This window comes from Pontibacillus marinus BH030004 = DSM 16465, assembly GCF_000425225.1.
GTDB lineage: Bacteria > Bacillota > Bacilli > Bacillales > BH030062 > Pontibacillus > Pontibacillus marinus.
The window spans coordinates 1-57671 of sequence record NZ_KE384333.1; the positions used below are offsets into that span (position 1 = coordinate 1).

The following is a 57671-nucleotide window of genomic DNA, read 5'->3' on the forward strand; positions in this document are numbered from 1 at the left end:
CTGTAGCAACACCGAACTACCCCACGTCGTGTGGGGCAGCAGGAAAGCAACCCGTTCCACAGCCCGCCGCTCTCCACAACAGCAACGGAACCTCTCAGTTTCAAGTCTTCAACATAACTGCCAGATTGTTGAATTACTCATGAAATCCTAAAAAAGTTTTTTAAAAAAGAAGGAGGAATCTTTTATAATTCCTCCTTCCAGCATTATATTCCATTATTCATCATCAACGATTGGATAAACACCGTTCTCATCATGAATCTCTTTCCCTGTTAGAGGAGGGTTAAAGACACAGACCATGCGCATGTCTGTGGTGCCACGTAGTAAATGTTCATCATGCTCATCTAAAGAATACACGGTACCAGCTTTAATTGGATGAACCTTTCCGTCTGATATCGTTTCAACTTCTCCTTCTCCCTCTATACAATAAACAGCTTCTAGGTGGTTTTGATACCAAATATGCGTTTCCGTTCCTGCTTTAATGACCGTGTCATGCATGGAGAAACCCATATTGTCCTGCTTAAGTAATAGGCGACGACTCGTCCAGTTCTCCCCCTTTACTTCATGTTCTGTTCCAATAACATCTTCTAATCTAACAGTCTTCATTCTTCGCAAATCCCCTTTCATCTTTTTCATACCGCTTACATTTATATATACAGTAACGATAAAGATTCATGAATTCAAGTAATATCGATTTTGATAAACTCCAAAGGAAATGAGTAGCTACTATTGAATCTATTATATAGACTATAAGGGCGAGCGGAAATCATGATTGGTTAGATGATTATAAAAAAATGCGCTTTATTCGTACCCGTACTCTAGCAGCTTTGGATCAACAACGGAAGAAATGGCGGACATAACATTAGCCTTTACTATGCCAGCTGATAATACTTAGTTAAACATAAGAAATCCCCGAGGTTATCCCCGGGGATTTCTAGTTTTTACATAGAAGTTGAAGAACCTTCACTTTGCTGCGCATTTTTTCGAGCCTTCTTGTCTTGCTTAAGCTTCAAGCGATCCTCATTGAGAGCCTTATAAAGCGAGTACATCATGAGGAGCATTATAATTGAGAACGGAAATGCTGCTGAGATCAGCGCATTTTGTAACCCTTGCAACCCTCCTGTATATAAGAGAATTGCTGCCATACTAGCCTGTGCAAGTCCCCAACTAAACTTAACGGTTTTAGGAGGATTTAATGACCCATTTGTAGTTTGCATACCCAGCACAAATGTTGCAGAGTCGGCTGAAGTGATGAAGAATGTGCCGATTAGGCAAAGTGCTACAATAGACAAAATAGTTCCTAAAGGGTACTCCATTAACGTACCAAATAGCTGTTTCTCTGTAGCAAGATTCGCAATTTCTTTAGCATTATCAAGCTCAATAGCTGACATTCCAAAAACAGAAAACCATAGAAAACTTACAAGAGAAGGTACTACTAATACTCCAATTAAGAACTCTCTGATTGTACGTCCACGTGATACACGTGCAATAAAGATCCCTACAAATGGAGACCAAGCGATCCACCATGCCCAATAGAAGACCGTCCAACCTTGAATCCATGAACTCTTGTCATCATCAAAAGGGGCCAAACGGAAACTCATGCTAGAAACATCGCGGAGATATTGACCAATCGTGTCTGTAAATACATTCATAATTACTAATGTAGGGCCAATAATGAGCATACCTGCAAACAGAATTAGAGCTAGGAACATGTTCGCATTACTTAGATATTTAATTCCTTTACTTAATCCAGTATAAGCTGAGAACATAAATAGAACCGTTACAACTCCAATAATAACCAGCTGTACCCAGAATGTATTTGGAATATCAAGTAGATAAGACAGTCCACCATTAATTTGTGTAGCTCCAAATCCTAAAGTTGTTGCAACACCAACAACAGTAGCAAAAATAGCAATAATATCAATGGCTTTTCCAATTGGACCTCGTACTTTTTCTCCTAAAATAGGATAAAGAGTTGCACTTACTAAACCAGGTGCCCCTCTTCTAAATTTAAAGTATGCTAATGATAAAGCGACCATCGCATATATAGCCCATGCATGGATTCCCCAGTGGAAATACGTAAATTTCAAAGATTCTTTTAGAGCCCCAGTAGTTCCTGCTTCAGCAGTAGGAGCATTCTTAACGTAATGGTGAAGAGGCTCAGCTACTCCCCAGAATACTAGCCCGATCCCCATACCTGCACTAAATAACATAGCAAACCAGGTAGGAAGACTATAGTCTGGAGATTCATCTGGCTTTCCTAATTTTAATTTTCCAAATGGACTAATAATGACAAATATACAAAATATCACAAATAATGTTACGACTAATAAGTAATACCATCCGAAATGAACACTGATATAATCACGAACAGTTTTCGTTACTAATTTAAGGTTATCAGGAGCTGTGGTGCCCCAAATTACTGATAGTGCTGAAATAGCGATAGATATCCAGAATACTAAAGTGACTTTATTAGATATTTTACTCACATCCGATCTCCTCTCCTATTATTATTTCTTCTTTATTGGCTACTGCGTCTACCCTTTCATAGGCGTAAATATATCAATGCTATACATATACCCACGATCAATGAATATAAACAATAGATATCTTAAGTTAGCCTAGTTCTACATAGCTTCTATACCGATTACTTCAGTATCTTTAAGACTGTTCGAAAATCACAATTAACTAACAAAAAAACTTCCCTAAAATGAATCATGATAATTTTTCATATTGTGATTTTTTGTTATAGTATATATTTAGAGTATCGAAATAAATGAACGAAATATATGAAAGAAGGGATCTATTATTATAGATCAAGAGAAAAGTGCAAAACGAAATTTAATGATCATGTGGTTTGCCAACTTTTTCATAGCTGGCAGTATGACGATGGTCATGCCTTTCTTATCGTTATATATTGAGACCTTTGGAGAATTCTCTGATGCCTACGTGCAACGGTGGTCTGGGTTAGTTTTCGGAATTACCTTTTTCACTGCATTTCTCTTTTCACCAATATGGGGACGTTTCGGAGATCATTATGGTAGGAAAAAGATTTTAATCATTTCTGGTATCGGCCTTTCTATAAGCGTATTGCTGATGGGATTTGTAACCTCTGTATTTCAATTATTTATACTCCGATTGTTCATGGGAGTATTTACGGGTTTTATTTCTACATCCCAAGCTATGATTTCTACTCAAACCCCTAGAGAGTCCTCAGGAAGTGCATTGGGTACACTTCAGACAGGTAATGTATCTGGGGCTTTGATGGGCCCTATGTTCGGTGGCATTTTAGCGGACAGTATTGGTTTCGCTTTAACTTTCCAGTTAACAGCTATCACCCTGTTTCTTGCAGCCATGTTTGTTATGTTTGGTGTTCAAGAGTTTAAAGTGGCAGAGGATACAGGTGAAGATGATGATCGCTCTTATTCTCGAAAAGAAGTGCTTCAACACATCTTGAAGAGCCCTGTTTTGCTTATGGTCATGATTGTATCCATGTTTGTTCAAATTGCCCATTTCAGTATTCAACCTATTTTAGCTCTGTTTGTTAACGAGATACACGGTAGCGCGAATATTGCCTTTTTCTCAGGAATCGCCTTCTCTGCCGCTGGGGTAGGGAATTTATTAATGGCTAAGCGCTGGGGAAGCATTGCGGATAAAATCGGGTATGAAAAAGTACTGCTTTTCTTACTTATTGCTTCTGGTGTCGTATATTTACCAGGAGCCTTCGTGGAAAATATCTGGCAGCTTCTTGTCTTAAGGTTCCTACTTGGAATTACAATTGGAGGCATCATCCCTGTAAGAACAGCATATATACGTCAGGTTGCCCCCGTTTCCATTCAAGGTGAGGTTTTAGGCTACACCACCAGCCTTCGTTTCCTTGGAAACATCATTGGCCCCGCTTTAGGAGGATTTTTAGCTGGATCATTTGGATTCACTTCTGTTTTTGTTACAACAACTCTACTGTTATTAGCAAGCGGATTTAGTTTAGGACTTATATTACAAAAACAACCAAGTACAGTTAAAAGATATGGATAAGGGTGCTCTAGCAGCACCCTTTTTTAATCACCCATTCAACCTGTCATAAAGACGCTTGAACACTATAGCTTGGGCCCATAATGGCAAGGGATCATTCACTTTTTGCTTCCATTCCTCCCCTTCTAAAAGGCCTTCTTCATACAACCACTCGACTGCTTCTTGTTTCCAGGAAGCGATACTCTCCCACTGTTGTTCAGGATTTCTGTACGTATGACCAAAGTATTCTGATATAGCCTGTGCATGGTTTCTAGCTACTTTTCTTCTGTATTCGCTCGTTTTCATTAGAGCAAGATCTTCTTCGTTTGTCATGAACCCATTCTCGGTTAGAATAGCGACCATCTTTGTTTCTCGAATGACATGGAAATTTGTCCATTCTCCAATCTTGGATGCATGTACACCATCCCCATGTAAATGTATACCTGAGTGTTGCATATGTTTAGCGAAAAGGTAAGCTAGTCGTTTCCCCTCATCTGAAGAGTGCCAGTAGAAGCAACAAGATCCCCGCGTATAAGGGTCATTTGAAGCATTTGCATGAACACTCCAAAACAAATCAACATCTGTTCTATTCGCAAGATCCGTTCTTTCTTTTAGCGAAACTTCTTTACCATATAAGGGTTGTGTAAGGAGAACAGAAAAGCCGTTGTACTCAAGAAACTCCTTTAAAAAACTCACTACACTTGCATTAAATTGATGTTCTTCAAAAACTTCCCCGTTTGTCTCTATCCCTTTTGCGTTCCTCTGCTCGTAAGTATCTTGTCCATGTCCTGCGTCTAATGCAATTCTGACCATATCGCCTCACCTCTGCTATAAGTTTGTTAATATTGTGCCACATAATGGTATAAACAGGGTGATTACTCCAAAATTTACATCTATTTTACCGGTCACTGTTAGGACTTTTGATCCGAATTTTATCAATGTAAGAACAAAATTAGCTTGCGATTAGGAGGTTAGCCTAATGACTTCTTACAATGAAGGAAATGTCCAATCAGAAGATCCAGTAACTCAAGAGAAACGTTCTAAGAAACATTATAAAAAACCTTGGTATAACCAAGGGTGGTTGTGGCTTATCATTGCAATCATTAGCTTAGGTATATTTTTCTTCTTATTTCAAGGACTAATAGATCAATTAAGTCAACTAACACAAGCAACTCAAGAACAAAATCAAATTCTTTCTGGTATTAAAGAGAAGATGAATGAATTAATGGTTGAACTGAATCGTGTCGCATCAGATGTTGTACAAGTCATTCAAAGTAAAACGAAAGCTTAAATTAATTCTTATTTCCTTTTTGTTCAGTGGATACCTTTATAAGCCCCACCTAATGTGGGGCTATACACCTTCAATTTCATCCAAGACTGGATAAACAGCTTCTACACCTTTTTCAGCGACAAGACAACTTACCCCGAGAGGTGTTTCCCAAAAAGATTCAGGAATAACAGGGTTCTTCAATCCTGCTGCAGAAAATAGTGCGCGGTAAATTCGATGCAAGTGCTGTTGCGTAACAGCTCTATCCTGCTCCTTCTCTCCTCTAGCTAGAAGAAATACATAGCGCATGGATTGAAACAAGTTCTCTCCTGGCATAAAAGTGAAATTTTTATAAAGTTGCATTCGCTCTTCCACATCTTCTTTTATCGCATCTTTTACTGCTAGATCCTCTAAATGTTCATATAGGTGGCGATACACTTGTTGAAATACGCGTCTCTTTTCATTTTGCATCACTTCGTCTGTGTAGATCTCTTGTAGTTTTGCGTGAGCTTTTTCCGGTGTCCAGTTCAACTTGACTCCTCCCTTGAAAGCGTTTCACCCATTGTAACAAAACTTTATTGTATGGTGTTGTATCTAGCAAGACAACCTAAGAAGAAAAGCGTGAGACATGAGTACCATGTACGGCATATGTTAAAATAGGATCAAAATGTTGAAGTAAAAGGAAGTGACAGCATGCGTGTCGTAAACAACATCGCTGATTTAATTGGAAACACACCGCTCGTAAAGCTAAACCGCATCGTTCCTGAAGGTGGAGCAGATGTGTATATGAAACTAGAAATGTTTAACCCAAGCGGAAGCGTTAAGGACCGTGCCGCTTATAATATGTTAGTGGAAGCTGAAAAGTCAGGAAAACTTAAAGAAGGTTCCACAATCATAGAACCAACTAGCGGGAATACTGGGATTGGACTTGCCATGAATGCTTCAGCTCGTGGCTATCGTGCGATTCTTGTTATGCCTGATACGATGACACAAGAGCGCATCAACTTATTGAAAGCCTATGGTGCTGAAGTTGAGCTGACTCCTGGAGCAGAGAAAATGCCAGGTGCTATTAAACGTGCTGAGGAACTAGCAAAAGAAATCCCAAATAGCTTTGTTCCTATGCAATTTAAGAACATGGCTAACCCTGATGCTCACCGCAACACAACTGCAACAGAAATTATTGAGGCCATGGATGAGCTAGGCAAACCACTATCTGCTTTCGTTTCTACTGCAGGTACTGGCGGAACTGTGACAGGCACAGGGGAAACGCTAAAGGATCATTACAAAGATCTTTCTGTACACGTGGTAGAGCCACATGGATCTCCTGTTTTATCTGGCGGAAAGCCTGGTAAGCACAAACTAGTTGGAACGAGCCCTGGTTTCATCCCAGATATCTTAAACCAAGATGTCTATGATGAAATTTTCAAAATCACGGATGAAGATGCTTATGATATTACGCGTCGTCTGGCTCGTGAAGAAGGTATTCTAGTTGGACCTTCAGCAGGAGCTGCTACGTATGCCGCTATGGAAGTAGCAAAACGTAAGCAACCGGGTGAAGTTGTGGTTTGTATTGCACCTGATACAGGTGAACGTTACCTTTCTGGTGATTTATTTAAATTTGATTAAACAAAAGGTCATCAGCATCTAATGTGCTGATGACCTTTTTATGTACCATGATGGTCGCTATCAAAATCAGGCTCTCTTTCCTCCTCTTCATCATGTTTCTTTTTCAAGTATTCTCCAATAACTGAACTGTTAATGCCGTTTCTTACAGCTGTTTCAATGATAAGGTAAAGTATTAATAACGATATAACATATACAACAATAGAAATGATCATGTTAACCCCCTCCCTATACCAATAATTTGGAAATGATAACATTTACTTTATAAGGTGACCTCTCCTTTGTAAATCCTAAAGTGTTAAGAGTCCACTTGGCCGACAATATAGGTTTGATGATTTTGCTTCATTGCATTATAAACTCCCCTTGATATTTCATGGTGTGTAAGCCATCTTTGCTCAGCTCGAACATAACCTAATATGACTTCCTGGTATGAACAGGTATTATTAGTGCTAGGGATAAAGTTTTCAGAAGGACGAGCTGCACGACTACCTTTCACATGAACAAGTTCCCAATTTTCTTGTTTTTGGCCAACCTCATCACACATTTTTTGAAGAGTAGCATACCCCTCTTTATGGAACCAAGCGACTACCTTACTAACTGGCTTTTGTTTTAGGATATGCAAGATATCCTCTATGAAAGTGTCTTCTACTGTATAATCTGATGAATATGTATTTAGTAACTCAGGTTGAGGAGCTTGATCGTGCAAACTTTTTAATTTGCTTTTATTTCGAGCCACAACCGTTACTTCATTCCCTTCTTTGTTTAAGGTTAGGGCTAATTCTTTTAACATCCCGCTTCCACCGATAATTAAAATGTGTTTTGACATACAATAGTCTCCTTCCAATTTATTTATTGTTTGTATCGGAATTCATTTTGCTTTTGTTACTATAATAATATTCTTCTTAACATACAAAAAGCCAGGTGTTTAATCACCTGGCTTAAGTTTAATCAAAATATTTACGCTTCTTGATGTTTTTGTTCCGTCTTATTAATTAAAGATGTTCCAACAAGGTCACCTGTTACGTTCAAGGCTGTTGCACCCATTCCAACTAGAGCATCGATAGAAGTTAGTATAGCAACTGCTTCCATTGGTAGTCCGACTTGAGCGAACACTGTAGCAATCATTACGATCCCAGCTCCAGGCACACCTGCTGTACCAATGGATGCTAGTGTCCCAACGATCACGATCATTAACATGCTTGTGAAGCCTAGTGTCGTATCTGTGTAATTCGCAGCAAATACAGCTGATACTGCAATACGAATTGCAGCTCCATCCATGTTAATCGTTGCTCCAAGAGGTAAGCTGAAGCCGTATAAGCTTTTGGATAAACCTAAGCGATTAGCGGCATTTAGTGTTACTGGCAATGTCCCTGAACTACTTTGGGTAACAAATGCTGTAATCATTGGTGTACGAGCTTGAGAGAAAAACTGGTTTGGCTTCATTTTAAATGTCACCATCATCAACACATAGATTCCAATTTGTGCAATCAACGCAACATAAAGAACAAAGACCATATTACCTAGAGATAAAATGGTATCCATTCCTTGCTTACCAACCGTTTGAGCAATGATCGCAAAAATTCCGATTGGAACATATTGCAGAATGACATTCATAATTTTAAATGTAGCTTCATTTAACCCATTAAACACTTTATAAATGTGTTCACCTAAGCCCCCATGCTCTTTAGAACTTCGTAATGCGGCAATCGCAATACCGAAAACTAATGCCGTAAAGATAATTCCAAGAAGGTTCATCTCACTAAATGCTGTCACAATGTTCTTCGGCACGATGTTTAGTAACACACTTGCTACACCAGGGTGTTCATTTGCCTCAATAGTTGAATCAGTCTCTGCTGTTACACCTGAACCTGGATCAAACAAACTTGCTACAGTCAATCCTACAGTCATGGCTAAGGCAGACGTTACAACGTAATACATAAACACCTTTCCACCCATGCGCCCTAAATCACCTAACTTTGTCTGGTTCACACCAACAACCAAAGTGAAAAGTATAAGCGGAATGATGATAAATTGAAGTAATCGCATTAACAAATCGCCTAATGGAGCTAGTACAGTTGCTTGCTCTCCAAAAATAAGACCAACAATAATACCTAAAATAAGTGCAATAGTAATTTTCACAATTAATGAAGTATCTGTATAGACTTTCAACAGTTTCATATCATTAACCCTCCTCACTATAATTTCTATTAAACCTATTAAAACTATCGGAATTAGTAGTATTAAAATACATGATAGTTAGGTAATCTGTCAAAATGTAAAAATTCCCTTATTATCCGCTAGTCAGAGCTTTTACGAAACACAAACAATAACAGACCACATAATAAAGACAAACCAAAGAAAGAAGCTACATAATACCATGGAGACAAGACAACCCCATAAACAACATCTTCTTGAAAATGCTTCATTTCACTCCATTCATGTGAAATGCTTGGCTGATATAGTTTCGTCTTAACAAAACCATAAAACCACATGCTAGCAAAATAGGCTATATGAATAATGAGTGAATAAATTACCGCCTTATAAGCAATCTTCATTTTGAATCTCCCTTACAAACCTTTAATAATAACTGATTAGTTTCATTCTATCATGCATTCACTGTTTTCCATAAAATTACCAATACCTCTTTTTCTATAATCCCTCAGAATAACAAAAAGAGGAAGGTTAACCTTCCTCTCTTATCATCAATACTATTTCATTTCTTTATCGTACATTCATTTCACTAGGCTTTGGACCTTTTCGTTCATCACGATCCAATGCTTTGATTCTACTCATATCCTCTTCGTCCAACTCAAAGTCGAATACGTCGAAGTTTTCTTCAATACGAGAAGGTGTCACTGATTTCGGAATGACGATTGTTCCATTCTGTAAATGCCAGCGAATGATCACTTGAGCTACTGTTTTGTTATGCTTCTGAGCAATAGCTTGCATGTCTTCCCGATTTAATACATCTCCACCTTGCATTAGAGGACTCCAAGCTTCTACATGAATACCATGTTCTTCACAAAATGCTTTCACTTCTTTTTGTTGTAGGTACGGGTGACACTCAATTTGGTTAACAGCTGGAATTACGTCACACTCATCAAGCAAACGCTGTAAATGATCTCGATCAAAATTACATACACCAATAGCTTTCACACGACCTTCATGATAAAGCTTTTCCATAGCTTTATATGTCTCTACGTAATCATCAAACTCTGGGGTTGGCCAGTGAATCAAGTAGAGATCTACATAATCTAATCCAAGCTTTTCTAAACTGTCATCAAAAGCTTTTAATGTATTCTCGTAACCTTGATCTGTATTCCAAACCTTTGTTGTAATAAACAGATCCTCACGCGGGACATTACTCTCTTTAATAGCTTGTCCAACGCCTCGTTCATTTTTATAAATAGCTGCAGTGTCAATAGCACGATATCCAGTTTCTATTGCCTTTTTTACTGAAGGCACAGCATCTTTTTCCTCCACTTGCCATACGCCAAATCCTAGCTGTGGCATTTTCACTTGTTGGTGCAGGGTTACATATTGCATGATCATTCTCCCTTTCTTCAGTAGAGTAGGTTGATTATAGCAAAATGGATTGGAATTTATGAATTGATTTGTTTGGGTTGTATTAAACAATAAGAAGGATTACTATATTAAAATTATATATTATAAGATTTTCATAAATATTTACTGTAAAAACACACGAAATATATTTTATAAATAAAACATTTGTGTTAGTTTAATAATAATACAACATTTCCAAAAAGTTGAAATTTAGAGGTTGTGAAAATGGGATATCCATTTAAGGAGGACAAGTTTGGCCAATAAAACATCAGGTTATGAAGACTATTCGATCGACTTATTAGCAAAGCTATACTTTGAGATTGAAAAAAACATTGAGCAAGGCAACTTATCAGAAGCTATGCACCTTGAGCAAGACTTGATTAGAAAGGCCATTCAGGAAAAAGGAATTTCTCTTATGGATTTGCATATAAAAAAGCTCTAACAAATTATAAGGATTTCCTATACTTGTAGTGGCTCCCTTTCCCTCTAGATCCAGTTATACCTCCCCCTGCTCCTAACCCTTTTTTCTACTTAAATTCAAAAATCTAAATATACTTTCAAAAAAAGCACTATCGCTTACGATAGTGCCTTACATTCCTTTCATTTGATATACAATTAGTGTTGCTGTTACATAGACCACCACAATCAGACTAGGTGGCATAATGTATAGAAAAGTTGATCGTTGTTTCTTCCTTGTAATACTATACAAAATAATTAATACAACAATGATTGAAGCAACACTTGTGACAATGTTCGATGGACTAGCATGCGCGAATAAATTATTTTTCATATATATAGCATCCGTAAAGGAAAGTAACATGATATTAAAAGCGTTACTTCCTAATAAAGAGCTGACGCCCATACTATAATTTCGCAACTTCAATGCTGTTATAACACTAACTGCATCAGGAAGTGATGTACTGGCTCCTACTAAGAATGAGCCTACAAAGGAAGAGCCAAGTCCTGTAATACTCGCAATTTTATCCGCTGTAACAGTAAGGACAGACCCTACCAGCATAATAGCGAAAGCAAATAACGCAAAACGAATGATCACTTTATTATACGAATACTCATTGTATTTCTCATTCTTTCGATTGCGTCGCTTTACTCTCTTTTCGGTTTTGTTATTAATCCACTTGACTCCACCAAAATACATAAGGACCAACACCACAGAGTTATACCCAATGTGGAATAAATGAGTTGGTAGAGTTAAAGTCAGACCCGCCAAAACAACGAGGGTCATTATGATTACTAAGTAAATGTAAAGTACACTCCCGATATCTGTTTGTCCCATCACCTGATGGCGTCTAAACACGATATCAAGTACAGCTAATGCAAGTAAATTAAATAAATTGCTTCCTAATAAATTCCCGATAGCAATATCCGGACTATCAATTGCAATTGCGGTCACACTAGCTGTCAGTTCAGGTAGGGATATGGCCGCTCCAATTATGATTCCCATAAAAGCGGATGTAGTTTTTGTTTTTTCACTAACTGCATCACCGTACATGGCTAAACGACTCGATACAAAATAGGCTGCTACGGCTGCTGCTAAAAATAAGGCAATAATTAGTATATTGGTCATATGGTTTACTCCTAACGAAAGGGTTCGATTTATAATAAATTCCCCTTGTAAACCGATATAAACTAGAAGAATTGAACTCCTCTTATTGGTCCGGAAATAAACAGACCATTTTTCTTTTGTTTTTCCCTTCTGTAATAATAGAAGGGAAGTGTAGTTCAATATTAAGGGGAAACGCTATGTATAGAACTTTAGGAATTTTGTACGTATTAATTGGTGCTGCTAGTTTTGGATTTACGCCTATTTTTGTGAAAATGGGATTTGAAAAAGGGTATTCACTTGGTCAATTAAATATTATCCAGATGATTATAGCTTTTTTACTATTATGGGGTATTGTATTCATAAAAAAGCCTGCAACAAAAGGATTACATAAACAAAGCATCTTAAAAATCATGATTACAGGTACATTTGTAGGACTGACAAGTATTTTTTATTATGGAGCTATTCAGTACTTACCAGCATCATTAGCAATCATTTTACTCTTTCAATTTGTATGGATTGGGATGATTTATGATTGGTTATTCAATAAAGTCAAGCCTACGACAATAAACCTAATAACTTTAGCAGTCACACTTACGGGTGTCTTTTTTGCTTCCAATATTTTAAATGGTAGCCTACAAGAATTACCTTTAATCGGATTTTTCTTTGGAATCTTATCAGGATTCACCTATGCAGGATTTATTTTTTTCAGTGGACAAGTAGCAATCAACGTCCACCCGTTGCTTCGCAGCCCTTTAATGGTTACAGGATCTTTAGTTTTAGTCTTGGTTGTTTTTATAGCAGATATTTCAAGTGTTCACCTTCATGATGCCGAGTTGTGGAAAGTAGGGATAGGCGTAGCACTTTTTGGAGCTATATTGCCTCCATTATTTTTTGCTTTGGGAGCTCACCGAATCCCAGGGGCACTTGCAAACGTATTGAGCTCTATTGAATTACCGGTTGCAATTATTTCAGCAAGCATTATTTTGTCTGAGACTGTTAATAGGATTCAATGGATAGGGATTATACTAATTATTTTAGCTATTATTATAAATGAATTTGGATCTTATATCATAAAGAAAAGGGATGCCCATTAAGAGTCATCCCTTGTTTTACGTTTAATGAAAGTTGCAGCTCGTAGATGTCTAGCTTCAGTGCCCAGCAACGAATGGACTTCCCTCGCCTCCGCATGATAAGTCAACATCGATTCGTTCCACTCATCGTGTTTCCTTTATCGTACTACGGGCTCAGTCCAGTCCTTTCGTTGCTAAACGGGCACTTACGCTTTTCTAACGTTATGCTGTTTCTTTTTTACTTTCTCGATTATTTCTTAAGAACATATAGAACGAAGCTCCGAAGATTGTAATATAACCAATGACACTTAACAGATCAGGAACTTGTCCAAATAAGAATATACTAATTAGGGCTGAATAGACCACAGTTGAGTAGAAAAAGATGGAGATCTCTCTTGCTGGTGCAAATTTATAAGCTATCGTAATACCAAACTGCCCTACTGTTGCAAACACTCCTGCTGACAATAGATACACCCACTGTTGCCATGACATTGGTTCATAAAATGCAATAACAAACGGTAGTAATGACACAGTTGTGAAAAAGGAAAAGAAGAATACGACTGTATAAAACTGTTCTTTATTCCCAAGCACCCTTAATACCGTATAAGCACCTGCTGCAAAAACAGCTGAGAAAACACCAGCTAAATACGGGATTGTTTCCAACGAAAACTCTGGTTTAATAATAAATAGCGTCCCGATAAAAGCAACGATAATTGCAACAACCTGGAAGAAATGGGCTCTCTCTTTCAAAAAGATTGCAGAGAATATAATCGTTAAGAAAGGACTTAACTTATTCAACATATCTGCATCCGAAAGAACGAGATTATCAATTGCATAGAAAAACAATACCATCCCTATCGTTCCTAAAGCAGAACGAAGTAAAAGGAATTTCCGATTTTCCTTCTTACCAAATAGTCGTTCGTTATAGTACTTCACAAAGCCAAAAGCTATAAAAGCTGAAACAATATTTCTAAAGAAAGTTTTTTGCACAGTTGGCACATCTCCAGATAGTTTTACGAAAGCAGCCATCATAGAAAAGCCAAAAGCTGATAATAACAATAATATAATACCTTTATTTCGATCACTCATAGTTGTCCTCCGATATATATAACCTTACCTTATTGTGCACTCACCCTACCTATCCTAATACAAAAATCTCCTTTTTGGTACCATAAAAGTGCCATAAAAGTGCCTGACCCCCAACTCGCTAATGCGGTAAAGCGGTGGGGGTCAGGCACTTTTTCAGATGCTAGGCTCTCTTTATTAACACTGACATACCATTAGCATATTGCCATCGGGATCTTTAAAAACGAAGAAATGATCATGCTGAACTTCCGTTACAAGTTCTACACCATTATCTTTCATAAATTGATAGGATGCATGTATATCTTCTGTTTCGAACTGAATAGCTGGTACATTCAACCTTGGAAGCTCTCCGTTCTCATCACGCCACATTGGCATCGTATCGAGAAGCATCCCTGCACCTTCTTCCATTTCCGGAATGTATAAATGCCCGAACTTAACTTCTCCCTCCTCAATACCTAGCATAGTGGAATACCACTCTTTCGCCTTCTCAATGTCTGTTACAGGAATGAACACCAAGCTAACTTTGTTTTTAATCGGACTTTTTACCATAAAAGTCTCCTCCTATTCATTTTTCCAATCTACTACTGGTTTATCGAGTTGAACCGGAACATCCAGTTCATCAGCTGCAGCAAACATAAACTCTTTTCGGAAATAAAAACTACGGTGGTAAACAATTTGGCCATTTTCAACTTCTTGATATTGAATATCATGAATCTCAGGACCGTTTTCACCATCATAAAATACTACAATAACGTTTTTTCCCCAAAGCACACGTTCTTCAGCTCGGAACCCAGGAAGACCAAATTGCATTGAACCAGATCTCATTTCATCCTTGGAATACTCGTTAAAGGCTAAGGATGCTTCGTTATGAGCTTCATCACTTAGCAAGGCCAGAACACCTTCTACATCCCCTTCATTCAATGCTTTTAGGTATTTCTGGATCACAGGATGTGACGATGTTTCTTTCTTTAAATCATGTTTTGTTCCTAGTTGAGGTGGTTGCTTTTTTAACTTTTCACGCATTCGTCTTACATTTGCGTAAACAGCTCCAGGCGTTGTTCGTACAATACCGGCCACTTCCTTTGCAGTAAAAGAAAACACCTCCATCAGTAAAAATACCGCGGATTGTCTGGGTGTAAAAAGCGTAACTAAATGCTGTAATGCTTCTTCAACATCTAGATCGTTAGAGTCTTCCTTAGCAGGAATGTCATCTTCATCCAAATCTCCTACAATGCGTTTCTCGCGACGGCAATGATCAATCCACGTTGTTGTAGCAATACGATATAAGTACGATTTGGGATTAGTCGGATGCCAACGTTGATAAAAACCACCAAACGCTTTCACCATCGTTTCCTGATATAGATCCTCGCCTTCCCAAGGGGAGCCTGTTAGATACCGACAATAACTCCATAGACTTTCACGACAATCTTCAATAATCATATTAAACTCTGCTTTTAGTTCTCGAGACTTCTCATATAAGGAAAGCTCCTCTTCATTTGAAACGACCATACAATCCTCCTTATTTTCCACTTCATTCTATATAACGAATAATGAATATAAAATTATACGCTTTTTATAAATTTTTCTTACAATTTAGTATAAAGTCTATTGAAATTCGTTCAAGTAAAAAATGGTAAAAAATAAACAGGCGCTATATACAAATAGCGCCTGCTTTCTAAACAGCAATATCCTTGTTTACATCCTTTTGTCCTATAAGCTGCTTTTGTGCATCTTGGTTATTGGACGTTTTGTTCTTCTTTAAATCATTTAATGCCTTGGCTTCTTCTACAAGCTTTTCCATTGTAGCAATTTGATCATCATTAATCTCAGTCAATTCATCAAACATTTCAACAGATTCTCGGGAAATAAATGTAACCTGTTCCACCGAGGATACAATTTGTTGAATGCTAGCAGACATCTCTTCAGTTGCAGCAGATGTGTCTCCGTTGTTATCAGCAATATTTTGAGTCGAAGTAAGAATATCCTGAAATAGCTTCCCTACTTCCTCCATTGCGTTATTCGTATCTTGAGATTCAACTATTCCTTGTTCCATAGATTGGACTGCTTTATCGGTTTCTTGTTGTGTACCACCAATAATATTTGTTACTTGGTCAGAAGAGTCTTTTGCTTGCTCAGCTAATTTACGAACCTCATCAGCTACTACCGCAAAACCTTTTCCGTGCTCCCCGGCGCGAGCCGCTTCAATAGCAGCATTTAAAGCTAATAAATTAATTTGCTCAGATATGTCTGTGATCACCTTTGCAATGGTCCCAATCTCTTGAGATTTTTCTCCAAGATTTTTAACTGCATCATAAGTGGTCGTGACGGTTTGATTTAGATTCTCCATCTTATCAATAGATGTTTGAATCTGCTCATTCCCTTGCTTGGTGAGTTCAAGCGTATTATTGGATTGCTCAGAAATATCCGCTGAACGTCCTGATAATTCCGAGATAGCAGAATTCATTTCATCCAAGGCTGCTGAACTTTCTTCTGTTGCTTTTAGCTGTTTGTTTAATCCTCTACCCACTTCATCCATAGCAGCACGAACAATATCCGCTTTTTCAGAAGCATCTTCTCCTCTTTCTACAAGTGATACACCTTTTTCCTCAACACTTTTCTGAAGATCTTCTTCCTTCTTTACCTCATGATTTAAGAAGTCAACTAATTGATTATAAACTTGATATTTCTGCCCTTCACCAGCTACTTTTACATCAAAATTCCCTTTTGTTAGCTCTTTCATGCCCTCTAAAATTTGTTGATCATTTTTAGGTGAACGATTTCCGGTGAAATATTTGTAAGCAAAAAATATAGTCGTAATAGCTAGTATGATGATAAGCACCATTTCGATATAGTTGGTCATGTTCAATACTGACCTCCCTTTATATGATTTATTTTATAGTTCTCGGATAATAAGATACGTTCCATCAGCAATTGATTCAGGAATCTCCTTTAAATCTTCATTATCATGATATTTATGAACAATGGGATTCCCGTCTACATCTAGATACTTTTCTTGACCATAGTATTTCTGGGCAATTCGGATCGATTTTGGGTTAGTTGCCTCTCCATAAACTGCTTTCAATCCATCTTGTTTCGCTTTATGAATTAACTCAACACCAAGTTTCTCAATTGCCTCATGACGTGCTTCTCTAGCTGTAATTCCAATCATAAATAGATGTAACATTTCGCCATCTTCCAGTTCTTTTCCCATGCGCTTTTTATAATCTTCTAAGAATCGTTTATCAACATCTTCAAGAACGTGTAAGATTACATTCATATCAGAGAAAGATCCTTCAAATACGTCTTCTCCAATAATCTCAGGTGCATTAACATCTCCTACTAAAACACCAACAACTTCACCGTTATGGTCCTTTGCAACTATGGAGTATCCTTGGTCAACCACACCTTCTATATATTCTTTAGTAAAATTGTAAAAGTCATCATATTGAATATTCAGGTTGCCAACCATTGGCTCTTGCACCCATTTACCATCTACATCAATTCCTATAAAGGATTGAGTTAAACAATCAGCTGCTTGATTTATGAGGCCCGACTGTTCTTTTGTTATAAATTCATATGTGTAAACTTGTTCTGAGGTTTGCATCGGTTATCCCTCCATTTATACGCTATCTACTAATGTACCTTCAAAATCAATACGTTCTAACGCATTTCTTAACTGTACTTGAGCAATTTTAGATGACGGCTTCACTACTACAACTTCTTTAAATCCTAAAGTAGAGTAGAACGTCAGTATTTGTTCTAGTTGCGGCACAACCTTTGATGGAACGGTTGTCTGATATGTCCCATCAATCACTAATGTGTAACTATTTTTATTTACTTTACCAATCGTCTCTTGAAAATCTCCCATATAACTCTCTGTGTCTTCTTCTCTCATGAGCCCATGGACCTGAATTTGTAATTCTTTATCTGCTTCATTAATGGCCATTTTGTATTTTCGTTTGTCTACGACCAAACCTTTCATATCGCTTCCCCCTTTTTTTACTTATTCCATTGACCTAAATCCATACTTTTTGAAGTAGTTGTAAGACTTCCCCCCGACTTTTATCGACAAAATCCTCATATTTTTAACCTATTATTTAAAGAATATGTCAATTATTGTCGAAAAAAGGAGACTTATCCTCTCATTTTTAGTACAATAAACTTAGAAGAATCCTAATAAGAACTGAAAATGGCAAACCTATCGAAAGATAGGGACGCAAAGCCACGAGTCTAAAGTCCTTGTATAGGAATAGGATCGTCGGGCTTCCAGGTTACGAATTTAACTGGGCTACTCCATTTGTGTGGGGAGCTCTTTTTGTGTGTTTTCTTTTTTTAATTCATAACCTCAAAAACTAATTCAATGAAAGGTTGATATTTTTGAAAGATTTGCAGTATCTATATCCAAGTGATGACGGTAATCCATTACAAAGAGAAGAGTTACTTGATCACTTCAACACCATTTTGACCCAGCTAGATGAACGAAAAGACCCTTCTTCTCTAACATTAGGGAATAACTCACAACACCAAGACGATTACTACAATCAACTAATCCAACAAGCAGATATCCCCTATCAAGCCCAATCTATAAAAGAGACCATTCATGATTTGGTAAAACTAGCAGAAGGGCACCGTTACATTAACAGTAGTTATGTGGCTAATGCCGCCCCTCTACCTAATATCCCTAGTATTTTAGGGAATTTGGTTATGGTATTACTAAATGGAAATAATTTGTGGGACGTAGAGGGATCAGGAGCAGCAACAGCAGAAGTAAAGATTACGAGCATGCTTTCTAAGCTGGTGGGGTATGATCCGAACCAAAGTGCAGGTTATACAACATGGGGAGGCCAAGGTGCAGTTTTCAACTCTTTACGACTAGCAATAGCTCGCCGTTTCCCAGAAACTAATCAAACAGGAATACCAGGTAATTTATACTGTTTTTGTTCAGAGCTCTCTCATTACAGTTTATATAAATCTGTTGAAGCTACAGGAATCGGAGTAGCTAATTTAATTCGCGTTAAAGTGAATGATGATCACTCGATGAATATTGAAGACCTTAAGAAGAAGATGAATGAAGTTATTCAAAATGGTGGTATTCCAACCTATGTATTAGCCACTATGGGTACTACTGATACATTCGGAATAGATGATTTAGAAGGAATTAAAAAGATTACTGAAGAAATCGAATCAAAACATCGTTTAGAACCTATATATGTACATGCTGACTCTGCCATGGGAGGGATGTACACCTTCTTTAATCATTATGAGTTTGACAAAAACCCTTTAGGATTAGGGGGAAATGTTCTTCACACACTAAAAGGGTATCAAACAAAATTAAAAGCTATTCGTCAAGCTGACAGTATGGTGTTTGATTTTCATAAACTAGGTCAGACACCTTACAGTTCAAGTTTATTTTTAATAAAAGATAAAGCTAGCTTACAATATGTGGACCTTGATCATGAAGAAACCCCTTATGTTGGGAATAGAAGCTATGGAAGCTACCATACTAGCTATACACTTGAGTGCTCGAGAATGGGGAGTTCTATATCCATCTATGCTTCATTGTTAGGTATGGGGATTGAAGGTTACCAAAAAATATTAGCCCACTACCTTGAATTGAATTTAGCATTTAGAAATAAGATGCTTAAGCAATTCTCAAATGTAGCCATTACCAATGACGTCTCTCCTATAACAACGTTTCGGTTTTATCCTGAGAATGTATTATGGGACGAGGAAAAACAAGGAGAACGATCATTAGAAGAGATCGAACATAATAACCAATTCAATGATGAATTTGCTGAACTTATCGGAGAAGAAAGAGACAGAGTTTACTTTGGAAACACTCGTAAACAAAGACTTGTTCCTTCAAAAAATTCAAGTCGCAGAATCCCTGTATTTGCTCATAAATTCTTTCCTGTCTCCCCGTATTCAACACTAGAAGATGTAGATCGTTATGTAGACTTTTTAGAAGAGCATATGAATATCTATAGAAAAACACCACTACTTGTCTAATAAAGAAAACTTGCCGATTGGCAAGCCTTTTAAGGCGCAGACAGAGGTTTAGTTGCGCTTATACTTCATTCTTTCAAAATTTTAACTACGTCGGTTTGCTTCATTGTTAAAATTTCATACTTTCTTAACGTGTAAAACAAGCCATCCCTAAGTTTTCGGGATGGCTTTTCTATCGAGCTTATCCTGTAATGATTAAGTCTGCTTTCTTTAACGGGTCTTCATTTTGTAAGTAATAGTCTTCTGCTTTCCAGTAGCGATTTTCAAACTTCACTTTGTTCATTTGAGCATCTTCATTTTCCCGGTAGAACCGCTTCTCTCTGGGACAATCCAAATAAATGACTGAATCAAAATAACTCCTCCATTCCGAACGTTGTAAAAAGACTCCTTCTACGATAACCAAGCCTCTATTTAGAATCTTTACATTTTGGAATGTCTGCCTATCCTCATCAGGGATATAGTACGGAATTTGAAATTGATTGCTAGACTTCATAGGTTCAAAAAAATGATCTTTTAACCATCGCACATCCCATTGCAAGTTGTAATACTCATACCATTCTTCATACCCAGTACCATATCGTTTAGACCGCTCAGCGATATGATCATCAATATGAAACACTTGGAAAGGAATACCTCTATCAGAAAGTTCCTGAACCATCCCTTTTACTAGTGTTGTTTTTCCAGATCTACTTAGTCCATCAACCCCAAGGATAAAACGTCCTTCCAAATGGGATGGAAGCTGCTTCAATATTTGATGAATCGACTCCTTCAAAAAACTCCCCCCTTACATCTATCAGTCAATTCGTAACCAATGAACTTTTTACTAATTCTGCTTGCTTTAGGTTTTCAATTAAGAAGTCTGGTACGCTTTCTTTTTTCTCAAGCTCTTCACTTGTAAGCCAGAAGACACCTTCAACTTCATCCAGACTTTTTACATGTGGCTCTCCAGATTCATACTCACAATAGAATACGATATCGACGACGCTTTTTCCTTTGTCTGTTACAAAAGAAGAGCTATTTACATATTGTAGATTCTTCACTTTCACCCCAACTTCTTCATCGATTTCACGGTGTAGCGTTTCTTCTAGCACATTAGCTTTATTACCTTCATCATCTACTTTTCCACCAATAAAGGAGAGCATCCCGCCTGCATGCTCTTCTTTTTCACTACGTCTTATAAATAACCATTTCCCATCTTTATGGATTGCACCTTCTACATTTACGATGAACATTAAATCTTCCCCCCTCACCAAAACGGCTTAAACCCGCTTAATCGTGACGCTACCTTTGCCTTCAGCGGCTTCCACTTCTGTAAAAGCTCCATTAATTAAAGTCATTTGTGGGGGCATGTGACCTATATCTACATCGTAAATAACAGGTATGTTCACCTCTTCGAAGACCTCATGAATAGCCTCTTCATATGTGAAGTCTTTTGTATTTCCGCCCCCAATAGGTCTTCCAATTAAAACGCCATTAGTATTCTCAAACCATCCAAGCTCTTTAAATTTCCATAAAGCTCGTAATGCATCACTTGCGGACCATTCCACCCACTCTAAGTACCAAACCAATCCTTCTTCAACCTGAGATTGAAAAAGTTCAAAAGGAGCATGTTTCGTCCCGGCAATAATGTTTAATGTATTGGCACATCCTCCTATTAAACGACCTTCAAATGATACAGAGTGGCCCCCCGTTGTTTTCCATTCTGTCGGCGTATCAAGCACAAATTGTTCCCCAGGATTTTCAAAGACTTTCTCCCAGGAAGATTGATAGAGGTGGGAAGACCTCTGAGTAAGGGCTTCTCCATCCTCAAGCCCCAATACCTCTCTCCAACGAGATGTTAGCGCATCCATCTTTTTCAATGATAAATCAAAAAAATTCGTTCCATGTGCAGTCGCGATTCCAGTATGAAGTGTAAATGCAAAGGTTAATGTACTAATATCTGAAAAGCCTAAAATCCACTTAGGTCGAGCATGTTTTAATTTATCCCAATTTAATAAAGGGAGCAATTGCATTAAAAATTCCCCGCCCCATGGAGGCATCACAACATCAACTTGATCATCCAGTAAAAAGTTCATTAGTTCTTCAGCACGTTCTTCTTTAGAAGTACTCCGTGCTTTTCTCTCTGTCCAAACCGTATCTCCTATCACAATATTAAAACTCATTTCCTCTGCATGCTTCTTTGCTTGATGTAAAAGCCAATGAAGCTCTTCTTCAACCCCACTAGAAGGAGCAGTTACCGCAATAGTATCGCCTTCTTGTAATGGTTTTGGGTATTTAATCACGCTTCTTCCTCCTTATTAAAAAGAAATATTACGCCATTATATCAAAAGAAGGAGGGAAAGCAACATAATTTTTTGAATTTTTAACAAAATGTTGGGGGTGTAGAACTAGAAGGATTTCATAAAAAAACCGAGCATTTTCGCTCGGTTTTACGCTTGCACACATTTTTCTAATTGCTTCTTCACTTCAGGTAGGTCCTCAGCTGAAACCTCTTTATTCGTTACCATACGAATTGTATAAGGCCCAAATGGGACAGCCAAAACACCTTGTTCTTTTAACTTAGCAAGAAACGCTTCAGCATCCATGCCCGTTTCTTTTACATTAATAAGCACGATGTTGGTTTCTACCTTTCCTTCTACTTCTAGTCCAGAAATTGAATTCACGCTTTCTGCTAGATTTTTCGCATGTTCATGATCTTCTTCCAACCGATCAACCATCTCATTTAACGCTACAAGACCTGGAGCAGCTATTACACCAGCTTGTCTCATTCCACCACCTAGTCTCTTTCTCCATTTTCGAGCTCGTTTAATGAAAGATTTTGGCCCTACCAGAATGGATCCAACCGGTGCCCCTAACCCTTTTGATAGGCAAAATTGAACAGTGTCTGTTAGAGATGCATATTCTTTCACAGAAATCCCCGTAGCAACGGACGCATTAAAAATACGCGCTCCATCAAGGTGAACGGGAATATTATATCGCTGTCCAATTTCATGAATAGCTTTCATGTTATCCCATGGTAGAATGGCGCCTCCAGCTTTGTTATGTGTATTCTCCAAACAAATCAAGCTCGTTTCCGGAAAATGGATATCGTCTTTACGAATTGCTGCCTCCACATCATCAGGACTCATCGCCCCACGTTCTCCTTGGATCGTACGAGGTTGTACTCCAGCCAAGGCAGACATCGTGGCACCTTCATATAGAAATAGGTGAGCGTTCGCTTCCATAATAATTTCTTCCCCAGGGTTACAATGAGTTAAAACTGCTGCCTGATTACCCTGCGTACCACTCGTCACATAAAGAGCAGCCTCTTTCCCAAACATCTCTGCCGCTCGTTCCTCTAATTGTCGTACAGTAGGATCTTCTTCAAAAACATCATCCCCCACCTCGGCATCAAAGCCAGCTAGTCTCATAGCTTGTGTAGGTTTGGTGACCGTATCACTTCGTAAATCAATCATCCTTATCCCCTCCTATGTATTGCTTTTATTCTACTAGAAGGAAGTAGTTTCAGAAAGCTTCACACCTTAATCTCCACACACTCATACCTTCATAGATTAATATTAAAAACTTTAGGGAATACCTAAGGAAGTGAAGGGGGAGTAAATATGGCAGAAGAAAACACCCATAATAATAATCAAAAAGAACACAACCATAACTTTGGTACCTCGATCGAATCCCGCTCTAATCCTGATCGTCCAGGAAGACAGTTTTACATACCCTCACAAATTGTGAGTGAATTTGCCCAAAAAGGAAGAGACCACTTAGATCAACCCTTTCGAGCTCAGTTTTTATTAGCCTTAACGGCCGGATCATTTATGACCTTTGGTGCCGTTTTTTCAATATTACTCTCGATTGGAATCGATGCTAAAGGACTTTATTATTTATTGTCAGGACTAGGCTTCGCAACGGGTTATGCAATGGTCTTTATATCAGGATCTGTATTACTCACGGAAATCAACGTATTGTTGCCGACGTATGTGTTTAATACACAAGCTATAACCCAACGGACGATTTTAAAGTTCTGGCTGTCGGCTTATATTGGTAACATCATTGGTGCTCTATTTGTGGCTATTGTTATTCAACTATCCGGATCCTTGTCAGATCCATTTTATATTGAGCTATCAAAGCTTTTAGATAAGAAAATGAAGTTTTTTGATCAAGGTCGTGTTGTAGGATGGTTTCAAATATTAATTTCAGGTATCATGGCTAACTGGTTAATCGGTATGGCGGCCTTTTTAACAACAGCTGCTCGTGATATTACAGGGAAGATTATTGGTACAACCCTTCCTGTTATCCTTTTCGTTGCAGGTAACTTCCAACACAGCGCGGCCAATATGGGCTATTTTAGTATGGCTACGCTTGCAACGGATAAATACAGTTGGTATGAGTTCTTATTTATGAACATCATCCCTGCCAGTATTGGAAACATCATAGGAGGAGCCTTACTGGTTTCCCTTTTATTCTCTTACGCTTATAAAGATGATATAAGATCAGCAATAGATCATTCGTAAAAGCTCCTGTTTCAGGAGCTTTTTTATTTATATTAAAATGTTGTTCAGTAATATGGCAGGATTGTAGAAGACTTGAAACTGAGAGGAGTCCGTTGCTGTTGAGTAGTGCTATGGGCTATGTTCTCGTGGGAAGGAACAGTATTCCCTTGGGTAAGCGACGGATTCGCTCGGGTAGGCGATGGATTCGCTCGGGTAAGCGACGGGTTCGCTCGGGTAAGCGACGGATTCGCTCGGGTAGGCGATGGATTCGCTCGGGTAAGCGACGGGTTCGCTCGGGTAAGCGACGGATTCGCTCGGGTAAGCGACGGATTCGCTCGGGTAAGCGACGGGTTCGCTCGGGTAAGCGACGGATTCGCTCGGGTAGGCGATGAATTCGCTCGGGTAGGCGACGGAATCCCTCGGGTAAGCGACGGAATCCCTCGGGTAGGAGATGGAATCCCTCGGGTAGGTGACGGAATCCCTTGGGTAAGCGACGGAATCCCTCGGCTAGACGCCGAATTCCCCCTGCACCTCCACCTCACTAGTTATCTCGATTTCAAGTCTTCAAGATAAGGGGGCTTTAAAGGAACAAGAAAGAATTCAAAGTCACCCCCCCTCCCCCATCCTTATGACTAAAATATTTAATTAGATTATCACCCAAAACCTTAACTAAATGAGTGGCAAGCGCATAAGATAATACAAAATATTCAGATAATTAGAGGTGAATCTATTATGCTGTCCGTTCAAATGTTAAAGCCGTTTTATGTAAAGCAAGAAGTTGACCGAATTCGCATTATGCTAGCTTACCAGTACTTCTCTATACACATCGACGATAAGCTCTATCACTTTGTACCTGTTGAAGGACGTGAAATTTCCATCAACCGAGATACAAAACAAATTGAGAACACGAAGGATGTGCTGGTGTTTCAAAACGGAAAACATATGATTCAAATTTCGATTCTTGAGCTAATGGATCTTCCTGACTTTTTAACCCATGTAAATTCGATTGCGCATCGTTACTTAAAGAAGAAAAAGCCTGTTAATCTGACGAAAGTGGATCGAGTTATTCACGAGCTGGAAATGCAAAATGCCAAAAGGTTGATTGATGAAGCCTTAGACAAGAGAGAGACAAAAAAGTTTCATGACCTAGTTTGGTATATAAAAGACAACTTTTAACAAATAAAAAAGCCTCGCTAAGTTAGCAAGGCTTCTCATCATGAATGTCTTCTCTTCATTATAAATTTTCCAACTCAACAACGTTTCGTTGTTCATTAAATCGATTCACTGTTTTCACTTTAAATGTCATCTCATGAGATTCATTTTCCTGTGTAGTGAAAGTCATTTCCACAGGCTTGTCTTCCTCTTTTCGCTCGTCAAACATTTCTTGTTGTTCAACATTGTTAAGCGTTAATTCACAATGTCTCTTTCCATCTACTTGTGTAACCACGTAAGTGCCGTGTGCAAAACGAATAGGTTCCCCACTTTGTTTCATATATACGTCTTTAAGTTCTTTATCTATAGCTGCCATATGAACCTCTCCTTTAATAGGGTTTACTTAGTTCATAAACGTTTTTCTAGGTTGTTAAACCCCAATTCCACAGTTTCATGAGTCTAGTAACACATCCGCACTTCTTCATTAACCCTCCATATAATGTAGAAACATATGTGTTTGGAGGGAGAGATCGTGTATGCTGCGCGTTACTTTCATAAAGAATTAGCTCTTTTTCTTATTGATTTATGCAGACTAACTTATGTTCAATATAAGAAAAATGGAGAATTTCATATTCCAAAAGGCTTTCAATTAATTAAACAATTTAAGGCACGATCTTTACATTCTCAGGAGTGGTTTGGCTTCATTCTAGAGTCTCCGGATTCAATTTTGATTGCCTTTCGAGGTACTCAATCTGATCCAGATTGGGTTTCAGATGCCCAGGTATTCCAACGTTCCTACCCCTATGTACCGGATAGTGGATTAGTCCACGACGGATTCCTCTCCATTTATGAATCTTGTCGCGATGAAATCATGAACGTGTATGAAACCGTACCACCTTATAAAAAACTATACATCACAGGGCACAGTTTAGGAGGGGCATTAGCTACACTACATGCACTGGATGCTAGAGTAAATACCGATTTCACCCAGGTTTTGATGTATAATTATGGTAGCCCACGTGTAGGAGATACTACATTCAAACGTACCTTCCGTTCATTTGTTCCAATAAGTATTCGTTTTGTTAACTTCTATGATCTCGTACCAAAGCTTCCTCCCCCTATCATTAAATCTTTTCTCTTGAAAAAGACCATTTACTATAATCATGTTCCTACGCCTATGAAGTTTGCAATTCAGAAAGAGAGTGTGCTTGAAAATCATTCACTAAACACCTATGAGGAAGGTGTGAAGAGCTTTCCATAAGAGATAATTATGAAGCAGTTGGCTAAAAGAGGGTGAGCATTAAAATGCCTGCCCCAACTCCTTGGGACAGGCATGCTTTCCTATTACTCAATAAATCTTGTCACTTTACCCAATGAGAATAAATGCAGCTCATGCATTGGTCTCGTACATGCCGTGTAAAAGAGATTTCTTTCAATTTCCTGATGATATTCTTCATCTGAGGCGTTATAAAGGATAACCGCATCAAACTCGATCCCTTTTGCGAGGTATGCCGGAATCAGGATTAAGCCTTTCTCAAACGTGTACGTATCCTTATCCATTAAGCGTATATCAACATCATGCTTTAATCGTTCATACGCTTCCCTAGCTTCCTTTGCCGTTTTACAAATAACGGCTACTGTATCATAGGACTCTTCTTCCATGTCATGAATCTTTCCAACCACAGCATCTGTATGCTCTGCCCAATCTTCAGCCACTGTTACAGTAGGGGCGTCTCCTTCTCGATTAAAGGGCTCAATATCTTCGCCACCAGGTACAATGCCTTTTGTGAATTCAATGATCGGTCTAGTCGAGCGATAACTTCTTAAAAGGGTCATTTTCTCCATCTTTTCATCCTGATACAATTCTTCTGAAAGAGGAGTCGGGGCATTCAAGTTATGTGCATAAATGGCCTGATTGTAGTCTCCTAAAATAGTCATTCGCGCATTCGGGAAAAGCTGCTTGAAAAACTCGAGTTGGAATGGGGAGTAATCTTGAGCTTCATCTAAAAATAGGTATCGCGTTTTATTATAGGAGTGAATCCCTTTTAACTGATCCTCTAAATATAAGAATGGTGTTACATCTTCGTGAAAGAGCAGGTTCGTTTGTAGTTGTTCATTCGTTTGTTCTGCTATGGCTTTCCAGCTTTCGTGAGCAACATCTTGATCTCGCGTAAAGAGATTACGATAGATTGCAGTCATGTTAATAAATTGAAAGTCCTTAATCTTTCTTTTGATAGGCTTCATGTATTTATTCACAATCGCTTTTGCCAGGATTGCCTGCTCACGAATATAGTCATCAAAGCGATCCTCATTTTCACGACCTTCTTGGACTTTATGGTAAATCTTCAGATAATCCTCTTTGCTTAACATTTCGATTTCTTCTTCAACCCAGTCCTCATCACGTTCTTTTCGTGAGAACGCCTCTAATCGTTTAAGGATCCATGCCGCTACCATTTCTATACGGTTTGGAATCGTAATGTAATCCTCTAAGCCATAAAAATACTCATGGATCTCATGGGAAGAAACAATGGTTTTGCCTCGAAATTTCACATTACGAAAGATCATTCCTTCTAGCTCAAGGTCTTGTACATAGCTATCGATTACATCTTTATAAGCAAGATTAGCCTTAAAGCGAATCCCTTGAAGTCTTGTCTTGTAATAGTCATCTTGCTTTGCTGTTAATAAATACTCAAGTTGCGTATAGGCATCTTCAAATTCAATGCGACTTTCAAGACGTTTATCCATGTACTCTTGGAAAGTGGTTTGTTCCATGTTTTCCTCGCCCAATTCCGGTAATACGTTAGCTACATAACTATTAAACATCGGGTTTGGAGAAAATAACATCATTTGATCTGCGTCAATTTTTCCACGATATCGATATAAAAGGTAGGCTACACGCTGGAGGGCTGCAGAAGTTTTGCCACTTCCAGCTACACCTTGGACCACCACGTACTTACTCTGGTCATAACGAATAATTTGATTTTGTTCTTTTTGAATGGTTGCTACAATGCTTTTCATTTGTGTATTGGCATTATTGCCAAGCACTTCCTGAAGTAGCTCATCCATGATGGTTACTCCAGTATCAAAAAGACCTTTCAAATCTCCGTCTCGAATAATAAACTGACGCTTTAACTCCATCTCACCTTCTATTGTCCCTTCAGGTGTTTCATACTCCGCCGGTCCTGGTGAGTAATCGTAATATAGACTTGATATAGGGGCACGCCAATCATAGATCAAAAAGTCTTCATCATTTTGATCCATTAAGGAACCTACCCCTATATAAATCTCTTCGGCTTCCTTGTCACCACCTTCACGGAAGTCAACACGACCGAAATATGGATTTTTCTGCATACGCTGTAAAGTTTTTAACTGGTCATAAAAGTGCTTATGACTCCGTTCACGCTCTCCTAAAAGCTCAGCTTGCTGCTTTAGGCTGTTTACAGTTTCAACGACATCATCATGCTCATCTAGGTTGACTGTTACGTCTTCCCAGAAGTTTTCCCGTAGCCCGATGACCTCACCTTTGACGTCACCAACCTTTTCTCTTAATTTTTCTTTTTTATGTTCAATCTCATCTAATACGTTGTTGATCCGTTGCTGTTCCAACTGCCAATCTTCATGTTTCTCCGTCACCGCATCATCACCCCTGTAGGATTTGATCTATATTATTTGACATTTGGATTTCACTCATGTAAAATTAATATTGGATAGATGTAATTACAATAAGTGAAATCGCTATACATAGGTTTAAAGTGTACCATGATCAATCATGTTTATCAAGCCATTTAGCACGGTTCTCGTCTGAGAATCGTGCTTTTTTAATGCGTTTAAAACGCATAACGCAAAACTTCTCTCCTCATAATAAGATCAGCACATTTAAAGGAGGTTATTCACATGGAAAAGCGACGAGCAAAAGAAGTTTCTGAATCACCTGTTATGGCAAACGTTTCTCATAATGGAACTCCCGTCTATATACAACATGTGGATGAAACAAGAGAAAATGCACGTGTTTTCCCATTAGATCATCCCGAACAGGAGCTAGATGTTCCACTTCATGAATTGAAAGAAGATTATAAGGGCTAATACATGAAAGCCAGTGACTTCTTCACTGGCTTATCTTTGGGTAAGGACTAGTGAATGATTTCTCTCTTGTTAGGAAAACCTTTTAAAGACAACCTTTTAAGTGAGGGACAATAATGACTGCAGTTCTTTCAGTATCCTTATGCATCGTGGCCATGTTAACGAAAAGTTGGCAATCATTTCATAAATACCATTCCACAATTTTGTATGTTGCATTAATGAATTTATTATATAACTTTATATGTGCCAATTATTATTTATGGCAGTGGAAATCAGAGATCTTTTCCAACCATCAAACGGTAGGGTTTTTCTTAACTTTCCTTTTCTTACCTTCTCTTGTGATTCTTTTTTTGCACTTCTATCCTTTTAATCAAAAATCACCTTATGTTTATATATTCTTCTGGATTGTGGGGCTTTGGATTTGGGAAGTGAGTTACGTCTATATTTTTCATAGGTTATCTTATAATTATGGATGGTCAATTTGGTGGTCAGCACTATTTTACGTCGTCATGTTCCCTATGATTGTCTTGCATTCAAAACGGCCTATTATCGCATATGGCCTCTCCGTCATCGTTATTATCATACTCATCAATATCTTTAACGTCCCTATACAGACACCGGTAGATTTACGTTCTTGAGCTAATCATTTCTCAAACTAAAAGATCCCTTAACAAGGGATCTATACTAGTTACCGAAAGAAGAAGCTTTCTGACTCTGAGTAGATACCAGCCCAGCATAAAATCCATCCTGCTTCACTAATTCCGCGTGGGAGCCACGTTCAATGATTTCACCTTCATTCAGCACAAGAATCTGATCTGCATTTTGAATTGTATTTAAACGATGGGCAATGACAAAGCTTGTTCTCCCTTCCATTAGCTTACCAAGAGCATCATTAATTTTGATTTCCGTAATCGTGTCGATGCTACTTGTTGCTTCATCCAGAATAAGGAGTGATGGATTCGACAACATGGCTCGTGCTATAGAAAGTAACTGTCTTTGACCCTGGCTAATGCCACTTCCGTCTGACTGAAGCACTGTATCATACCCATTAGGGAGATTGGTTATAAAGTGATGTGCATTGGCCGATTTTGCAGCTCCCTCTACCTCCTCATCTGTTGCATCTAATCGCCCGTAACGAATATTCTCTCGAACGGTTGTTTCAAATAAGAAGGAATCCTGAAGTACAGTACCAACGTGCTTACGGAGGCTTTTTCGAGTAATCTCACTCATGTTCCTTCCATCAACTAAAATTTGACCTGACTCTGGTTCATAGAAACGCGCAAGCAAAGAGATGATCGTAGTTTTCCCCGCCCCAGTTGGGCCAACAAGTGCGACAGTTTCCCCAGGAGCAGCGTGAAAGTTAATGTTGTTTAACGTATCCTCATCCCCTTCATATGAAAATGATACATCCTTAAACTCTACTTTGCCGTTTAAGTCACTTAAATCCTTAGCACTTTCAGCATCTTTCTCTTCTGGTTCATCTAAAATATTAAATACTCGCTCTGCACCGGCAACAGCGGATAGGATCATATTAAATTGGTTAGCCAGATCACTCAGCGGTCGGGTGAACTGACGAGAATATGTGGTGAATGTCACAATCACACCAATGGAGACACCCCATCCCCCACCAATGGCAAGTGCACCACCAAGACCAACAATAATGGCAAAGCTTACATTGTTCAGCATGTTCATAAGTTTTGGAATGAAGCCAGTATAGGTCATGGCCCAATACCCACTATTACGCAGTGCTTCATTTTTCTTTTTAAAGGAATCAATCATTTTCTCTTCCTGCGAGAACATTTTAATAATGTTGTGCCCTGTGATGGATTCTTCTATAAATCCATTCAATTCGCCCAAGTTCTTTTGTTGCTCCTTAAAAAAGACACTTGTTCGTTTTGTAATCCATTTCATACCATAAAACATGACTGGAACAATCGTCAGCGTTAAAAGGGTAAGCAATGGACTGAGCCAAAGCATCATACCGATCGTTCCAATTAGTGTAATGGTACTTGTCGTGAACTGAATGACAGATGAATTCAGTGTTTTACTTACATTTTCAATATCATTCGTCACTCGGCTCATGATCTCTCCGTGCTGCTTCTTTTGATAAAAAGACATGTTAAGCTCTTGTAAGTGGGAAAAAAGATCATTTCTCATTGTGAAAACACTATTTTGCGCAATGCCAATCATCCAAAAGTTTTGTAAAAACACAGCTGTAAACTGAAACAAATAAATCAGTAACAGTAGCCCTAACATCCAAAGAAGGGTATCTGGGTCAGGATTAGCGATTACTCTATCTACTGCCACCCCAAGATAATAGGGGCCTAGCAAAGAGAGGATGGAGCTAATAAGCACCATAGATAAAACAAGAATAAACTTCCCTTTCTCTCGGCTTAAATACTTCCATATCCGGAAGACCGTTCCCTTTATATCGTCAATTTTAGGAGGCTGAATCTTCATCCCGCGATTTTGGTGTGGATGTGAACGACCTCGATTTTCCGTTTGTTTTCCCATCCTACACCACTCCTTTTTGTACCTGCGATTCATAAATACGTTGATACATCTTACTATCTTGTAGCAATGCATCATGATTACCCTGATCTACTATGGAACCTTGGCGTAGGACAAGAATGTGATCGGCTTCTTTAACAGAGCTAATTTTCTGCGCAATAATGAACACGGTACATTTTAATTCTTTCAACGTCTGTAAAATATCAGCTTCTGTATTGGCATCAAGCGCACTCGTACTGTCATCGAGCACGAGCACACTCGGCTTTTTCACCAGTGCTCTAGCTATGGATAGTCGTTGCTTTTGACCACCTGATAGATTTACACCTTTTTGACCGATTTGAGTATCATATCCCTCTGCTAAGCTTTCTATAAAACGATGGATATTCGCTTCTTCCGCTGCACTCCGGATTTCTTCATTTGTTGCATCCTCTTTCCCCCATGCAATGTTTTCACGAATCGTACCCGTGAAAAGATGAGCTTCCTGAGGTACAAACCCAACTTGCTTTCTTAATGCTTTGATATTTATTTCACTTGAGTCTTGACCATCGATGTAAATGGTACCACTCGTAGGTTCATATAACCTTGGTATGAGTTGTGTCAGTGATGATTTACCAGACCCCGTTTCTCCTAGAATCCCTACCGTCTCCCCAGCTCCAATGGTAAAAGAGACATCGTGTAATGCTGGTACTTGAGAAGAAGGATAGGAGAAGGAAACAGATTCAAATGTGACCCTTCCAGATATGTCTATCTGAGGAGATGTGTCCTTCCATACTTCTGAAGTAGAATCTTGATGCAAAACTTCCGTTATCCGTGTTGCAGAGGCTCTTCCTCGCGAGAACATCATAATTAAAAAAGTAAACACAGAAAAGGAGAACATAATTCGAGTCCCGTAATTCAATACAGAGACCAACTCACCTTCTTGTGCCCCATTTGTACGCAACTCTAAAGCACCAAACCATAAAAGGGCTACTAAGGCGACGTTCATCCCAAACATCACGATCGGCATCGTGGTTTCCATAAGACGCAGCGCAGTTTTATTGGATTTCATAAGAGGGGTGTTTACGTTCAAAAAGCCTTGCCTTTCATGCTCTCCTCTATCATAGGCTTTGACTAAGCGCATATTGACGAGGTTTTCACGAATAACTCGGTTCACACCATCAAGCCGCTTTTGTACCTTTTGAAAAAGTCGAACGCCTTTTGTCATGATCCAGAACATCAGTATAAAAAGGAATGGTACAGCCATCAGAAGAATGCCTGCCAATTGTGCATGAACAACAAACGCCATGATCATTCCACCAATAATGAAAAGTGGTGCACGAAGCATAATACGCATCCCCATAAATAAGAACCCTTGAACTTGTGTAACATCATTCGTGAGCCTGGTTATCAATGAAGATGTCGGAAAAGACTGAAAATGGATTGGAGAAAATGCCTGTATTTTTTCATACATATCTCTCCTGAGGTCATGCCCCACACCTTGGCTAACATTAGCTGCAAAGAAAGAACTGGCTATCCCTGCTGCAAAAGCTACAAGCGATAAGCCAAGGAGTAGCCCTCCCCATGTAGCCACAGCTGACATATCTTTTTGCAAAATCCCTTGATCAATAATAACTCCCATTAAAAAGGGTTGTGACAGTTCAACAGCCAATTCAACGAGCATAAGCACAATGGCCATTACAAAAGAAAATTTATACGAACGTAAATATGTAAGTACTGCCTTCATACCTCGATCCCCCAATTGCTTTGTACAGCTATCTTCCTATATATATGACTGCTGCTATTGATCATGATTTCGCTGAATTATGCTTACGATTTTCAATTATAGTTTCTATCTTTGTGAACGCCCACTGTAAAGCTAGTCCGTGAAGAAGAACACCTATAATTGAAGTGATCACAAACATCCATAGTGAAATGCCTTCTTGGATATCTACCATGCGATGTCCGAAGAAAATCAGGTGTCCAAATACAGCATAGGTCGCGTCCCAAAAAGAAAGCACGTTTTCCTCTAAGCGCCAGACAAGAAATGATTGCGCTAGTAAAAATAAAAGTAGAATAGTAAAAATCCATACCTTTGATTGATACGTCAACTTTTGAACAAAGGGTTGGATATAATACTTGGTAATGGTTTTAATACGGAACAAATAAATTAACCGAACAATACGGGCCATCTGGAAAAACTGATCGAGTGGAATCACCGCAATAACGAGAAAAGGATTCTTCTTAATGAACTCCCACTTATTATTGGAGAACGTAAAACGAATGATAAAATCCACAAAAAAGATGAACCATACCACCCAATTGATAGCAGAATTATAAGCACTTTCTGTCCAAAGGGTCATAATGGTCATCATCACTAATAGAATCATGATGCCTTCATACAATCGTTTAAAAACTTGCTTCTTCATTCGATCTCTCTCCCAGATTGAGTTCGTTCTATTATATCATGATTGCTTCAGTAACTGGAAAGACTGTCAGTGAGGCTTTTACCAAAACATAATAGTTTCATAACCTTATGCTCTATGTTAAAGTATTTCGAGTGTAGAAAGAAATCATTTCAATTCGAGCGGTTATTTTCTTTTACGTTCGAGTACGATATAAACTATAAAATTCACAATAAGGAGGTAATCATGCAACAGGAAGCATCTATGACCAACAGATATTTTCAAACGGTTATTACGCTAAGTGCCTGCGTTTGGCTTGTAGTAATGAATACGACCATGTTTAATGTTGCGTTACCAAACGTATTAGAGGACTTTTCACTCTCTCCTTCATTAGGTGCTTGGGTTGTATCTGGATATTCAATTGTGCTCGCCATATTTACGATCACTTACACAAGATTGTCCGATTATTTACCGATACGAAGGCTTTTATTTATTGGGATTTCGGTTTTTGGTACAGCATCTCTGTTTGGATTTTTTACGACTAACTTTATATGGCTGATGATTGCCCGCTTAGCACAAGCTGCTGGGTCAGCTGCTATCCCAGGTCTTTCTTTTGTTTTTGCCGGGCGTTATGTTCCGATTGAAAGAAGGGGACGCGCAATGGCGTTGATCGCATCTGCATCATCTCTTGGATTCGGACTTGGCCCCGTGGTAGGCGGAGCTATCACAGATTACTTTGATTGGAATTATTTATTCATAATTACGCTGATGGTGATGCTGCTCATTCCAGTCTTAAGTCGATTATTACCAAAAGAAGAAGTAAGCCATGGTACATTTGATATAATAGGGGCTCTGTTAACGGGGCTTACCGTAACGTCCTTCCTAATCTTCATATCAACATTACAGTGGTATTATGCACTTGGTGGCACCCTTCTTACAGGGCTATTGTGGCTTAGAATCAATCGCATGGAGTTGCCGTTTATCCAACCGAAGCTTCTTAAAAATAAAGGGTATCGTACAATCCTTTATATGAGCTACCTTGGGTTTACAACACACTTTGCAATTTTGGTACTCATGCCTTTGATGCTCCAACATGTATTCAGTAGAAACCCTTCTATGGTTGGATTAATCATCTTCCCAGGGGCATTATTGTCTGCCGTAGCTGCGATTTATGTTGGGAGATTAATTGATCGTTACGGAAACATCAAAATCATGCTCATGGCCCATGTGCTGCTTACAGTTTCAACATTGATTTTTTACTTCCTATCACCGATAAGCGCTTATATGATCATGTTTGGTTACATGTTTACAAGCTTTGGTTTCTCAAGCCTGTCATCGAGCTCAACAAATGAAGTATCACGTATTTTACCAGATGAATTGATCGGTTCTGGCATTGGCTTCAAACAACTTATCCAGTTTGTTGGCTCTGCGACAGGTCCGGTTATTGCTGGAATTTTCCTCGAACTAGCTGGACGTTCCTATTCTGTAGAGTCTTTTCAGTGGACGTTTTTATTCATCACCGGATTAATGACATTATCATGTGTTATCTTTTTCATCTACTCAAGGAAACTGGCGAAGTAAGTAGAACCACCTCTTTTAGGAAGAGGTGGTTCTTTTTATTACAGGATGAAATTATACAAAACAGTTAGATGAAAACAAGGACATTCCTATCTAGAATGTCCTTGTTTAATTATTGCCTGAACTGAATTTCCTTTACCTTCTCTCTCAATTCTTCAGGCCACCAGGCACCACAATCATCGGATACAACACATGCAGCACAGGCTTCCAAATCATAAACCATCATCCCTTTGATAGGCGGGGCGTAAAGATGTAACGTTACTAAACCTGAACCACCCTCATCTTTCATTTTATGTACACCTTTTTTCGGAGCGAAAAAAAGCTTTCCTTGTTGCTTTTCTTCCGAAAAAAGTTCTTGGGGTAATTGATTTTCCCTGACCTCATAAACCGTATTTTTTGTTATGCCATTTAGGACTTGAATCCAACCATACGAATTCCCATGATCATGAGGTGCACATTCTAACTGTGACCAGTTCATCACTAACAACTCAACTTCATCATTCCCATAGAGAAGCTTCCGATAATAAGGGTTTCCGTCTGGTGATTGTAACTCTTGTTCTACCTCACCTAATGAGATGTTCATATCTTGAAGTGCTTTTTTTAATTGCTCTTTCGATGGAGACCGTAAAGACCCTAATACATTTTCTAAGCGACTTTGTAAGCCCATTTATTCCCCTCCTTTTTTCTTGTTAAAAACTAAAAGGAATCTTTTTATTTAATCCTATGCTAGTCTTATACATACATGAAAAAGTCATGAAAATAGAAGGAAACAATAGACAAGGAAAAAGAACTAATTTAGAGAGAATGCAAAAATAAAGTTATGTACTCTGCTTTCTTTTTTTATAGAAAAATAATTCAAAGGCAACAATAATAAAGGCGAACCAAAATGTACCATTATTAAAAGAAAAAACTGCTTGAGGATTGGTGCCCGGCAGTACATTTAAAAGTAGAAGTAAACTAAATAAGTAAATGGAGATGTATGGGGCTTTTCTTTCATTTTTGGTGGAAGAGTTTTTTTTCATGAGCATACCAAACATAAAACTAAGTACAAGCACAACGAGGAGTACTGTCGTAGTTAGTACTTGAAAGATCCCTACAGTAGGGTAATAACTTTCTACCAGCAACAAAGAAAGACTTGCAAGAGCGATTATCTCAAAACCATTCCTGAAGAAAAACACAGGCAGCTCCCCTTTTCAAAATGTAACACCTTATATTTCCATTATAACCCATAAGAAACCTAAGCGATATGAACCATGAGGATGTATATGCTGAAATTAAAAGATTTAAACTTAGCCATGGATCATAAAAAAGCGATAACTACCCATATGGTTGAGCTAAAAAAGAAGTTGGATCAAGGTGATTTAACAGAACAAGAGGTTTTAAACAAAAGAGGCAAACTCGTCATTTTCACCCAATCAACTATGATCGAGGGACAGGTGAATTTATTTGATCAAGAATCAAAAAAGCCCACCTTTTTCGAATATGGTTTAGAAGATTTAGAAGGTGGCTTAGATGATCTTCCACCAGAGATGACAGCATTCAACGTATCAGGACCCATTCATATCAAACACGCCATTATTAAACCTCTGACTAACGGAGAGACAACGATGCTTGATGAAATGATTTTATTTTCGGATCAAATTATGGGATTAGGGTTTAAAGGAATTACATAGATTTTTGTAAGGAAAAGGCGCACTTTTTTCGAAGAGTGCGCCTTTATTCCATAAATGGTATCGGATTATCATAAGGTCTTCTTTTTATAATTGAATTTCCCATTCATCACGCATTTGCAGATATAATGCCAACAGTTCATCTTCCAGTTTATCGCTGCCTTTTCCTTCTAGCGCGAGACCGACTTTCGGCATAAGGATAGCAGCTACATCTTTTGTAAGTTCCTTTCTTTCATGGCCCTTCACTTTCGTAATTCGATCTGCATAGGTCTTCATTAACTCCCAATCTCTTGGAGTCATTTGTTGAAGTGTCCAATCATCTACTTCTAAATCTTCTTTCGTTACACCACGTTTTTCAATTTCTTGCTCTACTGGTGACCGCTTCTTCTTTTTCTTCTTCCCTCTCTCATGAACAACTAGTGTTCCTCCTACAATATCACCAAGTCGCTTATGCTTGGGGTGTAGGAAGATCATCAGGATACCTATAAAATAGTAAACAGGCAAGAAATCGATGATTCTAATAAGATTACGAATTAAAAGAGCTAATGCTGTTGCACTTTGACCATTTTCTTGAATGACTCGAATCCCCAGTAGTTTCTTCCCTGGCGTTTGGCCCCCCATAAACAACTCAAATAAGAAAAAGTAGCCCCAGAAAATAAAGAATAGGAGCATGATCACGATCGCCGTTACATAACTCGAAAAAGCAAAGAAAGAATTGAAAAAAACGTCCTCTGCTAAATAAAGAATTAAAAATAGACCTACATAAATCACCGTTACAATCAAAAAGTCTATAATTTGTGCGGATGAGCGACTCCCTAACCCAGCTAATTTATATTGCAAGGAGACATGCTCTGGAGTTTTCACGTTCACTTGTTCCATACAAATCACTAGTTCCTCTCCAAATTCCTTTAATAGGAAATTCATTTCTTTTTTATCTATCAGTCTATATAATAGTTTTAGAATCCATTTTCCACATAAAGCAGGTGAACGAATGCAGTATAAACAATTTGTCCAAAATCATCGGGAGGATTGGACGGAGTTAGAAGCACTCATCACAAGTTTACATAAAAAGCGAGACTTATCTCCTGAAAAGCTTGAACGTTTTCAGAGTTTATACCAAAAGGTGACCCAACATTTATCTTATAGCCAGACATATTATCCGCAAGAGGAAACAACTGGATACCTAAATGAATTAGTGGGGAAAGCGCACAATATGTTGTATCAGGATCAGGTTTCAAGTCTTCAACAGTTAAAACAGTTTTTCGGTTCTTCTTTTGTCCAATTATTTACTGAACAATGGAAAGCCGTTCTTATTGCTATGGCATTGTTTATGTTAGGTGGCATAGGAGCTTTCCTCTCCGTAATGCAAGATCCCATGCATATGTATGCCATTTTGCCTGAACAAATCGCTACGGCTATTGACCCTGAACAAATAGGAGGGGATGGTGCTGTAAACTCACCTGTTATGTCAGCCTCGATTATGTCCAACAATATCCGCGTAGCCATCCTTGCTTTTGCAAGTGGGATTACATTCGGTATTTTAACAGTGTACCTCTTAATTTATAACGGCATTATTGTAGGGGCCTTAGCCGCCTTTTTCTGGCACTATGGCAGGTCATACGATTTTTGGGCATACATTGTACCTCACGGAATCATTGAGTTAACAGCTATCTTTATCGCAGGTGGCGCTGGTTTACTGATGGGCTACAAACTCCTTGTACCTGGTGATCGACCACGAAGCTACCAACTAAAACAACAAGCTCTTCGTTCCGTAAAGCTATTCCTTGGAACGATTCCTTTATTCGTAATAGCTGGTATTATTGAAGGATTTATTACACCAGCCCCTATATCATTAGAAGCAAAGTATGTATTTGCATTCACAACGTTGATTGGCTTGATTCTCTATATAACTGCCGGTAAACTCATCTATCAAAAGCGACATCAGTCACAGTTACAATAATCCACGATTCATGAGATCCATATAACGACTGACGGCACTTGTTGCTAGATTCTCTTCAGGGGTTTCAATCATCTGAAGCCCTTGCTTTTCCCACTTGGCCAGTTCTCGTTTTTTCTCCATAACCTGTTTTTGAGCCATGCTTTTGATCATGGCTTTTTTACTATCTTCTGGTTCCACCTTCGTCCATGCTTCAGTCATGTGGTCCTCAATACCAAGCATGAGAAAAACATGCTTACGACGTAATCGTTGCAAATAAAATAATGGTGCTTCCTCATATAGAAATGTACTCACATCACTAAATAACAGAATAAAGCTTCGTTTTTTTTGAACTGTTTCAAGGTATTGCAACACATTCCCATAATTCGATTCATACGGATCAACTTGGATGTTATAGACCTCACTTATAATCTTTTTTAAATGAGGCATCCCTTTATTAGAGGGAACATAAGCTTTAACGTTTTTGGAAAAAGCCAAGAATGACACGTAATCCCCTTTTTGTAAGGCTGCGGCGGCAACAGTGAGTGCCGCTTCAAGAGCACGTTCAAGGCGATTGCGATCTTCAAGCTCTACCCCCATCATACGACCACAATCCACAACAATCGATATGTACTTTCCGTGCTCAGGTTCATATTCATTTGTCATTAATTCCTGAAGCTTTGCGCTTTGGCGCCAATTTATCTTACGCAGATCATCCCCGACCACATAGGAACGTATTTGAGCGAACTCCCCTGATCCAATCTGACGCTTTTTCACCTGGCTCCCTTCATAAAGCAAAAACTGCTGAGCATTGTTTATAACGTGTCGAGCTTCTGATAAATCAGGAATGACACGTACACGATCCTGAATATCCGGAGATACTTGTCTTTCCCAAAGGCCTAGCTTGGATCTATAACGCACATAAAGCTTTGGGATACTATAGTCACCTCGAAAAGGAGCATAAGTTTGATAGGAGGCTACAGCATTGGACTCCCCTGCCACCTCTCCCACAACTGGAAAAGGGCGATCAAAGGAACATGGTAGAGCGTCCATGATTCGATATTTCATGATGTGAGGGGAGTGGTTTTCAATCATGACCTGCACATTCACCTTTTCACCCCGTTCGATTTCATCACCTATATCACGTTGGAAGGTTAGCTCTTTTTTCTTCGGTAACCATAATAGATCAATAAAACTCATGCCTAGAATCAATACGTTACTTACGATAACAATAGACCAAGAAAGTGTCCCACCAAGCGAAAGAATGAACAGAGCCAAGGAAAACAAGGCAAAGGCTAATAGTAACCTTTGGGTGGGAAGTATCCCTCTATCTCGGAACAGGAACCGCTCCCACAATGTCTTGAATGATTTGGTCATTCGTTGCTCCCTCCATTTCCATGTGTGGGGCTAAAATAATACGATGGCGCAATGCTGGTAATGCTACCACCTTCACGTCATCCGGTGTTACGTAATCTCGTCCAGCCAGATAAGCCCATGCTTTGCTGACACTGGCAATAGAAATCGCAGCACGTGTGCTCGCTCCGTGTAGAACGGCATCTGTATCACGTGTTTTACGGACCATTTGCATGATGTAGTCATATACACTTTCTTGTATCGTAACTTGTTGAATCTCCTTACGTATTTCGAGAAATGCCTCAATATTCAAAGCAGGTTCTGAGTTCTCATTATGGCTACGATCTTCTATTGTTTGTTTCACAATGTTCATCTCTTCTTCCTGAGATGGGAAATCCACATTTAGCTTAAACATAAAGCGATCTTGTTGCGCTTCAGGAAGAGGATAGGTTCCTTCAAACTCCACAGGGTTCTGTGTTGCCACTACGAAAAATGGATTCGGTAATGTATAAGTTTCCCCTTGAATGGTGAGTTGTTTTTCCTCCATGGCTTCCAGTAATGCCGCCTGTGTCTTAGCAGGTGTTCGATTGATTTCATCTGCTAATAGTACGTTCGTGAAAATAGGGCCTTTTAGTGTATAAAAGCTTCCTTCTTTCATGTTATAGACCATACTCCCTGTTATATCACTTGGAAGGAGATCGGGTGTGAACTGGATACGGTTAAAGTTTCCTCCTAGTAATGTAGCAAGTGTACGGACCATTTGGGTTTTTCCGGTTCCTGGCACACCTTCTAATAAAACGTGCCCTCCAACTAAAATGGAGGATAATAATAAGCGAAGGTTTTTACTTTGACCCATAATGCGTTGCTCATACTTTTCTAGCAATCCATGCAATTGTTCATTCATCCTTCTTGCACCTCTTTACGTATTTCATCTAGTTTTTGCGACCATATGACATAGTCCTTTTTTGACCATTGATCGGTTTGACGTACTTTGTGAAGTTCTCGTACCCATTCGCTCCACTTGTTTATTTGTTCTTTGGTTAGACGAGGTTTTATGGTCTCGAAAATATCCTCCCAACTATGTTGGATGGAGACGCCCCACTTATCACTTACAGATTGGCGTACATATTGTTCTTGAATAGATAGAGATTCGTTGTAAAAATCAGACCGCATATACCAAGCTGCTAACGCACGTAACCGTTCATCTCCAAAGCGCACTTCCGCTTCACGTGGTAAATAAACCGGACCAAAGCGCTTCCCTTTAATCCATAAAATAAAAATCGTTAGGATGGCTAGTTGGAGTATGAATACAAGTAAGCTTTTGGGATAGACGGTGAGATATGTTGGTAGATTTTCCTGTCCATGAACATATTCATCTATCAAAATGGATGATGCTTCGGTTTGGTTTAGTAAGTATAAAGCTAGTTCAGTATGGTCCTTTTCTAATATATTTCCATTCGTTACCCACTCAGGCTGAAGAGAAACAATCAACTCCCCTTTTCCAAAGAAACGTTTCAAAGCCACTGTTCCTCTTTCATCAGATAACAGTTCTACATCATTCTCTTTCAGTCGAAGGCGCTTGTTCACTGGTAATTGTGCTTTAAACGTTTCTCCATGTTTATTTTCAACCTTCAACGGCCCTGAGGAGGTTTCAGCAAGCTCAACCTTTGTATTAAAGTAGCCTACTGGATCATTTTTCAGTAGAAGAATCGTATTGCCTTGTTCCATCCAGTTTTGATAGGAGAGCATGTCTTCTTCACTAAAGCGGAAATAAGGTTCTACCATCATAAGGGTTTGTTTTTGTGAGAGATTACGTAGTTTTCTCGGTTGGCCATACCATCTTTCTACTTCGCCTTTATCCTTTTGCAAATATGTATAAAATGCTTTCACACCTGTTGGGGAAGGGGATTTTGAGAGATAGCTTTTGTATGTTTGGGGTTGATCCCCAGATAAGATAAAACCAAATCCTACAAAAACGAATAGCGCCAAGGCGATCCACAACCAAATACGGCTTTGTTTTTTAACTTGCTCCATTGTGGCTCCCCCTCCTTTCTCAGCTGCTTTCTCTATTGGAATTTAACCATTCTAAAGCCTGTTGACGATAAGATTCATATTCTTGTTCATCTACTTCACGTTCACCATAGGTTACTTCATCAAATCGTTGGGCGAGTTCATAGAATTGAGTAGCCCAAACAAGATTTATTTTTTTTAATTCTTCATAGTAATCCCAGTTCGTTTTCCATACGCGGGCTTCGATCCATTTTTGTTGATCGAAATAAAGAAGCATAGCCAGGAAAACGTGACGAATGGCCTGTTGATAATCTCCTTTTTGCTTATACGATGAAGCTTCTTGAAGGTGTTTGTCAGAAGACCATGCTAGTTCATCTTTATGTTGAATAGGATGAGCATTGGAACGTGACGTTCGGTTAGATGCCAGATTGCGCTTAATTAGAACAACCAATAAAATCAAAATCACAATGCCCACAGCACCAAGGACATACATCGTGACATCTACAGCCTGATCTGTTATTTGAATTTGGGGAAAGAGCTTTTGAAACATTCTCAAAAGCCATTCCCCTATTTGATTCAGCAAGTATTGAAACGGATTCTCCTGTTCTTCATAATAAACCTGATATTCATCCTGCTCTAAAATTTGATCTAGCTTTTCTTTTGCTTGTTGAGCCTTGCTCATGGATTATCACCTATTATTCATGAGATGGTGGTTCAGGAGTGGTCTCCGTTTTATAAGAGTCGATCATTTCCTTAAGATCATCCGCCTCATTACGCACTTTTAGATCCATATAAAGGATTGAATAACCGACAAAGAAAATGAGCGTTGTAATAATGGTCACCAAGTATGAAACTAACGATGCCACAACACTACTGCCTAGTAATAGCGTCATCACCATGTTGATGATGGCACCTGTAATCGAAATAAGAATATAAAACACAACATAAACACCTAGTGTCTGCCAGAAACGACCTTTTGTTAATCGCCAGCTCTTTGCGATGCCTGGTGCTACTTTTTCATACGTGACTGCTGCAAAGAATACACTCATCTTAGTGAATAGATAAGCAAATCCTGCAAAGAGAGCTAGGATAATGATAAATATCGTTACCATTGCGCCAGCCATTGGTGCTCCTTGCATTCCACCGCCAACTAAAGTCATAACAAGCACAAATACAAGAAATGCTCCGAAAACCATTAAAACAAATAACAAGGAGCTCCCTAATAGTGGCCAGAAACGAGACATGGCTTGTTTAATCACTTCTCCATTTGTCCAGCTTTCCTGGTTCTGAATTTTTTTCGTAGCTAGAATAATAGAAGATTGAGCAAGTATGTAAAGGACCATTGCGATAATTGGCATAATAACGGCATATGCAATAATTAATCCTAGGTTATCAATATTTGCAGGGAAGGGTGCTCCAGTGGTTCCGGGTGCCCCTGTACCTTCTGCATTCTGTAAAAAGTTTTCAAGAAATGTTCCTTCCCCTGTTTGGCGAAAGAAGCTTGTTCCACTTGCTAACATAAAAATAGATTGGATTAAGTAGAGTGGTCCAAGTAAGATAAGTACAAGTAAAAATAAAGACGAAAAGTTTTGCTTTACGATTCGAAATGAGTGATCTAAAATCTCTGAAAAGCTTTTAGGTTTCGTTTGTTTGATCTCCATGAGTTTCCTCCTCTAACACATACATAATGTGGAATATAGTAGTTCCCATTCTATCATGTTACTCAAAAAATTTGTCATATTGGAACATTTTTCTACAACCTTAGGGGGATCCATAAACATTTTACATGGTGATACAGGTATTTTTTTGTGACTTACGAACGGGTGAAGTCGGGGTGCAAGCGCTTCTCTATAATTTGCGAGTGGCGGCATACGGGATGCGAACGCTTCACCTACAAAAAAAGGAGGCGTGCAGCCCCCTTTTATGATTCATATATTCGATTATGGTGCGTGTACACATTTAGTCGGTTCCCTCGAATAAAACCAACTGTCGTGATCCCAAGGTCATCTGCTAAATCCAACGCAAGTGTAGTTGGTGCGGATTTAGATAGGATAATCCCGACGCCAATCTTTGAAACTTTTAAAAGCACTTCAGAAGAAATACGTCCTGAAAAGGCGATGACTTTATCACGTAAGGAAATTCGGTTCTTGAGGCAGTAGCCATAGATCTTATCCAGTGCGTTATGGCGTCCAATGTCTGAATAGGAAACCACGAGATCATCCGTGGTACAGAGCGCTGCATTATGCAATCCACCTGTCTTATGAAAGTTCGAGGAGGTTCCCTGCATGTTGCTCATCAAGTCCATACAAGCTTGTACCGATAACGTTGTTTCTGTCCGAATCGTCTTGGCTGTTCTCACATCATTTTGAAAATAGAACTGACGGCTTTTACCACAGCAGGAGCCAATAAACCGCTTGGAGTGTCCCTCCTGATGAAGATGCACCTTTTTGGTTAGTTCTACATAAGCAAAACCTTGGCCCTCATCCACCTGGAGAGACTTCACCTCATCTAAAAAGTGGATCAACCCCTCTGAGGCCATAAAGCCGATAACCAATTCCTCCAAATGTTCAGGAGTGCACACCATCGTGGCAAATTCCTCACCGTTCACCATAATCGTAAGCGGGTATTCTGTGGCTACTGTATCCTCTACCTCAACAAAAGAATCCACTTCATATTTGTGTACATTTCGTTGCTCCATTATCTCTTTTTTCATACCTAAACGCCTCTTTTATGTTGTTTCCATCTCTAATTCTTCCACGCGCTTTTCCACGTACTTCGTATCCTTCTGAGCATGGAAGGTTTCAGCTTTTTCTACAATAACCGCAGTATTGTATTCCGGAATGCCGGCATATTTTTCATATACGCCTTTTGGAATCAACACATTCCCTTCAGGCCAGTACACTAAAACATTCTCGCTTCGGGTATTTGCGAATTTCGCATAACCGTTTAACTTCCCATACTGATTATAGACCACAATGGCTTCACCTTCACGAATCTCCAATTTCTTTGCATCCTCTTCATTAATCAATACATCATAACGACTTGCATTGTTGAACGGATCTTTCTCATCATAAATCATCGAGTTGAATTGTTTTCCACGTCTTGTTGTGACATAGAAGCGTCCTTCAGTTTTGCGGCGTTCTGGAATTTCAATCGGAAGCAAGTTCCCTCGCCCATCTGGTGTCGGGCATTCTCCACCTTCACATAACCAAGCGCCTCCCCATTGGAATACATCACCTTGCTCTTTTAAATGTTGAATACCATCATAATTTCGATTAGCAACAGCAATCTCATCCCGTATTTGTTGAGCATTCTCATACTCGATTAAATGCTTCTCATCTGGCTTTACTCTCTTGGCAAGCTCCATATAAATCTCCCATTCGGGACGTGCTTCTTCAATGCGGGGCCCCTTAATTTCCGGAGAAAAATAAACCATACGCTCTGTTGATGTAGATGTTCCTCCACCAGGTTGTTCATAACGGGTCATAGCTGGCAGAACGAGTACCTCTTCTCTCGCATCAACTAACGTAGAAGTATTCAAAATAATATCCTGATGCACACGTAGCTCGACCTCTTCTAAACATTGCTTAATAAAGGTTGGGTCAGGCATCGTTTCTAAAAAGTTTCCGCCAGAAGTATAGAACATTTTCATTTTACGTTCATGATCATCTGGTAAAATTGCATGTTCAATGGACTCACCAACGATATCCCCTTGCCATTTTGGGATCTCAAATCCCCAGACGTTTTGGACACGATCGATATTTTCTGGTGTGAAGCCTCCTCCTGGTAACACGAAAGGATCTGACCCCATTTCACCAGACCCTTGTACACCAGAGTGTCCGCGAATTGGCATTACACCACATTTCTCTCTTCCAATGAACCCTTTTAGCATAGCAAGGTTGGCTACTTGTGAAATGTTATCTGTTCCAAAACGGTGTTGCGTTAAGCCCATCGACCACACGAATACCCCGCTTTTTGATTTAGCTAAAAGCATCGCCAATTCTTCTATTCGTTCACGTGTTAGGCCAGAGGATTGTTCAAGATCACCCCAGTTTTGACTCTCTACATGTTCCTTTAATTCAGTAAAACCATTCGTATGTTCGTTGATAAAGTCATGGTCAATAGCAGAACCTTGCTGTACCTCTTCCATCTCAAACCAATGCTTCATGATGCCATTCATAAAGGCAATATCTCCTCCGATATTGACCTGGTACACATCATCAGCAATTTTCGTACCGAACAGAGCGCTATCTGGTATTGAAGGAATCCAATACTCGTCCATGGACGGCTCGTAATATGGATTGATCACGATGATCTTTGTACCTTTACGCTTAGCTGCATACATATATTTTGTAGAAACTGGCTGGTTGTTCGCTGCAACAGAACCCCAGAATACAAGCACATCTGAGCCAATCCAATCCTGATAATTACAGCTTGAGGCTCCAATTCCAAGTGAGCGACTCAATGCTGTTTTACTAGGCGAATGACAAATACGGGAAGCGTTATCAATATTGTTCGTACCTAAGAAACGTGCAACCTTCCCTGCAACATAATACGATTCATTGGTAATACCACGAGCTGTTAAGAACATGGCAAGCTGCTTAGGATCAATGTTCTTCACTTTAGCTGCCATTTTATCCAGTGCCTCATCCCATGAGATACGTTTAAACTGGTTCTCACCAGGTTTACGTGAAAGAGGATAAGGGATTCTGCCAAGTTTTCGGAGTTCAGAGCTATCCATTTTTCTCAACTCACCGATATCTTGATGTAATACCTCTTCCTTAATTTCTGGCATCGTGTTTAAGCGAAGTACATTCAAGCGTGTCGTACATAAATGTGGACCTTTTAATGTTTGATCTTGCAGTCCACTTACCCCTAGAGCACATCCATCACAAACGCCTTTTGTTAAAATTCTTGTAGCATATGGGAGATTATCTTTGTTTTCCCACATAACTTTCATTGTGTCGCGGATGTGTTTTGGTTTGATCTTACCTAACCCGAACGGTACAGGACTAACCCAGTGCTTCGGATCAGGTGTTTTCTCTAACTTCATTGGACCTTCGTGTTTCGTATTCCCCATTTGAATCCCCTCCTGTTCCTTTGTAAAAAAAGAAAGCTTCCCTCTTGGCAAGCTTTAAATAAATAAAAAACCACCGAAACCCCGCTACACAGGTGTATAACGAGGATTACGGTGGTAGTCTTTAACAGGATCGCTGCCAAGTGCCAACACACTTCTCTATTATTTTTTCATTTGAATGCTTTCTGATAACTCTCGATCAAATACGAAAATCGACATCCCTAAATCTGCTTCAATATCAATATCGACAAATAGATCTAAAAATTTAGCCCCTAACAGATCCTCCATCTCTTGTGGATAATGGTTTTTATAAATATTTTTCACCATTTCTGTTCGAGCTGCTCGTACCATTTGTTCCCCATCCTTATTAGAAGCAATGAACTTCTCTACTGGAGACATGTTGCCTTCCATCTCACATATAGCCCAATTCTTGCAAAAGGTTGTCGTTATCTTTTGAGGACCTTTTCCCATATGCTTTTTTCGAAAGGCACGTACTAAATTACTAAATTCTGCCTCAAACTTATTCATGCTCATTCTTCCCTTTTCACGCTTGGTTTCAGGCGAATATAACATAATTTATTGGTTAAGTGTAGGTTGCGCATCTTGGGCCGGAGTATTATTTTTAAGTTTATTCATATCAACTCGTATTAAGAACGAGACCACAAGTGCTACGATAAATAAGCCAGCGAAGAAGATCAGGCTGTTCGCGTAGCTCCCTGTCGTATCCTTAATCCATGCTGCAAACAGAGGACCAACTAAACCTGCTGCAGCCCATGCTGTAAGGATATAACCATGAATAGCTCCTAGCTGTTTTGTTCCAAAGATATCTCCAATAAATGCTGGTATTGAAGCAAATCCGCCTCCATAACAAGTGTACACAATCGCTAATAAAATTTGAAATATTATGACTGATGATACGTTAGGTAAAACAGCAAAAGCAAAAATTTGCAGTACAAAGAAAGATGTATATGTGTTTGCACGACCAATATAATCTGACAATGTTGCCCAACCTATACGCCCAAATCCATTAAATAACCCAAGTACACCTACTAGCGCAGCAGCTTCAGTAGTACTTAACCCTACACTTTCCTCTGCCAGTGGTTTTGCAGCTGATAAGATAGCAATACCACATGTAACATTGATAAAGAGCATGAGCCACAAGTAGTAAAATCGTTTGGTTTTCACAGCTTCATTTGCAGTAAGCTGAGCTAAATCGGCTTTAACTTTCTTTTCACCCTTCTCAACCTTTTCCTGAAAACCACTTGGCATCCAACCTTCAGGTGGCTTTTCTAGATATAAAGAAGAAATAAGCATAATAACAAAATACGCAATACCTAAGATGTAGAACGTAGCAGCAATGCCTACGGATTTAATTAAAGCATCCATAATGGGACTGCTAATAGCTGCTGCAAACCCAAACCCCATAATCGCGAGCCCCGTTGCAAGCCCTCTACGGTCTGGGAACCATTTAACAAGCGTAGAAACCGGGGCAATATAACCAACACCTAGACCGATTCCACCTAGCGCTCCGTAAAATATGTACAAGAGTGGTAAGGAACCAAAATTCACAGCAAGCCCTGACCCCGCAACTCCTAAACCAAATAGTATAGCAGCTAGTAAACCAGACTTACGAGGACCATGTTTCTCTACAAAACTACCTAAAAATGCTGCAGCTAACCCTAAAAACAAAATGGCTAGACTAAAGGTCAGTTGCACTTGACTATTACTCCATCCAAATTCATTGACTAATGGATTCGTAAAGTTACTCCAAGCATACACAGAGCCAATTGAGAGGTGGATCCCCACCCCCGAAAGTGCTATGAGCCAACGATTTTTTGTTTTACTCAATGTTCTTCACTCCTTTTTTAAAATATAAAACCGCCATTTTCCCATAGGAATGCCAATGAGAAAATGACGGTAATTTCACACAGGGTCGCTAAGCTAAACCACGTTTTCATTTTGTAACGCTTTCATTTCACTGAAAATAATAGGTAACAGGTTCGCTGTTCCTTGTCATATTCAGCATGAAATTTAAATTTTTTGAATTTTCTTATTTTATAATAGATGAATGAGTCCTTTGAAGTCAAGACTTTTATCCAATTAATAACATCAAAGGCGATAGATAGAAAAAATACACAAAAATACATAGACACCTATCCTTCATCACATACTACATCTAAACGATAAAGGAGGTATGCATAATGGATAAACAACGTGCTAAAGAAATACGTGAATCCGAAAATCTAATAAATGTCACCTATAACGGCGATCCAATCTATATCCAAAATGTAAATGAAAATAATGAAACAGCTAGTGTGTATGAGCTTGAAAATCCTCAAAAACAGCACCAAGTTTCATTAGATGAGCTAACTGAAAGATAAAAAACCTTAAGTTGAAGCAAAAAGCCTGTCTCATCGTTTCCTTGTTACGAAGAGACAGGCTTTTTCTTTTACATCGTTGCTTTTTGTTCAGAGTGCTTTGGTACCACAAAAGATGCTTTTTGGGGGAGCTTACCAAATATGGCGCTAGCTCCTGGAACAAATTTATGAACAGTCCAAATGATTAAATAGCAAAGGATTACAGTGCTTATATAACGTAATCCCATTTGGATGTGGAACATATAGTTTGGATCTGCAGGAATGAATTTCGCCACCTCTCTTAACACAACAGGGTGAAGCAGATAAAAACCAAATGAATAAACGGCGACATTTTTTACGGCCCCAAATAAACGCTTTGGCATCTTATCACTCGCCAGCTCTGCAAGGCGGAAGATCATATAACTCCCTGCGACCATATAAATCAGATTCACAAACTTGTACGTAATACCTGGTAGCGTTGATTCATTTAACATATACATATCGTAATGCAGGTACACCGTTGTTATACCAGCGACTGCTGATGCTATGAAAAGAAGAACGCTTGAGTAGCTGCGAATCTTTTGACGCATTTCATTGTAGTACGTCCCAATCCACGCCCCTAGCAAGAACGTCCCAATACTATTTAAAAATACGTGGAACGTTGTTATTTCATAGGTTGTATTGAGATAAAAGTATAATAGCTCAAGCCCAAATCCAAATGCCCACATATACTTTCTGAAAAAGGTGAGCTTTTGCGCCATATATACGAAGAGGGGTAGTACTAAATAAAATTGTACAATTAGAAAAATAAAGTGCAATTGATAATAGGATTCTCCGTGTAAAATACGATCAACCGATTCCATGATATTAACTTCACGAAATCCGATTTGATACATATACACCTCATAAAAAACGGCCCAAATTAAATAGGGAACAAGAATGAATGTTACGCGCTTTTTATAGTAATCTTTTAAAACATCCCAGGTTAAGTTCTTCTTCATATAGTTAAAAAAGAACACCATGCCTGTAATCATAATAAAGATCCCTGCTTCGATTCGCACGATACGGTTGATAAAGTGGTATTTTTGGAAAGCTCCACTATCAAATGGAAGTGTTGATTGGAATTGTCCTGTCACATGTACCAACACAACCATTAACATCGCAAATAGCCGAAGCAGAAAGATCGAATCAATTCTGCTTTTAGTCATTTTGCATTCCTCATTTATTTCATAAGTTAACCTTGGTAACTATACCATGGTTTTCCTTCATTCTGTTCGGAAAAGTTTCATGCCTCATACATAATAAATCTTTCGAACTAGTATAACGTTTTTTGTCCTATTTTGGGGTGGTATCTACTGGAAATGAATTTACAAATTAAATTTGTTATGTACCTATGTTGAATTAAGTTCTTCTATTAAAGCCACCGTTTGTGGAAGACTTGCTTTCTAGATAAAGTGCGAGGAGGTAGTGCAGGGCCGAGGGAATTCGGCGTCTAGCCGAGGGATTCCATCGCCTACCCAAGGGATTCCATCACCTACCCAAGGGATTCCATCACCTACCCGAGGGATTCCGTCACCTACCCGAGCGAATCCATCGCTTACCCGAGCGAATCCATCGCTTACCCAAGGGAATACTGTTCCTTCCCACGAGAACATAGCCCCCAGCACTGCATAAAAGCAACGGACTCCTCTCAGTTTCAAGTCTTCAACAATCCTGCCATATAACTGAACAAGCATTATTTAATAGTTCATTTATTTGTTCCCTATGACCAACAACTACTAACATAGCCCACAAACGAAAAGTGCCTCCCTCTAATCAAAGAGGAAGACACTGAATTTATAGTTGATTCAAAGCCCACTGAGCTAACAAGGTTGCTCCATATGGCAGGGCTTCTTCATCTAGATCAAATTTTGGATGGTGAAGCGGATAAGTCGCTTCTTTTTCTTCATTTCGTACCCCTAATCGGAAGAATACGCCTGGGATTTGTTCTGCATAAAAGGAAAAGTCCTCTCCTCCCATGGATGGTTTTACAATGGAAAATTGATCTGGACCTAAAACTTCCTCTGCCACTTGTCTTACACTTGGTACAAGTGTCTCATCATTCACCACTGGTGGATAAAAGTAGTTATATTGAAAATCATAAGATACACCAAAGCCTTCAGTAATCCCACGAATGATGCTCTCCATTCGGTGTTCAATGGTTGAGCGTACTTCGGGATCTAACGTGCGAACCGTTCCTCTCATTTTCACGCTTGGTGCAATGGCATTAGGGGCTGATCCACCTTGAATTTGCCCAACTGTGAGCACAGTGGGGGATACTGGATTGATTTGGCGACTTACTACTTGTTGTAGTGAACTTACAACCTCTGATGCAACTGTAATAGAATCCGTTGATAAATGAGGATGAGCTGCATGCCCACCTTGTCCTTTAATTTCTAAGTCAAAAAAGTCGGCAGCTGCACAGGCTTCTCTTTGCGTACAAGTAACCTGACCTGTAGGTACCATTGGATTTACATGCAACCCTGCTATGACATCTACTTTTGGATTTTCTAATACGCCGTGTTCAATTAACGTTTGAGCACCAAACAAACCTTCTTCAGCTGGCTGGAAGATTAACTTAACGTTTCCTCGTTTCGGAGGGTTATCCTTTAGAAGCTTTGCTGCTCCCAAAAGCATGGATGTATGACCATCATGGCCACATAAATGTGCTTTTCCATCTATTTGGGATTTGTATGGGACATCTTTTTCATCTTGTATCGGTAAGGCATCCATATCTGCTCGTAACGCTACAGTTAATCCTGGCTCCTCACCTTCAATTAAAGCTGTTACACCTGTCTTTGCCACAACTTGGACATGGGGTACACCTAATGCTTCTAATTGCTGTTGAACAAATTGGGATGTACGATTTTCTTCAAACCCCAATTCAGGATTTTGGTGAAGGTCTCTTCTCCACTCGGTTAAGGTATTATCAAGATTTTTAGCTTGTTTTAGTAATTCATGCATTTTTAGAACACTCCTTAAGAGGAAAACATTCGTAATTATCTGAATCTAGTATTAAAATGTAAGATAAATTATGGTACATTGTTTCGTAGCAAAAAAGACCTTTTGACTTTTTTTCATTTTTTTCTGAGGGATGGAGCTTATTATGAATCATTCACTTATACAATCCAAAAGTATATGGTTTAAGGTCTTCCTTATCCTTTTAGGGATCTCCATGCCGTTATGGCTGGGAGCTGATGAAACAGGACTGACGAGCATGATGGATGATCTCAGTCGTGATCCAACGGGGAATACATTGATGTTAACGGCTTTTGTTTTGGTCATGTTAAATACGGTCCGTGCTCTTCCTCACTATCTTGGATCACTTTTATTAGGAGATGAATTAGCCAAAAAACTTAATAAGCCTTGGCTCACGTTCATCGTTCCTTTCTTCATCATTCCGCTCGTCTACATCACAATTAATCTCTACAATCCACTTAATTATGATTTTGGTGGTCCAGCGTTATTATTATTGATTTCGATCGTATTGTTACATTTATTAGGGAAGGGTCGAATGAGGCCCATACTAAAATCTTTTGTACTAGCTCAGCTACTGTTTGGGTTTCAGTGGTTGGATATGGTTATCTTTTTAACACCTCTAGGATTTGGAGGAGGACCAATCTCAAGTGAAGTGAAAGAAATTGCAGTAAATATCGGTTTTGGGAACACCTTATCATTATACAGTTTGCTTTTATGCGGTATATTCATGATCAATGCAGTTGTTCTAGCCGTATACCTTACCGTTTCAGAGCAAAAATGGCGTATGAGACAGGATTTAAATATTGCTAGGGGAGAAATGGTAGAATCTCGTGCTGGTCGTGAAGCTTTACATCTGGTTCATGACTTAAAAACTCCTCTCTCCCTTATTGAAGGTCTTAACTCCTTGATTCAAATGAAAGCTAAAGATCAGGATGTTCAAGAATACACAGAGCAAATATCCGAATCGATTGAATCTACAAGTAATATGGTCTCTGAGATTTTGTATGAAGAAAAGAAAAACTGGTGTACCCTTTCAAGGTTGATTGAATATGTACGAGCCAATAAACTGACCGACCAATCGATAGATTTTCAATTTGAGCTTCATGCAGATCCGAATATAAAAGTGTATGTAAATAAAATTCGTATGACAAGAGCCATTGTGAACTTGATTGATAACGCCTGTGATGCCGTTGATGGGAAATTAAACGCCAAGGTGACAATTCGATCAGAATTCGATGAATCAGGTATCTGGTTAGGCGTAGAAGACAATGGAAAGGGACTCTCTAAAAAGGAACAGCAAAAAATTTGGAGTGCTGGTTACAGTACGAAGGCTCATCCTGGTGTAGGTCTAACGTTTGTGAAAAACGTCGTTGAGGAGCATGAAGCTACCTTGAAAATCGATAGTGAATTAAAAAAAGGAACAACCTTCTGGATTGTTCTACCAAAGGAGTGTGTGCAGCTATGAACATTTTAATTATTGATGACGACCCGTCCCTACGTTATATGTTGACGGAAATTTGTAAACATGCAGGATGGGACTCAGAGATTGCAGAAAATGGACAAAAGGGCGTGGATTTATTCCAAGAAGGCAAATATGACCTCATTCTTGTTGATTATCATATGCCAGAGATGGATGGGATTCAAACTGTGAAAGCTATTCGAAGCCTTCACTCTCAAATTCCTATACTCGTTCTAACAGTAGATGAACGACAAGAGATTGCTGATCGATTTCTTCAGGAAGGTGCTAATGATTTTGCTTTGAAGCCTGTAAAAGCTCCAGATATTATTTCAAGAATTCAGCTTCATGTTCAGCTAGCTAATTTAAAAGGATCTCAAGCCCAGGACGATAATGTTTATAGCTCCAAAGGAATCAGTAAAAACACACTCACTCATATTGAGGATTATATGAAAAAGCAACCTGAACCAAGCTCTGTAGATGAAATTTCAAAAGAGGTCAATCTTGCCTATCCGACAGTTTATCGGTATGTAACTCATTTGCTGAACGAAGGCAAAGTAAAGCAGATCGATTCACACCAAAAGATGGGGCGACCTAAAAAGTTATATCAATGGTACTCCGCTTAAGCATTCGCCTTTGGGCGAGTGTTTTTTATTAGATTATTTTTACATCTAACACTGATATAAGCTGATATAAGCACTCTCCCTTCTAGCATCTCCTCTCAACTTTTTTTCATTTTTTTCTGTATGAAAATTAAAAATGAGTTCTTATAATAATTTTTAACATTTCAAACAATTTAGACATCGAAAGGAGATGCTTTATGGAACATTTCGGCCTATTATCATTATTACCATCCGTAGTCGCTTTGGCCCTAGCGATCTGGTCTAAGCGTGTTGTCCCATCATTACTTGCAGGAATTCTGGTAGGGACAATGATGATTGATATTAAAACGAATGGTGTCCTGCACGCAATTATGTATTCCATCCTTAACCTATTCAGCGCCATCGCCGGCCATCCTGCTGATGCAGAGGCAGGTATCCGAGGCATGGGACTCGTAAAAGGGGCTGGACGTGCTGAACTCATAATCGTTGTATTCTTACTCGGGGCATTTATCGGCGTCCTTAATAAATCGGGCGGTGCTTATGCATTCGGTAATTGGTTAGCTAACAAAGTTCGTGGAAAACAAGGTGCCCAAGTATCCACTGCACTAATGGGAAGTTCCCTATTCACAAGTGCTTACTTTAGCTCCCTTGCTACAGGAACTGTTTTCCGACCAATTTATGATCGTATGAATATTTCAAGAGCAAAATTAGCATTCTTTCTAGACTCAACTTCGTCTCCAATCAACGTACTTGTACCGATTTCTGGTTGGGTAGCATTCATGGGAGCGCTCATGGTAGATAACATTCCAAGCGTAAATGATCCTATTGCAGGTCTAGCACAAACTGTGCCATACAACTTTTATAACATCGTTATCTTAGTTATGGTGTTCCTTTTTGCTAGTGGTAAATTGAAAGATTTCGGACCTATGAAAAAAGCTGAAGAACGTGCGAAGCAAGGAAAAGAACCTGGATTTGAAGAGCAAGAGGTTGCAGCTACTGCAGAACCGAATAAAGGTAAAAATGCATCTCCTTCAGACATGTTACTTCCGCTTGGTGTTTCAATTGCAACACTTGTTTTACTTGGCATGTGGAATTATACACTACCGTACTTCTTCGAGGTTGAAAAGCTTCCTTTAGACGGTAACAAAATGCTTATTATCAGCTTCGGTCTTGGTATTATCGTTGCCTTCTTGAAGTACACTTTAGGAAAACTTATGACACCAAAACAATTCTCTGAAGAACTATTTGAAGGTTCAAAAACCGTCATTCTAGGTGCTGTTATTATTCTATTAGCCGTTACACTAGGCGACATCATGCGCGCAACAGCTCCAGAAGGAACTGGCGCAGCTGCATTCATTGGTGAAGTAGCAAAAGGCGTGATTCCTAGCGCAATCATCCCATTAGCCTTATTTATCATTTCTGGATTTGTGGCATTCTCCATGGGAACTTCATTCGGAACTTGGGCGATTATGATGCCGATCGGTGTTTCCTTGATGCTAGCAACTGGCGGAGATCCCATCCTTGCTGCTGCCGCAGTTCTTTCAGGCGGAGCATTTGGAGACCACACCTCTCCGATCTCAGATACCAGTATCATGTCCTCCGTTGGTTCAGATTGCGACCACATGGAGCACATCAATACGCAGCTCCCTTACGCACTAACAGCTGCAAGCGTAGCTTCCGTATTCTTCCTTGTTGCAGGATTTATCATGTAGACAAAAAAGTGCCTGACTCACACAAAATGAGCAGGCACTTTTTTAGTATTTATATAGTTGTTCAAGTAATTTTATATTCTCTAATGTTTTATCATGATAGGAC

At 39.1% G+C, this 57671-nt stretch carries 59 protein-coding genes and 1 riboswitch (1 of these 60 running past the window's edge); of the genes, 19 read left to right on the forward strand and 40 right to left on the reverse strand.

The annotated features are described in order from the left end of the window. Positions 1-213: 213 nt before the first annotated feature. Together H514_RS0118735 and H514_RS0118740 are read right to left on the reverse strand one after the other, a co-directional pair. Positions 214-603, reverse strand: a complete 390-nt coding sequence (locus tag H514_RS0118735) for an ectoine synthase (protein WP_027448345.1) — start codon at positions 601-603, stop codon at positions 214-216. A 335-nt stretch (positions 604-938) separates the two neighbouring features. Continuing rightward, on the reverse strand, positions 939-2477 hold the full coding sequence (locus H514_RS0118740; protein ID WP_027448346.1) for a glycine betaine uptake BCCT transporter: 1539 nt from the start codon (positions 2475-2477) through the stop codon (positions 939-941). 364 nt (positions 2478-2841) lie between these two features. Between H514_RS0118740 and H514_RS23495 the strand changes: the two genes are divergently transcribed. Continuing rightward, complete coding sequence (locus tag H514_RS23495; protein WP_197063116.1) at positions 2842-4032, forward strand: MFS transporter; 1191 nt, start codon at positions 2842-2844, stop codon at positions 4030-4032. Positions 4033-4059: 27 nt separating this feature from the next. Here the strand turns inward: H514_RS23495 and H514_RS0118750 are convergent, their stop codons facing one another. Then, positions 4060-4821, reverse strand: coding sequence for an N-acetylmuramoyl-L-alanine amidase family protein (locus tag H514_RS0118750; RefSeq protein ID WP_027448347.1), 762 nt, complete (start codon positions 4819-4821; stop codon positions 4060-4062). A 166-nt stretch (positions 4822-4987) separates the two neighbouring features. On the opposite strand from H514_RS0118750, the gene H514_RS0118755 reads away from it, so the two are divergent. Beyond that, positions 4988-5299, forward strand: a complete 312-nt coding sequence (locus tag H514_RS0118755) for a hypothetical protein (RefSeq protein WP_027448348.1) — start codon at positions 4988-4990, stop codon at positions 5297-5299. 60 nt (positions 5300-5359) lie between these two features. Here H514_RS0118755 and H514_RS0118760 read toward each other — a convergent pair whose 3' ends face one another. Then, positions 5360-5806 (reverse strand): hypothetical protein, encoded by a 447-nt coding sequence (locus H514_RS0118760; RefSeq protein WP_027448349.1) that lies wholly within the window; start codon positions 5804-5806, stop codon positions 5360-5362. Between the two features lie 162 nt (positions 5807-5968). Between H514_RS0118760 and cysK the strand changes: the two genes are divergently transcribed. Next, complete coding sequence (gene cysK, locus H514_RS0118765) at positions 5969-6901, forward strand: cysteine synthase A (RefSeq protein WP_027448350.1); 933 nt, start codon at positions 5969-5971, stop codon at positions 6899-6901. A 38-nt stretch (positions 6902-6939) separates the two neighbouring features. Here the strand turns inward: cysK and H514_RS24090 are convergent, their stop codons facing one another. The 5 genes from H514_RS24090 to H514_RS0118790 form a co-directional block, all read right to left on the reverse strand. After that, on the reverse strand, positions 6940-7113 hold the full coding sequence (locus H514_RS24090) for a hypothetical protein (RefSeq protein WP_231566626.1): 174 nt from the start codon (positions 7111-7113) through the stop codon (positions 6940-6942). A gap of 83 nt (positions 7114-7196) precedes the next feature. Next, positions 7197-7724 (reverse strand): Rossmann-fold NAD(P)-binding domain-containing protein, encoded by a 528-nt coding sequence (locus H514_RS0118775; RefSeq protein ID WP_027448351.1) that lies wholly within the window; start codon positions 7722-7724, stop codon positions 7197-7199. 131 nt (positions 7725-7855) lie between these two features. Then, positions 7856-9076 (reverse strand): dicarboxylate/amino acid:cation symporter, encoded by a 1221-nt coding sequence (locus tag H514_RS0118780; RefSeq protein ID WP_027448352.1) that lies wholly within the window; start codon positions 9074-9076, stop codon positions 7856-7858. Positions 9077-9195: 119 nt separating this feature from the next. Beyond that, entirely contained in the window at positions 9196-9453 is a 258-nt protein-coding gene (locus tag H514_RS0118785; RefSeq protein WP_027448353.1) for a hypothetical protein, read from the reverse strand. A 166-nt stretch (positions 9454-9619) separates the two neighbouring features. Continuing rightward, positions 9620-10444, reverse strand: coding sequence for an aldo/keto reductase (locus H514_RS0118790; protein ID WP_027448354.1), 825 nt, complete (start codon positions 10442-10444; stop codon positions 9620-9622). Positions 10445-10715: 271 nt separating this feature from the next. On the opposite strand from H514_RS0118790, the gene H514_RS0118795 reads away from it, so the two are divergent. Beyond that, positions 10716-10904, forward strand: a complete 189-nt coding sequence (locus H514_RS0118795; protein ID WP_027448355.1) for a hypothetical protein — start codon at positions 10716-10718, stop codon at positions 10902-10904. Positions 10905-11051: 147 nt separating this feature from the next. Here the strand turns inward: H514_RS0118795 and H514_RS0118800 are convergent, their stop codons facing one another. Next, positions 11052-12047, reverse strand: a complete 996-nt coding sequence (locus H514_RS0118800; protein ID WP_027448356.1) for a sodium:calcium antiporter — start codon at positions 12045-12047, stop codon at positions 11052-11054. A 176-nt stretch (positions 12048-12223) separates the two neighbouring features. On the opposite strand from H514_RS0118800, the gene H514_RS0118805 reads away from it, so the two are divergent. Beyond that, complete coding sequence (locus H514_RS0118805) at positions 12224-13120, forward strand: EamA family transporter (RefSeq protein ID WP_027448357.1); 897 nt, start codon at positions 12224-12226, stop codon at positions 13118-13120. Positions 13121-13318: 198 nt separating this feature from the next. On the opposite strand, the gene H514_RS0118810 is transcribed toward H514_RS0118805, so the two are convergent. From H514_RS0118810 to H514_RS0118835, 6 genes are all read right to left on the reverse strand, one after another. Beyond that, positions 13319-14185 (reverse strand): DMT family transporter, encoded by an 867-nt coding sequence (locus tag H514_RS0118810; protein ID WP_027448358.1) that lies wholly within the window; start codon positions 14183-14185, stop codon positions 13319-13321. A 174-nt stretch (positions 14186-14359) separates the two neighbouring features. Beyond that, a complete protein-coding gene (locus H514_RS0118815) occupies positions 14360-14731 on the reverse strand; it encodes a VOC family protein (protein WP_027448359.1) in 372 nt (123 codons plus the stop codon). 12 nt (positions 14732-14743) lie between these two features. Further along, complete coding sequence (locus tag H514_RS0118820) at positions 14744-15691, reverse strand: sigma-70 family RNA polymerase sigma factor (RefSeq protein WP_027448360.1); 948 nt, start codon at positions 15689-15691, stop codon at positions 14744-14746. Positions 15692-15857: 166 nt separating this feature from the next. Further along, positions 15858-17042 (reverse strand): methyl-accepting chemotaxis protein, encoded by a 1185-nt coding sequence (locus H514_RS0118825; RefSeq protein ID WP_027448361.1) that lies wholly within the window; start codon positions 17040-17042, stop codon positions 15858-15860. 33 nt (positions 17043-17075) lie between these two features. Further along, positions 17076-17786, reverse strand: coding sequence for a hypothetical protein (locus H514_RS0118830; RefSeq protein ID WP_027448362.1), 711 nt, complete (start codon positions 17784-17786; stop codon positions 17076-17078). A gap of 15 nt (positions 17787-17801) precedes the next feature. After that, positions 17802-18164, reverse strand: a complete 363-nt coding sequence (locus tag H514_RS0118835; RefSeq protein ID WP_027448363.1) for a hypothetical protein — start codon at positions 18162-18164, stop codon at positions 17802-17804. Positions 18165-18363: 199 nt separating this feature from the next. Continuing rightward, positions 18364-18453, forward strand: a riboswitch (cyclic di-GMP riboswitch). A gap of 106 nt (positions 18454-18559) precedes the next feature. On the opposite strand from H514_RS0118835, the gene H514_RS0118840 reads away from it, so the two are divergent. After that, entirely contained in the window at positions 18560-20191 is a 1632-nt protein-coding gene (locus tag H514_RS0118840; RefSeq protein ID WP_027448364.1) for a pyridoxal phosphate-dependent decarboxylase family protein, read from the forward strand. Between the two features lie 178 nt (positions 20192-20369). On the opposite strand, the gene H514_RS0118845 is transcribed toward H514_RS0118840, so the two are convergent. From H514_RS0118845 to ltaE, 4 genes are all read right to left on the reverse strand, one after another. Beyond that, positions 20370-20960, reverse strand: coding sequence for a kinase (locus H514_RS0118845; protein WP_027448365.1), 591 nt, complete (start codon positions 20958-20960; stop codon positions 20370-20372). A 25-nt stretch (positions 20961-20985) separates the two neighbouring features. Next, positions 20986-21420 (reverse strand): NUDIX hydrolase, encoded by a 435-nt coding sequence (locus H514_RS0118850; protein WP_027448366.1) that lies wholly within the window; start codon positions 21418-21420, stop codon positions 20986-20988. Positions 21421-21447: 27 nt separating this feature from the next. Continuing rightward, entirely contained in the window at positions 21448-22470 is a 1023-nt protein-coding gene (locus H514_RS0118855) for a S66 family peptidase (protein WP_027448367.1), read from the reverse strand. Between the two features lie 147 nt (positions 22471-22617). Next, positions 22618-23643, reverse strand: coding sequence for a low-specificity L-threonine aldolase (gene ltaE / locus H514_RS0118860; protein WP_027448368.1), 1026 nt, complete (start codon positions 23641-23643; stop codon positions 22618-22620). 147 nt (positions 23644-23790) lie between these two features. Here ltaE and H514_RS0118865 point away from each other — a divergent pair, with 147 nt between their 5' ends. From H514_RS0118865 to H514_RS0118875, 3 genes are all read left to right on the forward strand, one after another. Next, positions 23791-24696, forward strand: a complete 906-nt coding sequence (locus H514_RS0118865) for a formate/nitrite transporter family protein (protein WP_027448369.1) — start codon at positions 23791-23793, stop codon at positions 24694-24696. A gap of 117 nt (positions 24697-24813) precedes the next feature. Continuing rightward, positions 24814-25248 (forward strand): hypothetical protein, encoded by a 435-nt coding sequence (locus tag H514_RS0118870; RefSeq protein ID WP_027448370.1) that lies wholly within the window; start codon positions 24814-24816, stop codon positions 25246-25248. Positions 25249-25407: 159 nt separating this feature from the next. After that, positions 25408-25851, forward strand: coding sequence for a hypothetical protein (locus H514_RS0118875; protein ID WP_027448371.1), 444 nt, complete (start codon positions 25408-25410; stop codon positions 25849-25851). Between the two features lie 58 nt (positions 25852-25909). Here H514_RS0118875 and H514_RS0118880 read toward each other — a convergent pair whose 3' ends face one another. Beyond that, positions 25910-26203, reverse strand: coding sequence for a hypothetical protein (locus tag H514_RS0118880; protein ID WP_027448372.1), 294 nt, complete (start codon positions 26201-26203; stop codon positions 25910-25912). A 156-nt stretch (positions 26204-26359) separates the two neighbouring features. On the opposite strand from H514_RS0118880, the gene H514_RS0118885 reads away from it, so the two are divergent. Continuing rightward, the gene (locus H514_RS0118885) at positions 26360-27088 is read left to right on the forward strand and encodes a lipase family protein (RefSeq protein ID WP_036841873.1); all 729 of its coding nucleotides are present in this window, start codon (positions 26360-26362) and stop codon (positions 27086-27088) included. 83 nt (positions 27089-27171) lie between these two features. On the opposite strand, the gene helD is transcribed toward H514_RS0118885, so the two are convergent. Further along, complete coding sequence (gene helD, locus H514_RS0118890) at positions 27172-29460, reverse strand: RNA polymerase recycling motor HelD (protein ID WP_027448374.1); 2289 nt, start codon at positions 29458-29460, stop codon at positions 27172-27174. Positions 29461-29721: 261 nt separating this feature from the next. Between helD and H514_RS0118895 the strand changes: the two genes are divergently transcribed. After that, entirely contained in the window at positions 29722-29910 is a 189-nt protein-coding gene (locus H514_RS0118895; RefSeq protein ID WP_027448375.1) for an H-type small acid-soluble spore protein, read from the forward strand. A 152-nt stretch (positions 29911-30062) separates the two neighbouring features. Next, positions 30063-30545, forward strand: a complete 483-nt coding sequence (locus H514_RS25450; protein ID WP_411431079.1) for a CBO0543 family protein — start codon at positions 30063-30065, stop codon at positions 30543-30545. Positions 30546-30591: 46 nt separating this feature from the next. On the opposite strand, the gene H514_RS23500 is transcribed toward H514_RS25450, so the two are convergent. The 3 genes from H514_RS23500 to H514_RS0118915 all read right to left on the reverse strand — a co-directional run bounded on the left by H514_RS23500 (position 30592) and on the right by H514_RS0118915 (position 34823). Continuing rightward, positions 30592-32421, reverse strand: coding sequence for an ABC transporter ATP-binding protein (locus H514_RS23500; protein ID WP_051255228.1), 1830 nt, complete (start codon positions 32419-32421; stop codon positions 30592-30594). 1 nt (position 32422) lies between these two features. Continuing rightward, positions 32423-34141, reverse strand: coding sequence for an ABC transporter ATP-binding protein (locus H514_RS0118910; protein WP_027448377.1), 1719 nt, complete (start codon positions 34139-34141; stop codon positions 32423-32425). Positions 34142-34202: 61 nt separating this feature from the next. Next, on the reverse strand, positions 34203-34823 hold the full coding sequence (locus H514_RS0118915) for a hypothetical protein (RefSeq protein WP_036841870.1): 621 nt from the start codon (positions 34821-34823) through the stop codon (positions 34203-34205). A gap of 222 nt (positions 34824-35045) precedes the next feature. Between H514_RS0118915 and H514_RS0118920 the strand changes: the two genes are divergently transcribed. Further along, a complete protein-coding gene (locus H514_RS0118920; protein WP_036841867.1) occupies positions 35046-36380 on the forward strand; it encodes an MFS transporter in 1335 nt (444 codons plus the stop codon). 109 nt (positions 36381-36489) lie between these two features. Here the strand turns inward: H514_RS0118920 and H514_RS0118925 are convergent, their stop codons facing one another. Next, positions 36490-37044, reverse strand: a complete 555-nt coding sequence (locus H514_RS0118925; RefSeq protein ID WP_027448380.1) for a cysteine dioxygenase — start codon at positions 37042-37044, stop codon at positions 36490-36492. A 598-nt stretch (positions 37045-37642) separates the two neighbouring features. Between H514_RS0118925 and H514_RS0118935 the strand changes: the two genes are divergently transcribed. Further along, complete coding sequence (locus H514_RS0118935) at positions 37643-38050, forward strand: hypothetical protein (protein ID WP_027448382.1); 408 nt, start codon at positions 37643-37645, stop codon at positions 38048-38050. An 84-nt stretch (positions 38051-38134) separates the two neighbouring features. Here the strand turns inward: H514_RS0118935 and H514_RS0118940 are convergent, their stop codons facing one another. Next, a complete protein-coding gene (locus H514_RS0118940; protein WP_036841887.1) occupies positions 38135-38926 on the reverse strand; it encodes an RDD family protein in 792 nt (263 codons plus the stop codon). 112 nt (positions 38927-39038) lie between these two features. On the opposite strand from H514_RS0118940, the gene H514_RS0118945 reads away from it, so the two are divergent. Continuing rightward, a complete protein-coding gene (locus H514_RS0118945) occupies positions 39039-40007 on the forward strand; it encodes a stage II sporulation protein M (protein WP_027448384.1) in 969 nt (322 codons plus the stop codon). Here H514_RS0118945 and H514_RS0118950 read toward each other — a convergent pair. The 9 genes from H514_RS0118950 to H514_RS0118995 all read right to left on the reverse strand — a co-directional run bounded on the left by H514_RS0118950 (position 39999) and on the right by H514_RS0118995 (position 50271). Then, a complete protein-coding gene (locus H514_RS0118950; RefSeq protein WP_027448385.1) occupies positions 39999-41360 on the reverse strand; it encodes a DUF58 domain-containing protein in 1362 nt (453 codons plus the stop codon). The genes H514_RS0118945 and H514_RS0118950 overlap by 9 nt on opposite strands. Continuing rightward, positions 41311-42240, reverse strand: coding sequence for an AAA family ATPase (locus H514_RS0118955; RefSeq protein WP_027448386.1), 930 nt, complete (start codon positions 42238-42240; stop codon positions 41311-41313). The genes H514_RS0118950 and H514_RS0118955 overlap by 50 nt, the downstream gene beginning before the upstream one ends. Then, a complete protein-coding gene (locus H514_RS0118960) occupies positions 42237-43370 on the reverse strand; it encodes a DUF4350 domain-containing protein (RefSeq protein WP_027448387.1) in 1134 nt (377 codons plus the stop codon). Before H514_RS0118960 ends, H514_RS0118955 begins: the two co-directional genes overlap by 4 nt. A gap of 19 nt (positions 43371-43389) precedes the next feature. Further along, positions 43390-44028, reverse strand: a complete 639-nt coding sequence (locus tag H514_RS0118965) for a DUF4129 domain-containing protein (protein WP_027448388.1) — start codon at positions 44026-44028, stop codon at positions 43390-43392. A 13-nt stretch (positions 44029-44041) separates the two neighbouring features. Further along, positions 44042-45007, reverse strand: coding sequence for an MFS transporter (locus tag H514_RS0118970; protein ID WP_027448389.1), 966 nt, complete (start codon positions 45005-45007; stop codon positions 44042-44044). 260 nt (positions 45008-45267) lie between these two features. Then, the gene (gene fdhD / locus H514_RS0118980) at positions 45268-46059 is read right to left on the reverse strand and encodes a formate dehydrogenase accessory sulfurtransferase FdhD (protein ID WP_027448390.1); all 792 of its coding nucleotides are present in this window, start codon (positions 46057-46059) and stop codon (positions 45268-45270) included. A 15-nt stretch (positions 46060-46074) separates the two neighbouring features. Then, complete coding sequence (locus tag H514_RS0118985; RefSeq protein ID WP_027448391.1) at positions 46075-48426, reverse strand: FdhF/YdeP family oxidoreductase; 2352 nt, start codon at positions 48424-48426, stop codon at positions 46075-46077. Positions 48427-48585: 159 nt separating this feature from the next. Beyond that, positions 48586-48951 (reverse strand): Na-translocating system protein MpsC family protein, encoded by a 366-nt coding sequence (locus H514_RS0118990; RefSeq protein WP_027448392.1) that lies wholly within the window; start codon positions 48949-48951, stop codon positions 48586-48588. A 48-nt stretch (positions 48952-48999) separates the two neighbouring features. Then, complete coding sequence (locus tag H514_RS0118995; protein WP_027448393.1) at positions 49000-50271, reverse strand: L-lactate MFS transporter; 1272 nt, start codon at positions 50269-50271, stop codon at positions 49000-49002. Between the two features lie 353 nt (positions 50272-50624). Here H514_RS0118995 and H514_RS0119000 point away from each other — a divergent pair, with 353 nt between their 5' ends. Continuing rightward, entirely contained in the window at positions 50625-50804 is a 180-nt protein-coding gene (locus H514_RS0119000) for an H-type small acid-soluble spore protein (RefSeq protein ID WP_027448394.1), read from the forward strand. A gap of 68 nt (positions 50805-50872) precedes the next feature. Here H514_RS0119000 and H514_RS0119005 read toward each other — a convergent pair whose 3' ends face one another. The 3 genes from H514_RS0119005 to H514_RS0119015 all read right to left on the reverse strand — a co-directional run bounded on the left by H514_RS0119005 (position 50873) and on the right by H514_RS0119015 (position 53783). Further along, a complete protein-coding gene (locus H514_RS0119005) occupies positions 50873-51988 on the reverse strand; it encodes an acyltransferase (RefSeq protein WP_027448395.1) in 1116 nt (371 codons plus the stop codon). Between the two features lie 237 nt (positions 51989-52225). After that, positions 52226-52435: a hypothetical protein gene (locus tag H514_RS0119010; protein WP_154657416.1), complete on the reverse strand. Its 210-nt coding sequence runs from the start codon at positions 52433-52435 to the stop codon at positions 52226-52228. Between the two features lie 181 nt (positions 52436-52616). Then, on the reverse strand, positions 52617-53783 hold the full coding sequence (locus tag H514_RS0119015; protein ID WP_027448397.1) for a M20 metallopeptidase family protein: 1167 nt from the start codon (positions 53781-53783) through the stop codon (positions 52617-52619). A 142-nt stretch (positions 53784-53925) separates the two neighbouring features. On the opposite strand from H514_RS0119015, the gene H514_RS0119020 reads away from it, so the two are divergent. From H514_RS0119020 to H514_RS0119030, 3 genes are all read left to right on the forward strand, one after another. Beyond that, positions 53926-55263: a sensor histidine kinase gene (locus tag H514_RS0119020; RefSeq protein ID WP_027448398.1), complete on the forward strand. Its 1338-nt coding sequence runs from the start codon at positions 53926-53928 to the stop codon at positions 55261-55263. Then, complete coding sequence (locus H514_RS0119025) at positions 55260-55880, forward strand: response regulator (RefSeq protein WP_027448399.1); 621 nt, start codon at positions 55260-55262, stop codon at positions 55878-55880. The genes H514_RS0119020 and H514_RS0119025 overlap by 4 nt, the downstream gene beginning before the upstream one ends. Positions 55881-56074: 194 nt before the next feature. After that, positions 56075-57568, forward strand: a complete 1494-nt coding sequence (locus tag H514_RS0119030) for a Na+/H+ antiporter NhaC family protein (protein ID WP_027448400.1) — start codon at positions 56075-56077, stop codon at positions 57566-57568. 42 nt (positions 57569-57610) lie between these two features. Here H514_RS0119030 and H514_RS0119035 read toward each other — a convergent pair whose 3' ends face one another. After that, a protein-coding gene (locus tag H514_RS0119035; protein WP_036841863.1) for a Gfo/Idh/MocA family protein crosses the window boundary here: on the reverse strand, positions 57611-57671 show its 3' end. Its footprint extends 896 nt past the window's final position; 61 of the gene's 957 nt are visible here — the last part of the coding sequence; its start codon lies beyond the right edge, outside the window; the stop codon is at positions 57611-57613.

Coding starts and splice junctions, on each gene's coding strand:
- H514_RS0118735 (WP_027448345.1), bottom strand. CDS start 603: ATGAAGACTGTTAGATTAGAAGATGTTATTGGAACAGAACATGAAGTA.
- H514_RS23495 (WP_197063116.1), top strand. CDS start 2,842: ATGATCATGTGGTTTGCCAACTTTTTCATAGCTGGCAGTATGACGATG.
- H514_RS0118750 (WP_027448347.1), bottom strand. CDS start 4,821: ATGGTCAGAATTGCATTAGACGCAGGACATGGACAAGATACTTACGAG.
- H514_RS0118755 (WP_027448348.1), top strand. CDS start 4,988: ATGACTTCTTACAATGAAGGAAATGTCCAATCAGAAGATCCAGTAACT.
- cysK (WP_027448350.1), top strand. CDS start 5,969: ATGCGTGTCGTAAACAACATCGCTGATTTAATTGGAAACACACCGCTC.
- H514_RS24090 (WP_231566626.1), bottom strand. CDS start 7,113: ATGATCATTTCTATTGTTGTATATGTTATATCGTTATTAATACTTTAC.
- H514_RS0118775 (WP_027448351.1), bottom strand. CDS start 7,724: ATGTCAAAACACATTTTAATTATCGGTGGAAGCGGGATGTTAAAAGAA.
- H514_RS0118780 (WP_027448352.1), bottom strand. CDS start 9,076: ATGAAACTGTTGAAAGTCTATACAGATACTTCATTAATTGTGAAAATT.
- H514_RS0118785 (WP_027448353.1), bottom strand. CDS start 9,453: ATGAAGATTGCTTATAAGGCGGTAATTTATTCACTCATTATTCATATA.
- H514_RS0118790 (WP_027448354.1), bottom strand. CDS start 10,444: ATGCAATATGTAACCCTGCACCAACAAGTGAAAATGCCACAGCTAGGA.
- H514_RS0118800 (WP_027448356.1), bottom strand. CDS start 12,047: ATGACCAATATACTAATTATTGCCTTATTTTTAGCAGCAGCCGTAGCA.
- H514_RS0118805 (WP_027448357.1), top strand. CDS start 12,224: ATGTATAGAACTTTAGGAATTTTGTACGTATTAATTGGTGCTGCTAGT.
- H514_RS0118810 (WP_027448358.1), bottom strand. CDS start 14,185: ATGAGTGATCGAAATAAAGGTATTATATTATTGTTATTATCAGCTTTT.
- H514_RS0118815 (WP_027448359.1), bottom strand. CDS start 14,731: ATGGTAAAAAGTCCGATTAAAAACAAAGTTAGCTTGGTGTTCATTCCT.
- H514_RS0118820 (WP_027448360.1), bottom strand. CDS start 15,691: ATGGTCGTTTCAAATGAAGAGGAGCTTTCCTTATATGAGAAGTCTCGA.
- H514_RS0118825 (WP_027448361.1), bottom strand. CDS start 17,042: ATGACCAACTATATCGAAATGGTGCTTATCATCATACTAGCTATTACG.
- H514_RS0118830 (WP_027448362.1), bottom strand. CDS start 17,786: ATGCAAACCTCAGAACAAGTTTACACATATGAATTTATAACAAAAGAA.
- H514_RS0118835 (WP_027448363.1), bottom strand. CDS start 18,164: ATGAAAGGTTTGGTCGTAGACAAACGAAAATACAAAATGGCCATTAAT.
- H514_RS0118850 (WP_027448366.1), bottom strand. CDS start 21,420: ATGTTCATCGTAAATGTAGAAGGTGCAATCCATAAAGATGGGAAATGG.
- ltaE (WP_027448368.1), bottom strand. CDS start 23,643: ATGATTGATTTACGAAGTGATACGGTCACCAAACCTACACAAGCTATG.
- H514_RS0118865 (WP_027448369.1), top strand. CDS start 23,791: ATGGCAGAAGAAAACACCCATAATAATAATCAAAAAGAACACAACCAT.
- H514_RS0118870 (WP_027448370.1), top strand. CDS start 24,814: ATGTTCTCGTGGGAAGGAACAGTATTCCCTTGGGTAAGCGACGGATTC.
- H514_RS0118875 (WP_027448371.1), top strand. CDS start 25,408: ATGCTGTCCGTTCAAATGTTAAAGCCGTTTTATGTAAAGCAAGAAGTT.
- H514_RS0118880 (WP_027448372.1), bottom strand. CDS start 26,203: ATGGCAGCTATAGATAAAGAACTTAAAGACGTATATATGAAACAAAGT.
- H514_RS0118895 (WP_027448375.1), top strand. CDS start 29,722: ATGGAAAAGCGACGAGCAAAAGAAGTTTCTGAATCACCTGTTATGGCA.
- H514_RS25450 (WP_411431079.1), top strand. CDS start 30,063: ATGTTAACGAAAAGTTGGCAATCATTTCATAAATACCATTCCACAATT.
- H514_RS23500 (WP_051255228.1), bottom strand. CDS start 32,421: ATGGGAAAACAAACGGAAAATCGAGGTCGTTCACATCCACACCAAAAT.
- H514_RS0118910 (WP_027448377.1), bottom strand. CDS start 34,141: ATGAAGGCAGTACTTACATATTTACGTTCGTATAAATTTTCTTTTGTA.
- H514_RS0118915 (WP_036841870.1), bottom strand. CDS start 34,823: ATGAAGAAGCAAGTTTTTAAACGATTGTATGAAGGCATCATGATTCTA.
- H514_RS0118920 (WP_036841867.1), top strand. CDS start 35,046: ATGCAACAGGAAGCATCTATGACCAACAGATATTTTCAAACGGTTATT.
- H514_RS0118925 (WP_027448380.1), bottom strand. CDS start 37,044: ATGGGCTTACAAAGTCGCTTAGAAAATGTATTAGGGTCTTTACGGTCT.
- H514_RS0118935 (WP_027448382.1), top strand. CDS start 37,643: ATGCTGAAATTAAAAGATTTAAACTTAGCCATGGATCATAAAAAAGCG.
- H514_RS0118940 (WP_036841887.1), bottom strand. CDS start 38,926: ATGGAACAAGTGAACGTGAAAACTCCAGAGCATGTCTCCTTGCAATAT.
- H514_RS0118945 (WP_027448384.1), top strand. CDS start 39,039: ATGCAGTATAAACAATTTGTCCAAAATCATCGGGAGGATTGGACGGAG.
- H514_RS0118950 (WP_027448385.1), bottom strand. CDS start 41,360: ATGACCAAATCATTCAAGACATTGTGGGAGCGGTTCCTGTTCCGAGAT.
- H514_RS0118955 (WP_027448386.1), bottom strand. CDS start 42,240: ATGAATGAACAATTGCATGGATTGCTAGAAAAGTATGAGCAACGCATT.
- H514_RS0118960 (WP_027448387.1), bottom strand. CDS start 43,370: ATGGAGCAAGTTAAAAAACAAAGCCGTATTTGGTTGTGGATCGCCTTG.
- H514_RS0118965 (WP_027448388.1), bottom strand. CDS start 44,028: ATGAGCAAGGCTCAACAAGCAAAAGAAAAGCTAGATCAAATTTTAGAG.
- H514_RS0118970 (WP_027448389.1), bottom strand. CDS start 45,007: ATGGAGATCAAACAAACGAAACCTAAAAGCTTTTCAGAGATTTTAGAT.
- fdhD (WP_027448390.1), bottom strand. CDS start 46,059: ATGAAAAAAGAGATAATGGAGCAACGAAATGTACACAAATATGAAGTG.
- H514_RS0118985 (WP_027448391.1), bottom strand. CDS start 48,426: ATGGGGAATACGAAACACGAAGGTCCAATGAAGTTAGAGAAAACACCT.
- H514_RS0118990 (WP_027448392.1), bottom strand. CDS start 48,951: ATGAATAAGTTTGAGGCAGAATTTAGTAATTTAGTACGTGCCTTTCGA.
- H514_RS0119000 (WP_027448394.1), top strand. CDS start 50,625: ATGGATAAACAACGTGCTAAAGAAATACGTGAATCCGAAAATCTAATA.
- H514_RS0119005 (WP_027448395.1), bottom strand. CDS start 51,988: ATGACTAAAAGCAGAATTGATTCGATCTTTCTGCTTCGGCTATTTGCG.
- H514_RS0119010 (WP_154657416.1), bottom strand. CDS start 52,435: ATGTTCTCGTGGGAAGGAACAGTATTCCCTTGGGTAAGCGATGGATTC.
- H514_RS0119015 (WP_027448397.1), bottom strand. CDS start 53,783: ATGCATGAATTACTAAAACAAGCTAAAAATCTTGATAATACCTTAACC.
- H514_RS0119020 (WP_027448398.1), top strand. CDS start 53,926: ATGAATCATTCACTTATACAATCCAAAAGTATATGGTTTAAGGTCTTC.
- H514_RS0119025 (WP_027448399.1), top strand. CDS start 55,260: ATGAACATTTTAATTATTGATGACGACCCGTCCCTACGTTATATGTTG.
- H514_RS0119030 (WP_027448400.1), top strand. CDS start 56,075: ATGGAACATTTCGGCCTATTATCATTATTACCATCCGTAGTCGCTTTG.